Annotated in this window: 45 protein-coding genes, 15 pseudogenes and 1 riboswitch (1 of these 61 running past the window's edge); of the genes and pseudogenes, 28 read left to right on the plus strand and 32 right to left on the minus strand. The window is 58.2% G+C overall.

Features of this window, described 5'->3' with window-relative positions; all coding sequences use genetic code 11:
- The 4 genes and pseudogenes from NKI49_RS18675 to NKI49_RS18690 form a co-directional block, all read right to left on the minus strand.
- Positions 1-2500: non-ribosomal peptide synthetase (locus NKI49_RS18675; RefSeq protein WP_352695702.1), on the minus strand; the 2500-nt coding region annotated here is incomplete at its 3' end.
- Positions 2501-4800: 2300 nt separating this feature from the next.
- Positions 4801-5276 (minus strand): annotated as a pseudogene (locus NKI49_RS18680) (transposase); the annotation flags it as partial.
- A 1292-nt stretch (positions 5277-6568) separates the two neighbouring features.
- Positions 6569-7365 (minus strand): annotated as a pseudogene (locus NKI49_RS18685) (IS3 family transposase); the annotation flags it as partial.
- A gap of 64 nt (positions 7366-7429) precedes the next feature.
- Positions 7430-7549, minus strand: a pseudogene (locus NKI49_RS18690) (IS5/IS1182 family transposase); the annotation flags it as partial.
- Between the two features lie 77 nt (positions 7550-7626).
- Between NKI49_RS18690 and NKI49_RS18695 the strand changes: the two are divergent.
- A pseudogene (locus NKI49_RS18695) lies at positions 7627-7956 on the plus strand (transposase); the annotation flags it as partial.
- 85 nt (positions 7957-8041) lie between these two features.
- On the opposite strand, the gene NKI49_RS18700 reads toward NKI49_RS18695, so the two are convergent.
- Positions 8042-8434: a tyrosine-type recombinase/integrase gene (locus NKI49_RS18700; RefSeq protein ID WP_352607394.1), complete on the minus strand. Its 393-nt coding sequence runs from the start codon at positions 8432-8434 to the stop codon at positions 8042-8044.
- A 253-nt stretch (positions 8435-8687) separates the two neighbouring features.
- Positions 8688-9065: pseudogene (locus NKI49_RS18705) on the minus strand (site-specific integrase); the annotation flags it as partial.
- A 248-nt stretch (positions 9066-9313) separates the two neighbouring features.
- On the opposite strand from NKI49_RS18705, the gene NKI49_RS18710 reads away from it, so the two are divergent.
- Positions 9314-10339, plus strand: coding sequence for a LysR family transcriptional regulator (locus NKI49_RS18710; RefSeq protein WP_352607368.1), 1026 nt, complete (start codon positions 9314-9316; stop codon positions 10337-10339).
- A 594-nt stretch (positions 10340-10933) separates the two neighbouring features.
- On the opposite strand, the pseudogene NKI49_RS18715 reads toward NKI49_RS18710, so the two are convergent.
- Positions 10934-11343, minus strand: a pseudogene (locus tag NKI49_RS18715) (transposase); the annotation flags it as partial.
- A 104-nt stretch (positions 11344-11447) separates the two neighbouring features.
- On the opposite strand from NKI49_RS18715, the pseudogene NKI49_RS18720 reads away from it, so the two are divergent.
- The 3 pseudogenes from NKI49_RS18720 to NKI49_RS18730 form a co-directional block, all read left to right on the plus strand.
- Positions 11448-11718: pseudogene (locus tag NKI49_RS18720) on the plus strand (IS110 family transposase); the annotation flags it as partial.
- A 61-nt stretch (positions 11719-11779) separates the two neighbouring features.
- Positions 11780-12022 (plus strand): annotated as a pseudogene (locus NKI49_RS18725) (integrase core domain-containing protein); the annotation flags it as partial.
- A pseudogene (locus tag NKI49_RS18730) lies at positions 12018-12632 on the plus strand (IS110 family RNA-guided transposase); the annotation flags it as partial. The pseudogenes NKI49_RS18725 and NKI49_RS18730, both read left to right, overlap by 5 nt.
- Positions 12633-12792: 160 nt before the next feature.
- Here NKI49_RS18730 and NKI49_RS18735 read toward each other — a convergent pair.
- Both NKI49_RS18735 and NKI49_RS18740 read right to left on the minus strand, forming a co-directional pair.
- Complete coding sequence (locus NKI49_RS18735) at positions 12793-13245, minus strand: RICIN domain-containing protein (RefSeq protein ID WP_352607370.1); 453 nt, start codon at positions 13243-13245, stop codon at positions 12793-12795.
- Between the two features lie 224 nt (positions 13246-13469).
- Positions 13470-14280 (minus strand): annotated as a pseudogene (locus NKI49_RS18740) (IS6 family transposase).
- A gap of 29 nt (positions 14281-14309) precedes the next feature.
- On the opposite strand from NKI49_RS18740, the pseudogene NKI49_RS18745 reads away from it, so the two are divergent.
- The 3 pseudogenes from NKI49_RS18745 to NKI49_RS18755 all read left to right on the plus strand — a co-directional run.
- Positions 14310-14663 (plus strand): annotated as a pseudogene (locus NKI49_RS18745) (ATP-binding protein); the annotation flags it as partial.
- 535 nt (positions 14664-15198) lie between these two features.
- A pseudogene (locus NKI49_RS18750) lies at positions 15199-15465 on the plus strand (IS66 family transposase); the annotation flags it as partial.
- A gap of 1459 nt (positions 15466-16924) precedes the next feature.
- Positions 16925-17844, plus strand: a pseudogene (locus tag NKI49_RS18755) (IS5 family transposase).
- Positions 17845-17900: 56 nt separating this feature from the next.
- On the opposite strand, the pseudogene NKI49_RS18760 reads toward NKI49_RS18755, so the two are convergent.
- The 11 genes and pseudogenes from NKI49_RS18760 to NKI49_RS18810 all read right to left on the minus strand — a co-directional run.
- A pseudogene (locus tag NKI49_RS18760) lies at positions 17901-18080 on the minus strand (plasmid partitioning protein RepA); the annotation flags it as partial.
- Positions 18081-18347: 267 nt separating this feature from the next.
- Complete coding sequence (locus NKI49_RS18765) at positions 18348-19235, minus strand: ArdC family protein (protein ID WP_352608113.1); 888 nt, start codon at positions 19233-19235, stop codon at positions 18348-18350.
- A gap of 224 nt (positions 19236-19459) precedes the next feature.
- Complete coding sequence (locus NKI49_RS18770) at positions 19460-20512, minus strand: Fic/DOC family protein (protein ID WP_352608111.1); 1053 nt, start codon at positions 20510-20512, stop codon at positions 19460-19462.
- 69 nt (positions 20513-20581) lie between these two features.
- Entirely contained in the window at positions 20582-20788 is a 207-nt protein-coding gene (locus NKI49_RS18775) for an antitoxin VbhA family protein (RefSeq protein WP_107652809.1), read from the minus strand.
- 119 nt (positions 20789-20907) lie between these two features.
- Positions 20908-21240: a DUF736 family protein gene (locus NKI49_RS18780; RefSeq protein ID WP_352608108.1), complete on the minus strand. Its 333-nt coding sequence runs from the start codon at positions 21238-21240 to the stop codon at positions 20908-20910.
- A 397-nt stretch (positions 21241-21637) separates the two neighbouring features.
- Positions 21638-22117: a thermonuclease family protein gene (locus tag NKI49_RS18785; protein ID WP_352608106.1), complete on the minus strand. Its 480-nt coding sequence runs from the start codon at positions 22115-22117 to the stop codon at positions 21638-21640.
- A 34-nt stretch (positions 22118-22151) separates the two neighbouring features.
- Positions 22152-23432: a plasmid replication protein RepC gene (gene repC / locus NKI49_RS18790; protein ID WP_352608104.1), complete on the minus strand. Its 1281-nt coding sequence runs from the start codon at positions 23430-23432 to the stop codon at positions 22152-22154.
- Positions 23433-24098: 666 nt separating this feature from the next.
- Complete coding sequence (locus NKI49_RS18795) at positions 24099-26033, minus strand: ParB/RepB/Spo0J family partition protein (RefSeq protein WP_352608102.1); 1935 nt, start codon at positions 26031-26033, stop codon at positions 24099-24101.
- A gap of 529 nt (positions 26034-26562) precedes the next feature.
- On the minus strand, positions 26563-26754 hold the full coding sequence (locus NKI49_RS18800; RefSeq protein WP_502899639.1) for a Y4oE-related protein: 192 nt from the start codon (positions 26752-26754) through the stop codon (positions 26563-26565).
- Between the two features lie 454 nt (positions 26755-27208).
- Positions 27209-28168: a hypothetical protein gene (locus NKI49_RS18805; RefSeq protein WP_352608098.1), complete on the minus strand. Its 960-nt coding sequence runs from the start codon at positions 28166-28168 to the stop codon at positions 27209-27211.
- The gene (locus NKI49_RS18810) at positions 28165-28821 is read right to left on the minus strand and encodes a Fe(II)-2OG oxygenase family protein (RefSeq protein WP_352608096.1); all 657 of its coding nucleotides are present in this window, start codon (positions 28819-28821) and stop codon (positions 28165-28167) included. The genes NKI49_RS18805 and NKI49_RS18810 overlap by 4 nt, the downstream gene beginning before the upstream one ends.
- A gap of 276 nt (positions 28822-29097) precedes the next feature.
- On the opposite strand from NKI49_RS18810, the gene NKI49_RS18815 reads away from it, so the two are divergent.
- From NKI49_RS18815 to NKI49_RS18825, 3 genes are all read left to right on the plus strand, one after another.
- Positions 29098-29307 carry a hypothetical protein gene (locus NKI49_RS18815; protein ID WP_352608094.1) on the plus strand — a complete coding sequence of 70 codons (210 nt, stop codon included), beginning with the start codon at positions 29098-29100 and terminating at the stop codon, positions 29305-29307.
- A 64-nt stretch (positions 29308-29371) separates the two neighbouring features.
- The gene (locus tag NKI49_RS18820; RefSeq protein ID WP_352608092.1) at positions 29372-32671 is read left to right on the plus strand and encodes an Eco57I restriction-modification methylase domain-containing protein; all 3300 of its coding nucleotides are present in this window, start codon (positions 29372-29374) and stop codon (positions 32669-32671) included.
- On the plus strand, positions 32668-33348 hold the full coding sequence (locus NKI49_RS18825) for a hypothetical protein (protein ID WP_352608090.1): 681 nt from the start codon (positions 32668-32670) through the stop codon (positions 33346-33348). The genes NKI49_RS18820 and NKI49_RS18825 overlap by 4 nt, the downstream gene beginning before the upstream one ends.
- A 150-nt stretch (positions 33349-33498) precedes the next feature.
- On the opposite strand, the gene NKI49_RS18830 is transcribed toward NKI49_RS18825, so the two are convergent.
- The 3 genes from NKI49_RS18830 to NKI49_RS18840 are packed head-to-tail and all read right to left on the minus strand — an operon-like array spanning position 33499 to position 34892.
- The gene (locus NKI49_RS18830) at positions 33499-33654 is read right to left on the minus strand and encodes a DUF8626 domain-containing protein (protein ID WP_352608088.1); all 156 of its coding nucleotides are present in this window, start codon (positions 33652-33654) and stop codon (positions 33499-33501) included.
- Positions 33655-34443: a hypothetical protein gene (locus NKI49_RS18835; RefSeq protein ID WP_352695704.1), complete on the minus strand. Its 789-nt coding sequence runs from the start codon at positions 34441-34443 to the stop codon at positions 33655-33657.
- Positions 34443-34892, minus strand: coding sequence for a DUF3846 domain-containing protein (locus tag NKI49_RS18840; protein ID WP_352695706.1), 450 nt, complete (start codon positions 34890-34892; stop codon positions 34443-34445). The genes NKI49_RS18835 and NKI49_RS18840 overlap by 1 nt, the downstream gene beginning before the upstream one ends.
- 921 nt (positions 34893-35813) lie before the next feature.
- Between NKI49_RS18840 and NKI49_RS18845 the strand changes: the two genes are divergently transcribed.
- Positions 35814-36092, plus strand: a complete 279-nt coding sequence (locus NKI49_RS18845) for a Y4lK-related protein (RefSeq protein ID WP_352607670.1) — start codon at positions 35814-35816, stop codon at positions 36090-36092.
- A gap of 129 nt (positions 36093-36221) precedes the next feature.
- Complete coding sequence (locus NKI49_RS18850) at positions 36222-36536, plus strand: hypothetical protein (RefSeq protein ID WP_352607672.1); 315 nt, start codon at positions 36222-36224, stop codon at positions 36534-36536.
- A gap of 404 nt (positions 36537-36940) precedes the next feature.
- On the opposite strand, the gene NKI49_RS18855 is transcribed toward NKI49_RS18850, so the two are convergent.
- Both NKI49_RS18855 and NKI49_RS18860 read right to left on the minus strand, forming a co-directional pair.
- On the minus strand, positions 36941-37948 hold the full coding sequence (locus NKI49_RS18855; protein WP_352607674.1) for an RcgR family putative quorum lactone hydrolase: 1008 nt from the start codon (positions 37946-37948) through the stop codon (positions 36941-36943).
- Positions 37938-39551: an RcgA family putative transporter gene (locus NKI49_RS18860; RefSeq protein WP_352607676.1), complete on the minus strand. Its 1614-nt coding sequence runs from the start codon at positions 39549-39551 to the stop codon at positions 37938-37940. Before NKI49_RS18860 ends, NKI49_RS18855 begins: the two co-directional genes overlap by 11 nt.
- A gap of 112 nt (positions 39552-39663) precedes the next feature.
- Between NKI49_RS18860 and NKI49_RS18865 the strand changes: the two genes are divergently transcribed.
- Complete coding sequence (locus NKI49_RS18865; RefSeq protein ID WP_352607678.1) at positions 39664-39975, plus strand: hypothetical protein; 312 nt, start codon at positions 39664-39666, stop codon at positions 39973-39975.
- A 254-nt stretch (positions 39976-40229) separates the two neighbouring features.
- On the opposite strand, the gene NKI49_RS18870 is transcribed toward NKI49_RS18865, so the two are convergent.
- From NKI49_RS18870 to NKI49_RS18895, 6 genes are all read right to left on the minus strand, one after another.
- The gene (locus NKI49_RS18870; RefSeq protein ID WP_352607680.1) at positions 40230-40403 is read right to left on the minus strand and encodes a hypothetical protein; all 174 of its coding nucleotides are present in this window, start codon (positions 40401-40403) and stop codon (positions 40230-40232) included.
- Positions 40404-40427: 24 nt separating this feature from the next.
- On the minus strand, positions 40428-40844 hold the full coding sequence (locus NKI49_RS18875) for a hypothetical protein (RefSeq protein ID WP_352607682.1): 417 nt from the start codon (positions 40842-40844) through the stop codon (positions 40428-40430).
- An 11-nt stretch (positions 40845-40855) separates the two neighbouring features.
- Complete coding sequence (locus NKI49_RS18880; protein ID WP_352607684.1) at positions 40856-41395, minus strand: hypothetical protein; 540 nt, start codon at positions 41393-41395, stop codon at positions 40856-40858.
- Positions 41396-41503: 108 nt separating this feature from the next.
- Complete coding sequence (locus tag NKI49_RS18885) at positions 41504-42205, minus strand: thermonuclease family protein (protein WP_352607686.1); 702 nt, start codon at positions 42203-42205, stop codon at positions 41504-41506.
- On the minus strand, positions 42202-42723 hold the full coding sequence (locus tag NKI49_RS18890) for a thermonuclease family protein (protein WP_502899629.1): 522 nt from the start codon (positions 42721-42723) through the stop codon (positions 42202-42204). Before NKI49_RS18890 ends, NKI49_RS18885 begins: the two co-directional genes overlap by 4 nt.
- 20 nt (positions 42724-42743) lie before the next feature.
- Positions 42744-43352 (minus strand): hypothetical protein, encoded by a 609-nt coding sequence (locus NKI49_RS18895; protein ID WP_292191178.1) that lies wholly within the window; start codon positions 43350-43352, stop codon positions 42744-42746.
- 155 nt (positions 43353-43507) lie between these two features.
- On the opposite strand from NKI49_RS18895, the gene NKI49_RS18900 reads away from it, so the two are divergent.
- From NKI49_RS18900 to NKI49_RS18960, 13 genes are read left to right on the plus strand one after another with little or no spacing between them, the layout of a single operon-like run.
- Positions 43508-44458 (plus strand): lytic transglycosylase domain-containing protein, encoded by a 951-nt coding sequence (locus tag NKI49_RS18900; protein ID WP_352607690.1) that lies wholly within the window; start codon positions 43508-43510, stop codon positions 44456-44458.
- A 12-nt stretch (positions 44459-44470) separates the two neighbouring features.
- Positions 44471-44815, plus strand: coding sequence for a TrbC/VirB2 family type IV secretion system protein (locus NKI49_RS18905; protein ID WP_352607692.1), 345 nt, complete (start codon positions 44471-44473; stop codon positions 44813-44815).
- 2 nt (positions 44816-44817) lie between these two features.
- Positions 44818-45117 carry a VirB3 family type IV secretion system protein gene (locus tag NKI49_RS18910; RefSeq protein WP_182574566.1) on the plus strand — a complete coding sequence of 100 codons (300 nt, stop codon included), beginning with the start codon at positions 44818-44820 and terminating at the stop codon, positions 45115-45117.
- A gap of 3 nt (positions 45118-45120) precedes the next feature.
- On the plus strand, positions 45121-47532 hold the full coding sequence (locus tag NKI49_RS18915) for a VirB4 family type IV secretion/conjugal transfer ATPase (RefSeq protein WP_352607695.1): 2412 nt from the start codon (positions 45121-45123) through the stop codon (positions 47530-47532).
- Between the two features lie 56 nt (positions 47533-47588).
- Entirely contained in the window at positions 47589-48614 is a 1026-nt protein-coding gene (locus NKI49_RS18920) for a lytic transglycosylase domain-containing protein (RefSeq protein ID WP_352607719.1), read from the plus strand.
- 11 nt (positions 48615-48625) lie between these two features.
- Complete coding sequence (locus NKI49_RS18925; RefSeq protein WP_352607697.1) at positions 48626-49330, plus strand: type IV secretion system protein; 705 nt, start codon at positions 48626-48628, stop codon at positions 49328-49330.
- Positions 49320-49544: a hypothetical protein gene (locus tag NKI49_RS18930; RefSeq protein WP_502899630.1), complete on the plus strand. Its 225-nt coding sequence runs from the start codon at positions 49320-49322 to the stop codon at positions 49542-49544. Before NKI49_RS18925 ends, NKI49_RS18930 begins: the two co-directional genes overlap by 11 nt.
- A gap of 15 nt (positions 49545-49559) precedes the next feature.
- The gene (locus NKI49_RS18935) at positions 49560-50591 is read left to right on the plus strand and encodes a TrbL/VirB6 family protein (protein WP_352607699.1); all 1032 of its coding nucleotides are present in this window, start codon (positions 49560-49562) and stop codon (positions 50589-50591) included.
- 38 nt (positions 50592-50629) lie between these two features.
- Positions 50630-51322 (plus strand): VirB8 family type IV secretion system protein, encoded by a 693-nt coding sequence (locus tag NKI49_RS18940; RefSeq protein WP_352607702.1) that lies wholly within the window; start codon positions 50630-50632, stop codon positions 51320-51322.
- On the plus strand, positions 51319-52128 hold the full coding sequence (locus NKI49_RS18945) for a TrbG/VirB9 family P-type conjugative transfer protein (protein ID WP_352607705.1): 810 nt from the start codon (positions 51319-51321) through the stop codon (positions 52126-52128). The genes NKI49_RS18940 and NKI49_RS18945 overlap by 4 nt, the downstream gene beginning before the upstream one ends.
- Positions 52128-53354 (plus strand): type IV secretion system protein VirB10, encoded by a 1227-nt coding sequence (gene virB10, locus NKI49_RS18950; protein WP_352607707.1) that lies wholly within the window; start codon positions 52128-52130, stop codon positions 53352-53354. Before NKI49_RS18945 ends, virB10 begins: the two co-directional genes overlap by 1 nt.
- Positions 53335-54351: a P-type DNA transfer ATPase VirB11 gene (virB11, locus tag NKI49_RS18955; RefSeq protein WP_352695708.1), complete on the plus strand. Its 1017-nt coding sequence runs from the start codon at positions 53335-53337 to the stop codon at positions 54349-54351. The genes virB10 and virB11 overlap by 20 nt, the downstream gene beginning before the upstream one ends.
- Complete coding sequence (locus NKI49_RS18960; protein WP_352607711.1) at positions 54348-56489, plus strand: type IV secretory system conjugative DNA transfer family protein; 2142 nt, start codon at positions 54348-54350, stop codon at positions 56487-56489. The genes virB11 and NKI49_RS18960 overlap by 4 nt, the downstream gene beginning before the upstream one ends.
- A gap of 250 nt (positions 56490-56739) precedes the next feature.
- Here NKI49_RS18960 and NKI49_RS33410 read toward each other — a convergent pair.
- Positions 56740-56913 (minus strand): annotated as a pseudogene (locus tag NKI49_RS33410) (hypothetical protein); the annotation flags it as partial.
- Between the two features lie 122 nt (positions 56914-57035).
- Positions 57036-57260: riboswitch (cobalamin riboswitch) on the minus strand.
- Positions 57261-57590: 330 nt separating this feature from the next.
- On the opposite strand from NKI49_RS33410, the gene queC reads away from it, so the two are divergent.
- Positions 57591-57671 carry the 5' portion of a 7-cyano-7-deazaguanine synthase QueC gene (queC, locus tag NKI49_RS18970; protein ID WP_352695710.1) on the plus strand. The gene runs 618 nt beyond the window's last position, so 81 of the gene's 699 nt are visible here — the first part of the coding sequence; its start codon is at positions 57591-57593; its stop codon lies beyond the right edge, outside the window.

Raw genomic sequence — 57671 nt, forward strand, 5'->3', positions numbered from 1 at the left:
CAACGCCGGCCCCGCCGATATAGAGCTCGCCCACCGCCCCCAACGGCACCGGCGCACCATGAGCGTCCAGAAGATAGATCCGCGTGTTGGCGATCGGACGGCCGATGGGAGGCACTTGCGGCCAGCATGATGGATCAGCCGCGAGGCGGTGCTCCGTGACTACGTGGGTTTCTGTAGGCCCATACTGATTTATCAACCTCGCCCTCGGATGAGTCTCGAAGAACGACCTGAGCTCGGGGGTGGCTCGCAATTGCTCACCCGCTGTATAAATTTCTCTCAAAGAGGGCAGCAGCGCTCCCCGAGCGCACCAGGCTTCCGCAAAATGTTTCAAGGCTACGAATGGGAGGAAAAGCCGCTCGATCCCTTCTCTGCACACAAGGTCCAGCAACTCGGAAAAGTCGGCACGGGTCTCTTCCCGCACGAGCACCAGTAGCCCGCCGTCCCTCCAGCAACTGAACAATTCCTGGAACGAGACGTCGAAGTTCAAAGTCGTGAACTGAAGTGTACGTCGTTTTGGCGTACCAAACTCCGGCGAGGACCAAAGCAAATTCATAAGCGAGCCGTGGGGCATTTCGATGCCCTTGGGCGTCCCGGTGGAGCCCGAGGTGTAGATGATGTAGGCGAGATGGCGCGAGGTGAGCTCCAGCGCGCACGGATCGAGATCCGATGCCGGCAGCTCGGCCCAGGCCGGCGCGGCCATGTCGAGATCGACCACTCTCACCTGACCAAGAGCATTGGCGTCAAAGGCCACGCGTCCGGCCGCATCGCAAAGCAGCAGCCGCGGGGCAGCATCGTCGAGCACCTGCCGCAGCCGGCCGGAGGGATAGGCCGGATCGAGCGGTACATAAGCGCCGCCTGCCTTCAGGATCGCCAGCAGGGCCACGACCATCGCCGGGCTGCGCTCCACGCAGATCGCCACCCGGTCGTCCGGACGCACGCCCAGTCCGATTAGATGATGCGCAAGCCGGTTCGCCCGCCGGTTCAGTTCGCCATAGCTGAGCTCTGCGTCATCCTGCACCACCGCCAAAGCATCTGGGTTCAGCGCAACCTGCTCCTCAAACAGCGCATGAATGCATCGCTCCGACGGATACGGCTTCGACGTCTCGTTCCATGTCTCCAGAACAAGCTTCCGCTCGTCAGGCGGCAACAGGTCGATCCGGGCCATCGGAATGTCGGGATCCGCTCCCAGAACGTGCACGAGGTGGCTCAGCCTATGTTGGTGATACTCCAGTTCGTCCAACGAAGCTGAAGAATTTCCGAAAACATCAATCGCGAGTTCCGATTCTCCAGCCCGGTAAAACACGAATGAGATATCGTTGGCTGGCCCAAGTGCGAGCTTTCGTATAGCGAAAGACGCATTATCGAATCTCCCATCGCAGTCGAACAACATGACGTTGACAATCGGTGCCGATGTCACCGATGCTCGCCGATCCTCACCGAAATCCCTATCAATAAATTCACCGCGATACCTTTGATGCTTGAGCAGAGAAGTAATGCGCTTCGAGGTTTGCTGAATAAGGCTTTGGAAATTCTGTTCACGTCTGACGCGCAATCTCAGCGGCAACAGGTTGGATGTCATTCCAACCGTTTGTGCGTGCTTTGCAGCTCCTATACGCCCCTTGACCGGAAAACCGAGTACCAGCTCGTTGACGCCCGTGAAGCGATGCACATAGGCAGCCACGACTGCAACTAATAGCTCAGCGGCCTTCCGGTCACCACCTTTCCCAGTAAAAAGCGGTCCCAAATCCCTCAACGAAACGCATCCACCGCACCGCACAGCTTCTGGGGTAGTTGCAATTGTCTGCCGCGCCAGACCAACAGGAGAAAAGTAATTGGCGACGCGCCTTTTCCAAAATTTCTGGTCATCCAGGAACTCTTTAGACTTTAGATATGCGACATCGTTTTCCAGAAATGATAATTGCGAGTTTGGCTCCCAAGTGCTTTTGGATTCGCCTCGACCAAGCTCAGTGTATACGTTCGCTACTCGTCCGGCGATGAGAGACATACTTAAACCATCCACAATAATGTGGTGATACATTTGAAACCAAAAGCAGCGATCTTGTGCAACTCGAAACAAGACAAAGCCAAAGAGAGGCCCTTGGTTCAGATCCATAGGACACGTCAATTGCGCCTGCATATGAGCAAGCGCTGCTGCTTCTGGATTTGGCTCAGCGCGGAGATCGAGAACCCGAAGCGACCAATTGGTCGCCAGCTCAAAGATCTGTCGAGGCTCACCATTCCGATCTGCAATTCGGACATGCAGCGCATCGCATTCAGAAACCACATGATGCAATGCGGTCTCAAGCCGTCCAGCATCAACTGGACCAAAAATATCAAGGTATTCACCGATCACATACTGCGGACTATGCGGATCCAGCTGCTGAGCGATCCAGATCTCCATCTGCGCAGCCGACAGTGGAAATTCGATGTCGCGAGTTGGCCTTTCACTTGTCCCCACCTTCGATGCGTCAATTGCCGCGCGAGCGTCATCTCGATGCATATCAGCCCTTTCTCCTAAGCGGCAGCGGCGCAGGTCGCGAACACACGAGTTTAGTTGTTGGGTATTTGCGTACTGACGGTGTTATGGATTTGATCGTGAGGTGGTCGTGCGGTCGGCAGGTGCGATTGGCCAACGTGTAGGGCAAAAATAAACTACTTAGGATGCAAGAGACTCTCCTTCCGATAATCAGTCGATATGGTCCGCCGCAATATCCAGTAAGAATAAAAACATTCCCGTGCAGGAGATCGTGAACAGCTAGTGTCGCTCGTATTTCGCCTGCGCTCCTCCAAAACGCGACATGTCCAGTCTTCTTGCTGGACGACAGTGGAATGTGCCTGTTCTCGCGCCCAGTGCTACTGCCAATGTCGTCGCGGAGCCATTCAATCCCGGAATGATGAGCGTTTGGATCATGGCCGATGTCCTTGCAATTGCACGAGGACGATAGCCAGTTGGTCCGCCGACGTCGGCCAAAGCCCATCCAAAATCAATTGATCGATTCCGAGAAACCGCAGGTCATCCGCCTCTGGAGTGTCTTGGATGCCCCCTCAGACGACGAGTTTAAGAGATCACTCATTTCAGCTCCCTTCGTTGATAACGCACGTATTCGGAGTATCGACCGGTTTTCCATCGCAGTCTGATCGATCTCCGTCGCCTCAACGCTAGTGCGGAATGGGAAGCGTCTGCCCCGAGCTCTCATGGCCGATATCCTACATCTGCAGCTCTTCAGCCAAAATCTTCAGTTGCGCCGGGCAATTCGGTAATTCTGGCCAATTACCATCATCATCTCCGTTGGTTAGGGGCTAGAGCGTCATGACGGCTTCGCAAGGTGATGCGCAAGTGACGTGCCATCCGGAGGATGTAGCTGAGCGCTGACATTCAAGTTGGGCTGGCGCACCTTCGCTCGTCTTCTTTTTGCTTGCAGGCTGCGGACGAAATGCAAAACGTTTCGCCTATGGTACGTCCGCTCGATAGTGAACAGTTTGGGCCAAAAGCGACAGTATCGTTTGCATGGGTCGAGACACCAGGTTGGAATGGCGCCGGCGGCGAAATGGAAGTTGGACCTGTGGAGGTTTGGTCAGATGGTGCAGGTCTGGTCGGTGACGTGGCTTTATGTGGAAGGGATCGTTACCGATGGCGCGTGAACCCTGCACCATCTCCACCTCCCCGGGCTAGGTGATCCGGATGTGGCGGCCCTGGCCGAGCGCTCCCGCGCAATCTGTACGTCAAATGTGCCCCACGACAGCGTGAAGTTCGACATTGCAGGCCTCAGGGTGATGCCGATCCGCGACGAGGGCGAATTGCGGCGTGCGCATTCGGTCCAGCGCAACGATCGCCGGCGCGCGCGTGCCGGTCCAAGTCGACGTCGGCTTCGGAGAACCCATCACGCCCGAGCCGATCTGACGCCGCCACGATGGACCAGCCGACCGGTGAATACCCGGGTGGCCCATGGGCCGTCCACCGCCGTCGTAGCGTGACGAATACCACTGAACAGCAGCATCATGGATTGGGCGCTGGAGGAGAGGGCAGTTAGTATAGCGAGTGGCCGTCCCAATTATGTCCTCTGTGGATGGCTCCCGCGATGCGAGAGGTAATTCGACGTTATGGCGCGTTGGTCGGGTGCAGTCTTCTGTCCGGCCTGTTGATGCAGCCATTCGAGACTGCTGGCCCTGAAGGGTCGGCGAACTGGGGCTACATCCCGCGCATTTCGTTGCCGATTCCGGGGAAGTTGTCGATCTTGACAGAATTGTATTAGAAAATACTAATAATTCTCGAGCAGCGCCCGCCCCCGCTTGCCCGTCACGGATAGAAACCAACCCGATCGGGCCCGCGCCCTCCGCCCGAGGCGCCGGTTTGTTTTCCAACGAAAGGAAACGGACATGCTGCAATCGTCATTGCGCGACAACATTCCCCGGATTGGGCGATTGCTAAGGCGCCGTCCCCCTGCCCTTCCCAGTATCCGAAAAGCTTCGGTGAGGTAGGTCTCTTGGCAAAAAAGTTCACGTGAACTCGTCTTCCCCTAAGAGGCCGTCGTCTAATCGCGCCGTAAAATGCAAGTCTTTTTTGGACGTCGAGGCGGTCGTTGGTCGTTTGCCGGGAGCAGTGTCGTCTTCGCGGTCGACATGAAGTCGCCGCATGATGGGGCTTCGCGGGTGAGCCTTCCAAGGTTTGGAACGCACGCTCGGGGCATATTGCCTCGAAGGTGCAACGGCCTCTGCGGAATGGCTCGCCCTACGTCCCGGCAGGGACGCCTCGGCACGCCTCAGGGCAGGCGCATGTGAGCTTGCGGTGGCAGGCCATGGCGCTGGTGCCCGGTTGAACAGCTCGCCGGATTTCAGCATAGAGTGCATGATGACGGCCAGCTTGCGCGCAACGGCGACGGCCGCACGCTTGAAGCCGATTCTCTCTCGCAGCTTCACCCCCAGGCGCGCAGCTCGCTTTCGGCATAGGTGCGCGTCAGGATCACGGTTGCTGCTTCATAAAGCAGTCCCCTCAGATGAGCGTCTCCGCGTCGGGAGATGTGGCCGTCATAATCGACTTCGCCAGATTGGCAGCGACGAGTGGTCAGTCCCAGCCACGCGCCGGCCGAACGCGACTTCTTGAAGTTCGCCCGGTCCTCGATGGCGGTCGTGAACGCGGTTGCGGTGACCGCGCCAACCCCTGGGATCGACATCAGCAACTGACAGGCCTCGCTCTGTCGTGCGCTGGCGATAAGCTGCCGTCCAAGCTCGGCGGTGCGGGTGCGCACGCTGCGCCAAGCCTCAACAACCGGCAGGATGGGGGCAGAACAAGATTAGTGCGAAATCGTACGTTTAGCTGAGAAACTCTTCTCCAGATCGGTGCTCGTTCCCAAAATTGCGCCCTAGGTAGCATTCCCTGCCTACAAAATGATATTCGGTACAGGCGGTAAACTACGGAAAACATGCACAATTTCGGTTAGCGTACGATCTCTCACTAATCTTGTTCTGACCCCATAGAGGTGGGAGCATGAGGAACTGTGGGGCAGTCACGTTGCGGCCGACCAAACGGGCACTTTCCGTGGCGCGGTTCCGGCCCGTTCAGAGAGCCTCCGCCACCAACCGCCCCACAGTTCCTCATGCTCTCCGGATCTGGTGGCACGACAGGTAAACGACAACTCCTGAGGCGATCATACCTTGCGCTCCGCGCGCATGATCCTGACCAGACGATCGGGATCCCACTGCTTCAAAGCGCGTGAACCTGACCGGCTTGACCTGCCCCCTGTCAGCGGCGAAACCGCTCCAGACGCCAGCGCCTGTTTTTTCCGTTGGCATGTTAAATGCAAGTCATCGACAAACGCGCTCACACTGAGCAGAAATTGTCCCACGACCACGCAGAAATGGACCATTCCCGTACGCGAGGCTACTCATGTGTAATCAGGCTGTTAGCAAGCTTATGGCTTGATCATTAATTGGCTGCGTCACCTAAACAGAAGGACTCAAAAAAATGACTTATCCCGTGGGTTCGCCGTGTGATGGCTCTCTGAAAGTATCTATCGAGGCAAATGGCCATCATGACCCTCGATTACACAGCATTGATCACATAGCTTTGGCGGTCATAAACTAGATGACGCTATCCACCTGTTTCAAGATGTCCTTGGCTTTAAGCTTAGGCGGCGTTTGCATATAAAGGGTAAGAAGACTGGGGTGGTGTGTGCGGAAATGGTTCGGAACGACATGTGCTTTGTACTTTGCCAAGGCACAGAGCCAGAGTCGCAGGTGTCTCAACTTGTCCAAAATTGCGGGGTAGGTCTAGCTCATGTTGCATTAGCTGTCGACGAGGTAGGCCAGGTCCCTCAATAATGGTCGTGTCGAACGACAATCCCCGCGCTCTAAGCGTATTGACCGCCGCCGACACTTGAAAACAACGTACAAGAGCTTTTCGAGCAGCTTGAGCAGGCTGGAAAATACTGATCGACGAGGTGTGGTCCCCTCGGTTTCTATATCGATGCTGGTGATCCGACTTCAGGCGCGCCCGCCGGCCTACCAGGGTCCTGCAAGACTGATCGAAGGTGGCATTCCGACAAAAGCGATCGTAGCCTAGTCGCCGTCCGATCATCCTCGGCCGGCCGCGCTCGGTAATGAGCCGGTCCAATTCGCGGGCAACCCGCATGCCCGAAAGAGACGTATCAACGATGAGTGCCAGGCACTCTCTCGTGCAGTCGTCGACGACGGCCATGATGCGGAAGCGGCGCCCGTCGGTGAGCTGGTCCGATACGAAGTCGAGCGACCAGCGCTCGTCGGGCCTCAGCGGCACCAGCATCGGCGCCCTTGTCCCGATCGCCCGTTTGCGGCCGCCACGGCGGCGAACGGCGAGCTTCTCCTCCCGATAGAGCCGGAACAGCTTCTTGTGGTTCACGATCAGGCCCTCCCGCCTCAGCATCACGAGAAGACGCCGGTAGCCGAACCGACGACGTTCCTGCGCGATCGCCTTCATCCGCTCGCGAACCTCGCGGTCGTCCGGCCTGCTGGTCTCGTAGCGAACCGTCATGCGGCAACAGCCGATGGCTTTACACGCCCGCCGTTCGCTCATCCCGAAGCCTTCCTTCAGGCAAGCGACAGCTTTCCGCTTGGCCGCGGGCGTCACCATTTCTTTCCCACAAGATCCTTCAACGCGGCATTGTCGAGCATGGCGTCGGCCAAAAGCCGCTTTAGCCGCGTGTTCTCGTCCTCCAGCGCCTTCAGTCGCCGAGCCTCGGAGATATCCATCCCGCCGAAGCGGGCCCTCCAGTTGTAGATCGAGGCGTCGCTAACCCCGTGCTTGCGGCACAGATCGGCAACCGATACCCCGGCCTCATGTTCCTTCAAAATCCCGATGATCTGCTCTTCAGAGAAGCGGCTACGTTTCATGTCCTAGTCCTCTCGATGGGCCAGAACGAACTTCAAACCGGATTAGATCAGAGGGGCAAGGTCACGTGCTATCGACAAGCACATGCAGCGGGCCGTCCGGCAGCGGCGGGTTTCGTCGGGCTGATGGCTCCCACTTGTGTGCCCGACGGCTCAGCGTCGTATGATCTGGAACTGGGACTTTCAGCAGCGTTGGTGCATGGATCCTTTGTCAACGGTTTGGCGATAGGCAGGCAGGATCGAAATCAGCTTGATGCGAGTGTCATGCCGTACAAACACAACGCAGATCGTCGTCATCACGTGGGAAAGATGAAATTCAGGGTGACGAATTGGCGTGACTACGAAGCAGGTCTGCGCCGGCGTGGTAGCCTGACCTTATGGGTAAGGCCGGAGGCACTTGCGGGATGGCGCGCTCCGCGACGCAAGACCCGCGGCGGCCAAGCCCGGTATTCCGATCTCGCCATTGAGACAGCGCTGACGCTGGGTTGCGTCTTCGCAATGCGGCTGCGCCAGACCGAGGGATTGCTCCACTCGCTGCTGGATCTCATGGGGCTGAAAGTGGCGCCGGAAGATTCGGCAAAGACAACGAAGCGCTGCAGCAACCGTCCGGAAAGACGCAGCTTATGGCCGAGGGCGCGGCGCGCGGCCAGGTACTCTTCGAGCGCCGCGTGCAACGCGCTCATGATGCGACTCCAGGCCAGGGTAGCGCAATGGCACGCAACGCCGCGATGTCAACTTTGGCATAGATCTGTGTCGTGTTCGGCTGGCTGTGGCGGAGAAGTTGACCGATTTCAACGAGCGAGGCGCCGCGGCGCAGCAGATCGGTGGCGAGTGAGTGACGCAACAGGTGCGCACCCTTGAACGCCGGCGTCAGACCGGCGCGCTTGAGCGCACGATGGACGATGCAGCAAATAGTCGACGGGCTGACAAAACTGCGTCTGGGCGCTTTTATGCGAATGAAGACGCGGCGTGTTGAGCAAGCAGGCCGATCCTGCCGCAGATAGTCGACCAAGGCGGCACCGACATCCGCCGGCAGTGGCAGCCGCGCCAGCCGTTGACCCTTGCCATGCACGACGATCTCGCCCCCGTAAACCGAGGCGCGCGAGCAGCATCAGAACCGCGTAGTCCCTGCGGCCGGCCGGTGTTCTCCTGTCGCAAGACGCAAGGAGCCGTTCGACCTGTTCGGCAGGCAGCGCCTTCGGCAGGTGTGCCAAGCGCCAGCCGGCGATCCCAGGCACCGCGACAGCGAGATCGGTGGCAAGCAACCCGCGTTGCTGGAGGAAGCGCAGAAAGAAACGCAGTGCGGTGACCACCAACTTGGCGCGGCCGGGCGAACCGGCCTGGGCTCGCCGCACGATGAACCGATGAACGTCGCCCACTCGCAGGCGGTCAAAATCCGGATCGTTGCCGCCAAACTGTTCGTCCAGGAATCCACGAACAATCGGCAGATAGTTCGTCAATGTCGATGCCGAGAGACCACGCTCGGTGCGCAGGAATTCCCCAAATGCGTCGATCAGCTTACCCTTGGCGCTCGTATCGACCTCTGGCAGCGGCACCGGCACGCCGCCCGTGTCGCGCAGATATCGTACCAACTGCCGAATGGTCCAGGCATCGCCACGCCTCGGGCGCCGACCAAGTTCCGTCAGAAATCGACCTGCGTCCTCTTCCCCGAGCAAGCTCAGCGGAACATCCTGCCTCTCCACCCAAGCACTGAAACCGGCCAGGAGCTTAATCTTCTGCTGAACAGTCGTTTTGGCGTATCCCTGGCCATCGAGCAACCGTTGTCGTTGGCGATGGTGAGCCAGACGCTCTCTCGATGTACCGGCCCGTGTCGCGGCGCCGTCGATTTGAGCTTGACGTCGGTCGTTTAGGATCCTCTAATGCATGGCTCGCAAATTCGTAAAATTGATTGTTTGAATGATACGCATCCACACGTTGGATAGAACATGACATGCGTTTTAAAGGGCTGGATCTAAATCTCCTCGTTGTGCTGGACGCTCTGATGAGGGAGCGTAAAGTCACTGCCGCGGCTCGCAGTATCAACCTGAGCCAGCCGGCCATGAGCGCCGCCGTTGCTCGGTTACGCGCCTATTTCAACGATGAGCTATTTACGATGAACGGCCGCGAGCTCATTTTGACACCGCGCGCCGACGGGCTCGCTCCAGCAGTCCGGGATGCATTGCTGCACATCCAGCTATCGATTATTTCCCCCGACGCCTTCAACCCGGCCCAATCGGATCGTCTCTTCCGAATCATGCTTTCCGATTACATCACGCTCGTATTTTTTAGGAAGATAGTAGAGCGCGCTGCGCGGGAAGCTCCCGTCGTTCGCTTTGAATGTCTGCCTATTTGCGACGACCCCGAGGAGCTTCTCCGGCGCGGCGACCTTGATTTTCTGATCATGCCGGAAGTGTTCATGTCGAAACATCCTCGCGCAGCCCTGTTCGAAGATAAGCTCGTAGGCGTAGGCTGCGGCACGAACAAGCAGCTGTCGGAGCCACTTACATTCGAGCGATACTTGTGCATGGGACATGTTGTGCTCAAATTCAGGCACACCCGGCAGCCCACCATGGAGGAATGGTATTTGCTCGAGCACGGTTTCGAGAGACGTATCGAAGTTGTCGTACAGGGCTTTAGCCTGATCCCGCCCGTCCTGTCAGGCACCAACCGCATCGGGACCATGCCCTTACGGCTGGCGCAGCATTTCGCAAAAACAACACCCCTGCGGATTGTCCAACTTCCGCCGCCACTTCCTCCTCCTGCATTCACGGAAGCCGTCCAATGGCCTGAGCTTCACAATAGTGATCCGGCAAGCATGTGGATGCGGGAAATGATGTTGCAGGAGGCATCTCGCCTGGCGCCTTTGCCTGAAATCATTGAGCGTCTCGGGCACGCCGATCCGACCTTTCGGTTGTTGGTACCGACTGCCACCTCGATTTCGCGTGCGAAGTCCCGGAAGATGTTAAGCCCCACCTAATCGCCGCCTGTAAGACAGGCTGATCAGCATGTTCGACAAGCGCCGGCGCGGCGCGTGTTACCTACGTTCTGGGGCTGATCTCAGGCGAGTTGCTCGTCGAGGATGTGTGGCAGAGTGATGCCAGCTGCCTTGATTGCCCACTTTTGCCGTAGGTGGTGGTGACGAGGCGAGCATTCTTTTCGATGGCGGCTTCTGGAGGCGGACGCGATCGCGTAGGAGCGGTTGCCCTTCGGGCGTCGGGCCTTTGGCCCGGCAGAGCGGCGCAGTTCCTTGCTAAGTGCGAGGGCCGGAACGAGCAGAACACACGCCCGGGCTGCTACTGAATTGACTGGCGCCTCCGATTTTGCTTGCGAAGTCCCAGAAGATGCGTAGCCCCACTTAAATGCCAACGTTGCAGGCCTTGCCGCGGCTTTTCACGCGCGGCCAGGCGAGGAGATGGCGATCGACGAAGTCGATCCAATGGACTGTGCCGAGCCTCGCTCGGCTTCTGGCGTTGACGACAGCGCCCTGCACCGAGAAAGTCGGGCACTTGGCAATGAAGCCGGTCGAGCTTGACGCTGCGGACCCACGCAATTGACCAGCGCTTCTGCCTGAACGCGTGGCCGATCGGCGGTCTTCCTCTTTCCGGGTGGGGGCCTTGACCATCGCGCACACCGGCGGCTCGCCGCGCTTGTAGGCCAGCAGCGCCCGCACCATGGCTTCGCCGTCGATCCTGTCAGTCTTCGCCCGCCGGCGACGCCGAGAGGTCGCGATCGAGGCGGGATCGACGACGTGGCTTTCGATCCCTTAGCCTGCAGTACGCGGTGGAGCCAGAACCCGTCGAGACCGGCTTCCTGGATCACAATGATCGGAAAGTGTCGTTCCGTTCGCGACAGCGCCTTCTCACGAAGCCATGAAAGGCGCGCCAGCAGCCCGGCGACATCGCCGCCGCTCACAGCATGCTTCGACAACTTCTCTCCATTGCCCGGCGACAGCGACGTGATCAACCAGCTTGACCGGCTCAGACCGTATGTTCTCGGAGTGAAGGCGGCTCACCCCCGCGATAAGGTGAGATCGGGGGTTGCTTCGGATTGGCCGAAGCCGAGCCCCAGCTTAGAGAGGGTGAACCATGGATCAGCATAACAGGCTTTTTGTCGGTTTGGACGTCTCGAAATTGAAGATTTCTGTGGCCGTCGCAGACGGTGAGCGGGGCGGTGAAGCAAGGTTTTATGGGGATATAGCCTCGGATCCGACCTCAGTTGCGAAGAAAAATGGCGAAGCGAGGAGCTGTCCTCCACTTCTGCTATGAAGCCGGTCCGACAGGTTACGAGCTTTACCGTCAGCTTACCGACATGGGTCACGACTGCGTGGTGGTCGCACCATCCCTGATACCAAAGCGCCCTAGTTGTGTCCATTCGGACCGAACCGAGGAGACTGGAGTTACCTGGCTGCAGCACTCACCGGCACGTCAGGACAAGACCCTATACGCCCAAGACCAATGGCAAGGCCGAGCGCTTCATCCAAACAGCACTGCGTGAATGGGCCTATGCCATCGCCTATCCGACTTCAAATCACCGCGCCGCCGAACTGCCGATCTGGCTGCACAGATATAATTGGCATCGTCCACACGGCAGCCTAAAGTCCAAACCGCCTATCAGTCGCCTCGCTCTAACCGAGGACAACCTGTTGAGGCTCCACACCTAGTGATCGAGTGAAGACGAACCGGCGCGACGCGGTCAGCCTGGCAAGGCTACATCGTGCAGGTGAGCTGAGGGCAGTCTGGGTACCAGATCGCGGACACGAAGCCATGCGCGATCTCGTGCGGGCTCGAGAGGCTGCACAGGAGGCTCAAAAGCGGGCGCGTCAGCAGCTTCAGTCGTTCCTACTTCGGCATGGCCGCATCTATTCGGGCCGCTCATCCTGGTCGCTGGCGCATATGCGGTGGATATCGACTCTGAAGTTCGAGCATCCGGCGCACTTCATCGTGCTCAAGGAATATTGCCAGGCGATCGAGGATGCCGAGGTGCGCTTGAAGCGTCTGACCGATTTGATCTCGGAGACTGTCAAATCCTGGACGATGGCTCCTGTCGTCGAAGCCTATCAGGCGTTACGAGGCGTATCGTTGATTGCCGCCGTCGTCTTTGTTGCCGAAATTGGCGACATCCGCCGCTTCGAAAACCCCCGCCAGCTGATGGCCTTTCTTGGCCTCGTTCCGTCAGAGAGCTCGACAGGTGAACATGTCAAACGTGGTGGGATCACTAAGGCCGGGAACTCTCGGGCCCGTCGCATGCTGATCGAAGGCGCATGGGCTTGGGCGACGGCTCGGACCACGATCTTTGCTGGTGGGTTATCACCTTAACTCGCGTTCAGGGATTTGCGGCATAGACCGATGGCATGAACACCGCGACCGTCAGCTACAAGCACCATCGTTTCCCGCCGCAGCCATCATTAGCGCCCCGCCGCTCACAGAATTGCTACGCGGCCTGGGTCAGGGCCGCAAGGACTTGGAACGGGTCCTTGACTTTCCACTGCTGCGCTACTGAGCCATTGAACGAATAGGCCCACACGGGGCTCCCGGGCTCAGGCCTCCGATCTCGGTCGTCGACAACCAGGGAGGTGTCGGCGAGGGAGGTGATGTAGCCTGGACGCACGAGGAGGTTCCACTGCTGGGACTTTGTCGGCGTGCCCCTATATTCGGAAAGGACAAGCGGAACCTGGTGGGCAATCTTCCCGTCCTTGAAGTCAAGGGCGAGGGTCTTGCCTCCCGCATCGAGCAGAATGACATTCTTGCTCAGCTCAATATTCCAAACGAGCGTGGCGCCTGATCCGCTGAGGGGCCAAAGCCCCACAGGGGCGCCGATGATCTGGTCATTCACGCCCAAGCCGCGGCCAGTGTCCGCCTGCCACTGGATCACTTTTTCTGACATAACGTTATCCTTTCTGGAGTTGGAAGCCCTTGGGGTTTACCATAGAGGATTACTATCGTGGGTGGGGTTAACCATAGAGGATTACTATCAAGGGTGACGTTTCCATTAAGGATTCTGAAGCCGATTTCACCATTGTGTAATAAGCGTAATACTTGATGCGGTTTCTATTCTGGAATCAGTGAACCATGACCAGGGTTCAGGAAGGCGCCCGGGGTGAGGTCACGTTATCTGACTCCGTCCGCCCTGCGGCCTGTATGGCGGATGTCAGCTGGCACTGTAAAGTTATCAGCGGATTGATGCAGCGATAGCTGGCCGGGACGGCTGTCACGCTGCGGCGAGACACGCGATTTTGTTCCAGATTTGCATGGCGGCGTTACGCAGGTCTCGATGTTGAGCCGATGACAGCGCATTGCAGGGAAAGTGAGCAGGTCGGCAATCGGATCATGGATGGAAACGAACCGCTGAAGCTGGCGTGCCGACTTGAAGCGTTTCATGATCCTTTCGCGTCGTCGGGTCGGCTGGTGCGAATTTTCCGCTCGATTATTCAGGGCTGTGTGCGACCGGTGTTCGACGCCGGGCATGAGGTCGCGCATGGCGGCATCATAGGATCGGAGCTTGTCGGTGATCATGATCCGTGGTGTCCGCCCTTGAGCTTTCAGCAACTTGCGCATCAGACGCTTTGCCGCCTTGGCATTTCGGCGGCTTTGTACCAGCACTTCGAGGACGAAGCCGTCCTGATCGACGGCACGCCAGAGCCACTGCTTCTTGCCACTGATAGCCACGACACATTCGTCGAGATGCCATTTGTCGCCCAGGCAGCCGGCTGATATTGATCTCCTGGGCGAAATGCCGTCCGAATTTCTCCGCGCAGTTTCGAACGGTCTGATGCGTGACGATGATGCCGCGGGCCGCCAGCATGTCCTCAACCATGCGCAGGCTGAGCGGAAAGCGAAAGTAGAGCCATACCGCGTGCGCAATGATCTCGGCGGGAAAGCGGTGGCGACCATAGAGCGGATCACGAGCAACTTCTGACATGGCCCATGTTCGCACATCTTCATCAGCCGTCGGTTAACTTTACGGTGCCCCCACGCCTGTTCGCCAACCTGACGCTCGCCAGAGGCGATGGTCGCTACGCACGCCTGCAACGCACGCTCGCCCGGGTCCAATTGCTGATCCTTGATGATTGGGGCCTTGAACAACTCGACGATCAGGCCCGCCACGATCTCCTTGATATCCTCGAGGATCGCTACGGCCGCCGCTCCACCATCATCACCAGCCAACTGCCCGTGTCAGCATGGCATGACGTCATCGGAAATCCGACTTATGCCGACGCCATCCTGGATCGCCTCGTTCACAACGCTCATCGCATCGATCTGACGGGCGAAAGCCTGCGGCGAAAGCAGCCGCAAAAAGCTTGACACATGACGCATACGAAATGACAACAATCAACGCCAGCAGAGCCCTAGCCCCAGGGGGCGAGATCATCTCGGAATCCGGGGGCGCAATCATGTCGGAACAAAGGGGCGGCTTCGTCGGAATCGGCAATCAGCAAATGACCTTTCCGAAAAGTTTGCGACAGAACCGAGTTGTGGCGGTCTCTTTCGAAGCGCCGCACGGCCCGAGCGTAAAGCCTAGACGCTGCGCTTTCCAAACTGACACTACCCGGCGACCGATTCTGACATCGGACGGTCGCATATCCATATCCGTCACACAGCCGACATCACCAGGTCATCGTTTCCGTATATCAAGCGGAATATCAGAAAATCTTGGAGGCGACCCATGCACGAGCGCGAACCGACGCTTGACGAAATCCTATCCGAACCGATCATCCGCCAGGTCATGAAAGCAGATGGCGTAAACGCTGCGGATATCCGTGGCCTATATCGCTCGCTGGAGAAGGATGGAGAGAGCCGCAATTACCCACGCGCGTTCGCGGCCGAGTGCGACAAGGACGTCGCGGCGTTGCGCCGGGCCAAGGTCATCGCCTCCGATGAGACCGGCGTGCGGATCGAAGGACGCAACGCCTACCACTGGGTGTTTCGCTGCGCCGAAGCGGTTGTTCATCAAGCGGCGCCAACGCGCGGCGCCGTCGTGGTCCGGACCCTGATGGACGGCCATCGGCCCGACGTCTGGTGTTCCGATCGCTATGCCGCGCAACAAGGCCACGCAAATGCGCATCAGAACTGCCTGGCGCATCTCGCCCGCGACGTCGCCTATGCGGAGACTAGGCAAGTGAGGACATGCTGCCCTCTATCACATCTCCCGGCATGGTGCCAACGGCGATCGGAGATCGACACGCGGCTGTTGCTCGTGTCGATAGCGAGCCCAATATTTTCTATTTCACCACACCCATGGACCGGCTACCTGCGTCATCACCCACGCGTGCAGCCAGCGCAAGGTGTTAGCGGATGTTGAAACGTTTTCAAGCCTTCCGCAGCATCTTCTCCTCCGTGCTCGGCGAACGCTGCCCAAGGCAGCAAATTGCTATAGGCATCCATGAATAGCTGGTGCGGATCCCACCTTTTGAATCAAGGAAAGCACGGCGCCGGTTCTCAATGTGTATTCGGACTTAAAATAACAATCTGAGTTGTCCTAACAAACTACAGCAAGTCGCATCGCGAAACCGATGCGATGCGGACAATTCACAAACGAGCACAAGGAAATCCTTACGTGAGATCCTCACCGAAAGAGACCGCCACCGCAGCCATCCCGATTCATCGAGTGCATCCCCGTCTTTCTGGAAGGGGATGATCCTTGCTGCGACCGTGATCGTCCTCGTACAGAGTAGTCAGGTTTCGGCTGAGGACAAGGGGGCATGCCTTGCTTATAAGAATGGGAAGATCGAGTGCGCGGATAAAGAACTTGAACCGCGCGAAGAATGGGGAGAATACCAAACATGTGCCTATTATCACGGCGAAATATCTAACGAATGCATGCAAATAATGAGAGGGTGGTACCGGGAGAGTCGCCGCGAGAATCCACCGCGCCGAGCTTTGAGAGCAGTCGGTGACGAGGTCACGAGCCCGGTAAGACCCGCGACAGCCAGGCAAACCGGTCCCCACATACATCAAGCCGCCTTAGTTGGTTGGGAGAGCAAGGAGATGGAAGAACTTGCAGCCTCAGTTGGTTGGGAGAGGAACAAGATGGAAGAACTTCCAGCGGGAACAAGTTCAACCACGCTAATAGGGATGGGTGTGGGGCGGTTCGGGGCAAAGCGGGCACACGGGCGAAGCAATTTGGATGACCTCAGAAAACGATGTAAACGCGGCACGCGGCTATGCAGGTAGTTCTGGAAAGTATTTTGTTATCGAGGCGCAAAAACCCCCTCAAATTAGCGGTCATGGACGAGCAGGGTACTCAAGTGGAACCTGACGAACTCGGCGCATGGGCTACCTTCGCGCAGAGATACGGCTTGGACGGAGTGAAGACGGAATATGGAAGCTCGTACGAGGTGATTTTATTTGACAGAAGCAAGATTGCACCTGTGGAAGAACGTGGTTTCGATTAGCACAGGCGCCAGCACACGACCCATCGAGATAGGTGCCGTTCCCGTTGAGGCGGATGAAGTTTGCGAGTTCGGTCATGGTCTGTCTCCTGAGTGCGTGTTTCCCGAAGGGAAAGCCCTTTCGGGCGAAGCCTCCCCGGACAGAGCGCAGATCGTCGTCATCACGTGGGAAAGATGAAATTCACTACGAAGCAGGTCTGCGCCGACGTGGTAGCCTGACCTTATGGGTAAGGCCGGAGGCACTTGCGGGATGGCGCGCTCCGCGACGCAAGACCCGCGGCGGCCAAGCCCGGTATTCCGATCTCGCCATTGAGACAGCGCTGACGCTGGGTTGCGTCTTCGCAATGCGGCTGCACCAGACCGAGGGATTGCTCCACTCGCTGCTGGATCTCATGGGGCTGAAAGTCCCAGTTCCAGATCATACGACGCTGAGCCGTCGGGCACACAAATGGGAGCCATCAGCCCGACGAAACCCGCCGCTGCCGGACGGCCCGCTGCATGTGCTTGTCGATAGCACGGGATTGAAAGTCTACGGCGCCGGGCAATGGCTGGAGCAGAAACATGGCGCCAGATCACGTCGCAACTGGCGCAAGCTGCATCTGGCAGTGGATGCCAAAAGTGGCGCGATCATTGCCCAAAGGCTGACAGATCAGGACGCGGATGATCCTTCCCAGGTGGCACCGCTGCTCGATCAGATCGACGGCGAGATCGACCAGTTCACAGCCGACGGAGCCTATGACGGCAAGCCAACCTATCGGTCTATCCTGCAGCACAGCGCAACCGCCAACATCGTCATTCCACCGCGTTCCACGGCGGTGGAAAGCCGTGATACCGGACCGCCTGGTCAAAGGGACAAGCACATTGCCGCAATCGCAAGCGACGGTCGGCTGAAATGGCAGGCAGCCACCGGCTACGGCAAGCGGGCGCTGAGCGAAACAGCCATCGGACGATACAAGGGGCTGATCGGACGGCGCCTGCGAGCACGCTCTCTTCCGGCTCAACAGACCGAGGTTGCCATCGGTTGCATCGTTCTCAACCGCATGCTGGCATGGGCACGCCCGGAGTCTATCCGGCGTCAAGTCACGCAGGCATAACCAACTACATTAATGATCGAAATGCGTTCGATTTCATATCCGCGCACCAACGCCTATCCGATGCCTATGTAGTAGGAGGCCTCGGCCGGGCTGAAATTACGAATCGCCTTCTGAGAATTCGGAGGAAAAATCTTCTGCTGGTGCAACTGCAACTGACGTGACAGTTCGAGCGAATCCGCCGACAACATGGACGGCAGATGCTCCTGTACACCGCTTTGAATGGAAGTCTGTAACATCCTGAGCCCTCGAACTGCGCAATTAATGCTAAGATGCGATAAACTGCGCAGTTACAATAAGACCCGATTCGTTACGAATTTACAAACGCTTAACCCTGATGCCGTTTCGAGCTTAGTTGTCCGCGGACAACTCACAGCGAATGCAGGAGAACACCTTCAGACCGAGCAGTGGTTGTCCGCGGACAACCAAATGCAAGTCACGTGAAACGACGAAGGATTCGGAACAGCGCCGAAGTCCCCCGCCGCCATTCGGATAACCGCTTCTTCTTAGGCGGTTCCCTGTGCGGCGCCCGGCTGCAGGGCGGTGAGATACTCAGCGACGGCCTGCGCCTTGGCAGCGGCCGTGATGATGGCCCTCTTGTCATTCTTAAGGACCTCGAGCCAGTTCGCCAGATAGGCGGCTGTGTTGTCACGCGGATCATGGGCCACGCCCAGGTCGGCACACAGGAACGATGCTGCGAGCTCCGCAACGAGCTCCTCGACGGCATAGCCTTCACTGCCGAACCTGCCCGTCAGATCGCGGTCCAGGCGATGCTTTGCGCCTGACCAATGCGAAACCTCGTGCAGCAAAGTCGAGTAAAGGTGAACCTCGCTGTCGAAACGCCCGCGGTCCGGCATAAGGATGTCGTCGATGCTGGGCCGGTAGCAAGCTTTGGTGCCACCGTAGTTGACGCTTGCGCCGGTGTTCTGGACGAAGCTCTCGACGGTCTCGATGTGCGGAACCGGATTGCCCGGCAACTCCTCGACCGGGCTGAAGAACCGATCCGGCATGTTCTCGATCTGCTCAATATTGAAGACGGGGTAGCCCTTCAGATACGGAATCGCGCGGTCTTCGTCGTCTTCGTGATCCTTCGGAGTGAACGTGCCGTACTTGACGACAAGGGTTCCTTTTTCGCCCTTGCGGACCTGACCGCCGAAATCCTGGGCCTGCCGGTAGGTCATCCAGGTGTTTTCCTCATAGCCGAACGTCTGGCCCGCGACCCACAGCATGATGACGTTGATTCCGCGGTAGGCTTCGCCGGTAGCGCGCCGCGGAATGATCGCGTTGCGGCGGGCATTGCCGCGCCACGGGCGGATCCACGGCTTGGTACCGGCTTCAAGCTGCTCGACAATGGTGTCCGTGATGCGCTGGTAGGTGTCCTTGATGCTCTGCATGACCGTCTCCATCCGTTGGTTGACGGCAAAGACCGGAGATAGCCGAAACGAGCCCATGCACCCGTAGGGCCGCAACGGAGAGGAGGACCGCGCCAGCGGTTGCATGGGGGAGGGGCTGTCGTAGCTTGTCCGTCAAATCACCCAACGGATGGAGACGGCCGGCCGCATCGAACGCGCCGGCGGTCAACTACGGTCGCTGAGCAACTTGCCGCCTGCGGACGCTGTCACCGTTCGCGGTCATCGCTATCGCGCTCACGCGCTCGCTGCGCCGCGATATCCGTCTCGATGGCCAGGTCGGCAGGCGGCGTGCCTTGCAGGGTCGCTTCGGCTCTTTCGGCCTGCACGGGCGCCTCGATGGCCTGTGGCTCACGGCCAAGGCGGGAAAAGTTGGATCGGGCGGTGAAGGTGATTTCCGCTTCATCATCGGGCAGTCGCTCCGGGAGGTCCGCGCGATCGACGGCGATGATACGTTCGTCCGAGACGATGCTGGCGACACGGTCGTCGTGCCCGAGCACCTGGCCGGTCACTTCTTCGCCTGGGCGGGCTGTGCGAATGTTGTGTTCAAACGGATTCTCGCCGCGCGCCTCAAGATCGGAATATGCGGAGCGAAGGGCTTGGCGGCGGTTCGGGTCTACCGCGTCCTCGAGCACATGTTTCATGGCCGCACTTGACGGGTCGTTCGTGGTTTGGATCGAGGCCTCGATCATGCGCGGTTTGGAGATGATCGTGAAATCGACCTCATGGCCGTAGTGACGGCCAAGCTCGGCGATGAACGCCTCCTGGGTGCGTCCGTTGCCCTCGCGAAAGGGATGTACATAATTGAGCTCGGCCATGACCTGGCCCGCACGCTCGGCGAACTGCTCTGGCGTCGAGCCGCGTAAGACATCGGGATCACGGATAGCCCTCAACGCCTCGTCGAGCCCCAGCTCGATGCGGGAGCCGTGCAGGAATGCGGTGCCGCCTTTGGAGAGCCCACCGATTGGCTCTACGCGCCGCCCGTCGACGATCGGGCTTTCGTTGCGCGTGCGGCCGGCCCATTCGTAGACATCCTGAAAGATGTGGTTGTGAATTGCCTTAATATGCGCCTTGTCGAATTTTCCTTGCGGGCCATCGCCTTCGGCAATTTCCGCCATGCGGAAGGCCGTGGCGCGGTATTCTTCGATCCGCAACTCGGAATGAGTCTCGATGCCGAACCTGTTGCGCAGCACATCGGCACGATCGGGATCGTCCGACGTGTTCGGGTAGAAATAGGAACCTTTGGCAGGGCTCTCGGACATCGGCGGGGCCAACAAAAAACCGCCTGCGTAGGGCAGGCGGCCTTTCGCCTTTGACAGTTGGTGTTTCGGCTATGCCCGTTTCGCCGGCCGCACGACACGCAGGCGATACTCTTCGCGGGTGATGTCGCCGGCGACGTAGGCCGCCGTTGCTTCCTCCAGCACCGGATCGTGGGTGTAGCCCTGCCGGATATTGGCCGCACGGGCCTGATCCGTCGCCTTGCGGCGCCGGGCGACGGCTTCCGGCGAGCGGTCCGGACGGGTCGAATGGATATTCATCCGCAGATCTCCAATGGCGATAAACACTAGCAGAAAAACCGCCGAAAATCGAGCGGTTTGCGGCATTTATCGGCCTTGTGAGGGATGCGCCCGGCTCGAAGCCGGGCGCTCCACGTCAATCAATCCCGGGGATCCCATTCGATGATCGCCTGTAGGGTGGGATCGTCCTGGCCGGGGTAGCGGCCGAGATTGGCGTTGAAGCCGAGGCGCTTGATCGAAAGCGTATAGTAGGGCTTTTTCGCCTCGCTGGTCTTCTTCCAGATGCCGCCGACCTCGATGTCATACCCGCGCGGTGACTTGGCATAGACGCGATGCGTCGGGGCTTTCTCGTTGCTCGAGTTGAACGGGACAACGTGGATGTCCAGGTCGCGATCGATGGTGGAGACAAGGCCGTTGCCCTTGGCGGCGTCCAGGTCGTCGGTGTCGAACTGGATGAAGTTGGTGGTGGACATGTCAGTCACTCCTCTTTGGTGGTTGCAATGATCGTTCACGGGCACGGCGGAAAGTGGTGCGCACCGCAGGCCGAAGCACAGCGGAGGAAGCCGGGAGGCCGGAAAAATTTGCTGCGCGAGGAAGCTGCAGGCGGGGAAATTTTTGCGGAGTTCGGCTTTGCGCAAACCGCGTCGGCGTGCGAACGAGCGTCAAAAGCAACCGCCTTGGAGGGGTGAGGTATGAACATCATTGGCTATATGGTACCGGTTCGCGCACGGCCTAGGGCGACAAAAACGATGCCATATTTATTTACAAATCTCGTCCTGGCAACCACTTTTTACCGCTAACCGCAAGAATCAAGAAGCAAATTGGTTCATTGCTTCTGCCAATTTGTAGCGCCAAGTTGGCTATGTCTGGTTAAGGCTTCGGGGACGACTTGCCGCGCCGGTAGACATGCGGACTTTCGATCTCGGCAGACCAGATGCCAAGCCTTCTGTCTCGGGCGCTGTTCTCGGCCTCGCCATACTCGACCAGGTTGATCGCATGGGACGACGGCAGATATCGGAGCATGGATTCGGCAAGGCCGGCGCTGATCATTGCCAGGCCGATATCGGTTTCATCGTAGAAACACTGTCCGACCAGGCGCCGATATTGATCGCGGTCGATGATCCGGCAACGGACGTGTTTCCCAGCGATCAGTCGCCGAAGGAAGGCCCGACCTGCAAGGCCGCATTGCCAGACCTCCTCGTCGCGAAGGCCTGTCTGGTCGAGTTCGCAAGCGTCGATCGCCGCGATCCGAATGCGCTGCTGGCGCACGCTGATCGTGTCTCCATCGATCACGCGGGCCGTGCCAGACCAGATAGCCGGATCGGCATCGGCCCGCCGACGCCGACGCAAACAACGGCCGCGAGAAAATAACGCACGAGATACATCAATTTATCGTCTCCATAAGATTGCGGGCCGCAAGCCCGAAAACTGAGCGGGCAAGATGAAGCTCGCCGGCCGCGGCGCGATCCGTCATCGCCCGTAAGTAGCCGCCCGGCGACGAAACTTCCTGCCGGTCGAATTTCTGCAACGTCACCGCAATTGCAACGGCCGCCTGCTGCTCGCCCATTTGGGCGACAGCGCAGCGCCGTGCATCGTCGGAAATGCCGGTAATACAGCACATTTGGGGCACGAGCCGAGCCAAATCTGCCCAGGTCCGGGGCAGGGCAAACCCGTAAGTTCTCAACGCCGGTATCGCCCTTAAAACGTCCTGCAACGCCACAACAACATGCGGCAGGCGCTTCGGCTGGTTGACTTGGTATGAACCTCGCCCCAGGCTTGTTTCATAAGCCCATTGGCTGGCGGAGCCAGCCTCTAACAGATTGAGTTGTTCGGCGGCAGCCGAACGCCGATTCTCATTACTATTTACAATGGGATCAGGGGTTGTAGTCTGTTTGTGCATGTCGTTTTCGGCATACGTGCATGTCGACTCTTTCGCTTCCGATGCGACTTGCGGGCGACGTGGAAGCTGCAAGACCCGTTCGATGAACCACTCGACAAGCGCCGTTGCGCGGCGCAACACGTCGCTCGAGGCTTTTGCGGCTGTGCCGACCAGGGCAACGACCCGTTCAAGGCGCGCCTCTTGCCGTGCTCGGGCGCGCTCTGAAAGGTCGGTAACGGTCGCCAAAGCGTACCGGAGATTGCGCAGGGCGCCACGATAGCGCCGCAACGCCGCGCGGGCGGTCGCCTTCTCCGCCTTCGCCTGTCGCACCAGATCGTCGAGTTCGCGGTAGCGGACGATAAGAATACGCAGGTCGATACCGCAACCATCGACAATCGAGCCGCTGGCACTGCGCACCGGATAGCGCTTGTAGTTGCCACTATCCTGCATGGTGACAAGGCCGGTGTCGAAGAGGTTCGACAGCATCCGGCTCACCCGGCCGACCGAACGATTGATTTCGAAGGCGAGCTGCTGGTTGGACTTGAAGATGATCGCCCTCCCGGCTTTCTCGAAGGCCTCGCCCGGCGCAGTGTTGATCAGCGTGACCAGAAGATGGCTTTCGGTCGCGTTGATCAAGCCTGTGCAGGGCAGGTTGTGCGCGAGCACGGCGAGCTGACCGCGCGTCACCGCTCCGATCTCGGCGGACTGCGCCAGTCGCCGATATTCGGCGCGTTGCGGTGTCATTCGGCGGCCGATGGGCCGCTTCGGTGGCATAGGTTCTCCCATTCTCGTCTCCTTTGTCGTGGAGACCAGACAAAACAATCCCGTTCACCGAAACGGTGTTTTTCAGGTTGACAGAGGAAGGGAGGTTTGCAAAAAAGATTTTGGCTAAATTGATTATTCGCAAACCGCTTCCGGGATTCGTTTCGGGGGCGGTTTTCTTTTTCTGGTCGGTTCGTCTTCTCCGTCGTAGGCGCTAGTTCGCGTGACTCGGAACCATGATTCCGGTGATTTGCAGAACCATAACTCGAATATCCATTTTGGCGCAACAATTGCGCTACCACCGGTAGCAAACAAAACACTCTCCCAAGGCTTTCAGGCACTTCATAGCCAGACACTCTCCGGCGCGCGCTTTATCTGCTATACCTTCTCGGATATATGAATGCAGCAAAACCGGCCTGGTTTCCAAGCCGGTTTTTCTGGGGCGGGAAGGGGAGTTTGAGGGGAGGGAGCCTCCCCTCAATGCGATCGGGGCCGGTCGATCCGGCCCCGATCGCATCAGCGGCCGTCGATGAACGTTCCCGGAAGGTCGAAGGCTTCAAGCGCCACGGTAAGCGGGTCCTGATGTCGACATGTGCGGGTTCTCGACATAGGCATTCATTCATTAAGCTTGCAGCAGGCAGGCGCGGTCCGATCGCGCCGGAGAAAGCGCGACCGGCAAGCGGCTGATGATTATTCAGCCGCTACGGGATGGGGTATTTCTTCATCGAAATCGGCGTCGTCGCGCTTCGTCTCGGCAGCAGGAACGGAAATCCGCACAGGCTCAGGAAGCCAGCCGCTATCCGTGACCATCCGCTCTGCAATGGTAACGGCTTCCGACTTCTTGCCCGCCGCCTTAACGGCAAGCCCGGCCTGAGCGCCCTTCACTTCACGAATGACGGCCTCGATGCTCTGGCGGTTGATATGCGAGAAATAGCTATCGCCGGTCGGCTCGAACCATTTCGTCATGTTCACCGCAAGAGCCTGTCCAAGCCGGTCTGCGTGCTCGAAAGCGCCTTTCCTGTCATGGCAGTGAGGTTTCCGCACCGCGTTGACGGAATGAGCCGCCGCAAAAGCCAGAAGCGACAACAGTTCGTCGCGGTTCTGTTGCAAGCACCATTCCCACAGATCGGCAGGGTTGCCGGGGATATGATCGCCCCATGTCTGGCGAAGGCTTTCAAACTCCGCCACGGCTCGGCAGGCGTCGCGCCGCTTCATCCCGGTTTCGATATGCTCATGTGTCAGCCTGATTTGCAGCGCGCTATCTACGTTCGAGCAGTAATCATAGACCACACTCAACAGCATCGCGTGAACCACGGCGGCCAAGGCTATATCGTGATTGTTCGCGAGTTCGACCCGTAGCGCCGCCGTCTTTTGAGCGGTCAGGTCCTCTATGAGCGCCGCCGAATGCGTCACCCTCGGCTGTCCCACTTCCTGTGGTTTTTCAACGCCGTTGCCGCCCTTGTCGTCGCCATCGGCCTCCTCATCCCGGCCATCCTCGGGCAGCACAAGACCACGCTCGATTCGCACATCGCCGTAGTTCGTCAGCGTGACGATCGCGCCGCTGATCTCGAAAACTTCCGGCGCATAGACTTCTGCGCGATCCTGCAGCGCGGTGATCCGCTTGTCGATTTCCTCGATCTTCGCGTCAGCCCCTTCATCGGCGGCCTCGGCCTCGATCAACTCCGCCAGCTCGTCATATTCTGCGGTGAGCTGGTCAAGTTCGGCTTGTTCGGCCTCGGACAACGGCACCTGTTCGGGATAGCGCCGTCCGTAGGCTTGGAAGGTGTCATAAGATACATCGGGCATGATCCCGACCCATTTCCAGCCCTCCGCCTTCACGGCCTTGGCTGCGCTTTCAAGCTTGGCTGCGACAAGGGCATCCAGCTTCAAGACATCGACCGCAAAACCGCCTTCCTTGTCATCGAACAGGTCGCGCTTGACGGTTCCGCCTGCTGCCTCGTAGGCGTCCAGCCCGCCAAGGAATTTGACCCGCTTGTCGCTTGCCCGAAGGCTCTCGCCAGCAAGTGCGGAACGAATGGCTGGTGCGTAGCGGTTCCACGAGGGCAGTTCATCCCATACCCGGACCTGCGCCTCGTGATCGTCGCTGATCGTGAAGGCCGAAAGCTGCTCAAACGTCATATCCTCGTTGCGGTAAGCCTCCAAGAGGCGCGGTGACACGCGACCAAGGGCAAGGCGGCGGCGCACAATCGTCTCGGTCGTGCCGAACCGTGCGGCAATATCGGGGACCGACTTGCCTTCGTCCGCCAGATCGCGGAACGCCTCGTACTGGTCGACCGGATGCATATCCTCGCGCAGGACGTTTTCGGCAAGACTGGTCGCCTTAGCGTCTTCTGCCGCTCGCTCCTTGCATTCGACGGGGAAATCCTTCGCGATCTCTCCCTTTTCGGCCAGCAGATTGAGCGCCGCGCGGCGTCGCCCGCCAGCGGTCACGAAATAGCGGCCCTTCTTGTCGCCCTTCCTGACGACAAGGTTTTGCAACAGCCTGTAGCCATCGGCCCTGATGCTCGCTGCCAGCGCTGCGATACCCTCGGCGCTGTAGGTTTTGCGGACGTTCTTCGGGTCCAAATCCAGCTTGTTTAGGGGGATGGTGATTGTCTCGGTCATGGGTTTTCTCTCCTGTTTTCCCTTTTCCCGCGAAGCGGAAATCCTGCCCGAAGGGGCAGGAGCCCCGCTCCTGCTCCCGAGCTCGTGCGGAACAGCGGGGGAGAGGGGGGCAAGGGGACAAATCGGAGGGGGATCACCCGCCCGAAGGCGAAGCCGAGGGTCGGCGCCGATCCGCGCATGCGGATCCGCGTCGATCCTGCACGGAGCGCGGCCCTGGCCGCGCGGAGGAAGGACGGGGAGACCGATTTTCGCCTTGCAGGGGAGAGGGGGCAGAGCCGCCTTTCCCCCTCTTTCAGGAATAACCCTGGCTCGGCTGTGGGCCGCGCCCTGTGGAAACAGGCGCGGCGCCTTCGGTCACGACAGCTGGTTCCTTATACGGGCTGCTACTCTTGCTAATTAATCGCGACAGGGAGTGCCCTAGCTGATCAGCTTCATACCCGCGATGGGTGCGCTTCGGCGGATCCACGCTTCCAAGTTCGTATTCCATCAGTGGCGCGGGCCAGGGGTTAGTGGCGACGCATGCTGAGCCCTACGCCCAACCCACGTGATCCGATTTTGCGAGCTTTAGAAACAGGTCGAACCAAAACCGATACTCGGGTCCACCTCGATCGCCAAGCGCCTCGAACGCACAATACGCGACCGACGTCGTTGGGCCTTTGCCGTATTTGTCGATCGCAGCGTCAATCGCCTCGTCCTCGGCCAAGAACTCCCATCCTCTAATGACGCTGTCATGAGTTCTCACGGTGACCTCCTCAAACCTGTCCAGGGAAACGTAATGCTTGGGCTGTCCTGCGTCATGTCTGCATTTCGAGAGGTCACGCCAATCGTGATGAAGGCCGATCAGTACGAACATCCAGGTCGCGATCAAACTGATCAACGCTCAAGGGTCGCCGGCTGAAGCTGCAAGGCAACTGAGTCTTGGCCGCCCCACCGTTTATCGAAAAGTGAGGCGGCGCTGGGCATCAGTCGGCCAGCGTAGAGAGCATTTCCGACGCCCTTCAACTCTCGCTCCGGACGGAAACTTCAAGGGCAAATCGTGACCTATCGGTCGTTCCCGCCAGGCCTCATGAACGACTGCTTTGCGCCGCATGTCCGCCATTCGCACGGTCCGGATCCTCCACCAAAATCACCAGTTGACGCTGACCCGCGCTATTCACCGCTTGGATTGAACCGGGCTAGAATCTTTCGTTGTTGTCTTCTTCGTATCCATAATGTTCATCCTGCGGTGCGTAGTAGTCCGCAGCATCATGGAATTCAGTGTGTATGAACCGATCACCCAAGCCGATCACGCTCAGCTTCGAGTACCCGCCTACCTTTAGCTCGCATGCGATACATTCAAACTGAGCGGGCAAGTATTCCTGCTTTTCGATGATCGTATCGTCCTTCAATTCCTGTGTAGGAGCCGCGATCGGTTCTCCATAAACCAATGCTTGTGAGCCGCACGCCGGACACGCTACACGATGTCCTGCCTGCTTGGTTGCCCACACTTCCGCCGCGCGTGATAGCTTCTCCCGCTCTTCTTTGTCTTTGTCTCCCCATGCCTTCGCATGTTTAGCCACATCACCTTTTACTGCCTTCGCCTTCTCGTCAGCCGCTGCGGCAATAATCTTCTCAGCGGTAGCTGCCATCTCGGCACCGAGTAGCTCCTTGAGCTCGACACCCATTGAGGCCAATAGAATCTTGGCCGCCTTGTAGAAACCGGCGTGCCATGATGCGGCGGAGAGACCGTCAAAGGGCGTGTCTCCAGAATGCAGCTCCTTGTTTCGTTGGGCGACTTGCGACTTGCAGAGTTTTTCAACCTCGCTGTCAAACTCAGGGAGAATTTCGCCCAGCCTCTGCAAAACTGCCGACGTCGTAATGGATTTTGCGGAAAATTGCTTGTCCTTCGGACTGAAGCCCAAGGAGTGAAACAGACTACTCCAGTTTCTCTCGCTGACGTCCGCCAAAAGAGCGGGGCTAACGTTGGCGAGGGCCGCTCGCGCCAGGAATTCGAGAGCAAGGCTTGACCACAGTGCGTGTTCCCAAGTCGTGCTCTCTTCCGCCTGCATTTTCTCTACGTATCGCTGAGCCTTTGAAAAGAGCGCTTCAGCATCCCAGTTGGCGGGAGTTTCAGCTGGTTCAAGTGTCTTCTTCAATGCAGGTCCTCCAAGTAGGAGCGGAGGATGCGCCGCGATGCGTGTTCATTTCCTACTGGCGCACGGGCGTGCAACATGCGCCAGTTATCCAGAACGAGCGTGTCGCCGCGGCTAACCAGGCAAATGGCCTTCGGGCGGCACATCTCTAAAGCTGTTTTAAATGCTGTCATGCCAGCCTTCCCATTGTCGCTGGCGGGCTTTATAAAAATCTCATCCCAGCGGATTAGATCGTGATCATCGATGCTCTGCATTAACTTCAGCAAGGGCAATTTACCCCTGATTGGTCGCCTGGGTTGAACAAGCGCTCGTGAGATAAGGTCGCGACCCGCCTTGGCTACAACTTCCCTTCCATCGACTACAAGAGTGGGAACATCCTCAAACCCAATGTCACAGCGTAGCAGCATATAGCGTGGTGGCCGACGCCAATGAGCGAGGTCGGTATGAAATGGAAAAATCCCACGACCGAACATTCCACTATAAGTGTTGGGCGTGGCTCGATTGGGATCTGTCGGAGTCAAAACATGCAAAGCAAGACCGGAACCTAGAGCCTGCGGTTTTCCGATCACCGAGACTGCATCTAGGTGTTCATGATCAGCATAGAAACCCTCCAAGAATAGGTATCCGTGTTCTTGTAGTTCTTCGAAAAAGGTCATCAGGCAAGAATAGCCTGTTGGTTTCCTCTGTTCAATCACCGGGTTGGTATGCCAAACCCCTGTCCTTCCGCAAGAATAGGGATGGCGTGGAGCTTCGGGAACCGCGCTCTTGTCGGCGCCCCTGGATCGCGCGGGAACTCACTCACCCGCACCCATCCACTTGGCAGCACGAGCAACGCGGTTAAGAGTGATTGCGTGTTTTCGTGCTTTCGTTCTATTCTGGCGACGTGAGTCGGATTTCGTCCTAGCGTGCCGATTTGAGGAAAGGGGCACTCGATGGCAAAGGCGCAGGTGAGCTTGGATCAACCCGGCGAGCAGCTCAGGTCGAAACGCAGCGAGGCTCCGTCGTCCGGTAGCACGCCCCTCAATTTCAAGGTGCCCCTCGATTTCCGCCGTGAATTCAAAACCTACGCAGCTCAGCACAATAAGAAATTGAACCAGCTTCTGTACGAAGCGTTTGCCGCTTTGAAGGCCAGAAATGACTGAGCGCAGATTTCAGCGATACGCTCCAGTCGTCCAAAGGGCGCGTGCGGCCTGCGGGTTTTAACAAGTGGCCCCTGCAATCGAAAAAGCCGCCCCAGCAGACCTACTCGCGGCTGCTTACGAGCAGCTTGGTTTCGACCAAGGTGCATTGCTGCCCGCCACTGCCGAACCGCAGCTCTCCGCGTTGCGAGAGTGGGTCGATAAAGGTGATTGGCAAACGCTGGCCGCACAGGTTGGCGCGGAGAAGGTTTTCTTTGTCGACCGCGAACCGGTGGTAGTGTTCGCTAAGACAGCGGATACAACGCCTAAGGCCTTGCGGGCGTTCTATGAACGCATCTGGTGCATGTCCAGACCGCAGCTGCTGTTTCTCGCCTGTCCGGGTGAGCTGCTCGTCCTCGACCTTACCAAAGCACCGCCAAAGCCGGATGAATCGATCAATGACCAATCCCGCCTGATCGCGGTGGCGCGATCCATTGCCGAGGTACAAGCTAAGCTCTCGAAGTATCATCGTGAACGTGTCGAGACGGGTGCGTTGTTCGGCGAGGAGCGTTTTTCAAATTCGTTGAACAGGTCCGACCGCGCGCTCATCCGTGACCTCAAAACCGTGCGGCAGCAGCTGACCGCCGTAACCACGCGCCGAGGCTTCGAAAAGCCCGCCCTGCGCGATCTACATTCGTTGATTGGAAGAGCCATTTTCATCCGCTATCTCGAAGATCGTGAAATTCTCACGCCTGTCTATTTCGAGAACGTGGCCGCTCGCCGCAAGGAGTGGGTCAGGCTGCTTGCGCAAGCGCCTACGGCCCCGGCCATCGAGCCTCGATTGGCCGAAAACCGCTTTCTGAGGGTCTTGCAGAGCAAGGATTTCGCATATGCACTATTCGACCAGATGGCGATTGACTTCAACGGCGACACCTTTCCGATTGATGACGATGAGCGCGAACGCATTCAGCAGGATCACCTGGATCAGCTCAGAGGATTCCTGCTTGGCAATACGACCAGCCAGCAGGAACTCTTTTTCTTCGCTTATCGCTTCGAGGTCATCCCTATCGAATTGATAAGTACGATCTACGAAGAGTTCTACAATGAGCGCGAAGGCAAGGACCGCAACCAAGGCTCGCACTACACGCCACCTGCGCTGGTCGAGTTCGTTCTTGCCCAGACGCTGACGCCAGATGTGCTTGCGCAAAGGCCGCGCGTAATCGATCCGGCGTGCGGATCGGGAATCTTCCTTGTAGAATCGTTCAGACGCATTGTCCGGCATCTGTGCGCCGAGCAAGCCGGACGCCGGGTCAGCCGTCCGCAGTTGCGTAAGATTCTGCGCGAGCAGATTGCCGGCATGGATATCAATGAGGAGGCAGTGCGCATTGCTGCGTTCAGCCTCTATCTGGCGTTCCTGCACTATCAATCGCCGCGTGAGATCAACGTTGAGCGCAGATTGCCCTATCTTAAATGGGTTGCTGAAGCCGAACGCAAGAAGCGCGAGAAGAAGAACCCGGATGCCCAGTTCTTCGACATTCTGCTGGATGCCAATTCCTTCGACGTGATCGCGGGCAAATATCCGTCCGAGGTGACAAAGCGATTTGGCAGTGGGTCGGCATCGGTCGTGGTTGGAAATCCACCGTGGGGCTATCCGAAGAAGGAAGACGAAGAAGGCCGCAAAGCAATGACGGCTACGACGGCTTGGTGCCTGGCAAAAGAAGGCCGTCCGCTGGGCGACAAGGAGCTGTCGCAAGCTTTTATCCATTTGACGCTGGCCCTGTTGCGCTCCGGCGGCAAAGCCGGACTACTCGTGTCTTCCGGCGTCTTCTTCAAGCATCATGACAATAGCCGTCAATTCCGCCGCGTCTGGCTGGAATCTGCAAAGCTCAAGCATGTCGTTAATTTCGCGCATGTCAGACACATATTTTTCTCGGGTGTCCAACGCGAAGCTCAGGGCATTTCTCCCTTCGTATCCGTCGTCTTCGAGAAAACGAAGGTCGATCTGAAACGCGAGGATGTCCGTTTCCCGTACTGGTCCGCGAAACGCACGGCTGTGGTCGCCAACACACAAGCTGTCGTCCTAAGCCAGGGTGATATGCACTGGCTTTCGCAACGCGATTGTCTCGAAAACGAAAGGCTCTGGAAGATTTATTGGTGGGGTGGCCATCGTGACGAACGATTGGTGCACGCGATTGACCGATATCCAACGCTGGCAGATTTGCCCAACTACCTTCCTCGCACCGAAGTTCTGTTCGGTCGTGGGTTCCAGGAAGCAAATCGAAAATTGAACGCTGACTGGCTTCAAAATTACAAAGAGCTCCGACCGCAAGCGCTTGAGCGCTACGGTCCGACTGACACGAACCAGCTCCTACCGGTGCCTCATAAGGTCGAGAGACGCGGGGTGGAAGAGGTCTACAACGGACACCGCTTGCTGGTAGGACGCGGAATCAAAGCCGACGGATTTATCACTTCCCGCTTTGACACCCAAAAATACTGCTTCAGGAACTCAATTCACGGTGTCCGACTGAAGGGACTAGAAGCTTGGCAGGAGGCTGTTATCACGGCGGTCTTCTGGTCATCGCTCGCTCGCTATTACTATTTCACGACGATCGGGTCGTGGGGCTTTTGGCACGATGAAATTCATCTCGAGCATGTTCAAAGCATGCCGATATCGTTTCCTGAGAACACCGAACTGCGCGAGCGGATCGTCAAGATTGTCACGCAGCTTCAAAGCCTCGATATCGGCCCGGACAGTTTCCCGCTCGGTGCGGCCCAAGCTCTCGCTCAATTGCAGGGGCTGGAACGACAGCTCGACGATGCCGTGTTCGATCTCTACAACCTCTCGCCCGGTGATAGGGACCTCATCCGTGAGATGTGCAACATGGGGCTCGACCTGTTCTACCGCAAAGAGAACAGCAAGGCTCTGCGCACGGTCCTTGGACCAAAGCAAAATGCTGGGACCATTGCCACTCTCACGCAAGCGGATGACGGATTGGCATCTTACCTGCGCACGTTCCTGAAGATTTGGAATGCAGAGCTCGATTCCGACTCTGAATTCCATTGGCGTGTTTTGTCGCCGCCGTCCGGAGCGCCGCTCATTGCCGTTTCCTTTACTGCTCACTACAAAAGCGATCCTGTCTCGCCATCAAACGATGACGGAGCGCAGGATTGGCGCGAGGTGCTGGCGACGCTGGACCGCGTGTCGCTAACTCCGATCATTCGGTCTAAAATCTTCGTGGACAGTTTCTTTCGCTACGTGAGCGACACTGAAATCCTTTTCATCAAGCGAAACGAGCGCCGGTTCTGGAGCCGTACGGCAGCGCTTGAAGATGCAGAGTCAGCACTGACGTTCCTGATGAATTCTGAAGCTGCCGCGGATGTCGCATGATGCATGCAGGCGTCCCGCGCATACGATCCAATCAGCTGTGGCGTACCCGCGAGGCCAAGTGCCTGGCCATCATCGCCCGGGCGCTTGTTATTTTCCGGCAGCACGAGTCGTTCCCTGAGTCCGAAATCGAACTCAACCGCGAATTCTATTTTTGTCTGATCGCTGCCAGTCGCGATCTGTATCCGGATGATGAAGTCGCACCTATCACCGAGTGCTGCAATCAACCGGACCCGGATGACGGGGCGCGTGCGCGCCGTGAGCAAAAGCGTCCGGACTTTCAGTGGATTTATCTTGATCGATATGAGTCCGATCCACACCGTAGCAGCAAACAGTTCGTGGTTGAATGCAAGCGTCTTGGTGATCCGCCGAGAGCTGATTGGGTCTTAAATCTAAACTACATCGAACACGGTATTGCGCGCTTCAGGCATCCGGACTGGGCTTATGCGAAGCGTGCGGAAAGTGGGGCGATGATCGGATATGTGCAGACCATGACGCCGCCCGCGATACTCGTCGCCGTCAACACCGAATGTCGCAGCAAGTCGTTCCCGGACCTTACGCCTGCAAGTGCCTGGGTGGCCGGAGGGACGACCCGACTTGAACATGCTTTTGGGCGAAGCTTCGAAGTTTCGCCGATCAGGCTGCATCATTTCTGGATCGATCTTCGGGTGCAGCCTTGATTACTGGGCTTTGCCTGGCGCGCCGGATGCCATCGTGCGGTCCAGCGGAATAGGCTGGTCGTGGTGGGGTCACGAGGAGGCGGTGCGAACATGCCACCGCCGACCTGACAGATGCGGAGAACCGTCTTCGCTTGGATCATGGGGCGCCGCTCACGCGGCGCCCTCGGCGGTGACGGCTTTCATCACCCGTTGGGCCGCCCATCGTCCGGCCTCATTAAGATGGCGCTGCCAAGCGCCTTGCGACGGCGACCAGCGAAAGCCGTTGGCTTTCAGCGCCCGCCTTGTTGCCTCGTCGGGCGCGCGCATTCAGATGATCTTCCCGCCGTTTCCCCGCTCCTGCATCCTCGCCAGTGATTCCAGTCGCGAGTGCAGGCGGCGGATTTCGGCCCGGTTGCCCGACGTGTCGAAACCGCGTTTCCATTGGCAGTCGGCCAGCACGACGCCGCGCACGGCGATCGCGGCCGACATGCCCGTTTGCGCGACCACAGCCTTGATCATGGCGGCATCGTCCGCGCCGTCCTTCTCCATGCGCCGGATGATCGCATTCGCCGCCTTGGCCTTGTCGATGGAGAGCGCCAGCGCCTCGATCTTGGCCTTGATCTTCTCGACGGCAGCGGGATCTCCCGAGCGGATCGGCTCGTCATCCGCCCCATGCGGTAAGGCTTTCCGCTTAACGGCCTTGCGGGCTGCGACCGGATGCGCGCCCAGATCGGCACGGCGGGCGTCTGCGACCTTCATGCGCTTTTCGTTGCGGGCAACGGGAAAGCGTGCGGGGCCGGTGATGAACCAATTCATGCACCGTCCTTCCGCCGCCCAAAACCGCCGAGCCAAATCAGTATGACGCCGCGCGAACGCCTCGACCTCGGCAACGCCATTAAACTCGGGTGCAATATCGCCCTTGTCGGCCAGGTCCTCGACATAGGCCTCAAAGTCATTGAGACGCGCTGCAAGCTCGTCGAGCTCGATGTTTGCGCGACGGTCCGGAAAATGGGTGAGGGCGTCGAACTGGTGTTCGATGGACTTCGCCGCGATGCTTGCGGCGAAGCCTCCAACCGAGACGACGAGCGTCCCGTTTTCGACAATGGCGACTGTCATCACGCCTCTCCTTCCACAATGGTAGGAGCGCGGCGCTCGATGAGAACTTGCAAGCCCATCAACACGCCTGCGATGACCAGCCCTCCCGCCGTCACTTCGTCGCCGGTCGCAAACACAGGGTCCACTACCGGGCGACAGCACTTGAAGCAGGCCGCCGCATCTTCAAGGCTGATCAGGGGGGAGGCGTAGGGTTCGCTTCCATCGCCGTCGACGAGAACGATTTTCCCGGCCAATGGCTGCGGATAGATTTCAAGAATGGTGAAGGCGCTCAGCCCGTCGCGCAGCCCTTCCTCGTCGACGAACAGGGAATGCCGTTCATCGAAGCGCACAACCTCGATCATTCGGCAGCCGATCAGGTCATACAGCGGTTTGTAGCTGTTCCCGGCCGGAAACTCGACCGCGCGAAAGATCGACGTTTCGGGGTCCAATAGGTAACCGGTCTGTTTCATGGTCTAGCCCTTTCTTTTCCCGAAACGGTCTTGCTCTTGCCCGAGGGGGCAGGAGCCCCGCTCCTGCTCCCGAGCTCGTGCGGAACAGCGGGAGAGAGGGAGGCAAGGGAAAAAGTGGAGGGGGTTCGCCCGCCCGCAGGCGAAGCCGGAGGGTCTACGCTGATCCGCGCATGCGGATCCGCGTGGATCCTGCACGGAGCGCGGCATTGGCCGCGCGGAGGAAGGACGGGGAGACCGCTTTTTCGCTTGCGAGGGAGAGAGGGCGGAGCCCTCTTTCCCTCTCTCAGCTAATCAATGTCGGCCGCAATCGCGGCCGTCATTCTGAACTGAAGGGAGCCGTCGCCGGCTTACGCCAGGACGGCTCCCCGCGGTGTATGACAAGAAGGGGCTCGACTTGCCATCACCAACTCAATCGTGCGGGGCGCACTATGCTGAATTTGCTCCGAGCTGTAAACGCTGATACCGCCAATTTGGTTCACTGATGATGACGATCCGGATGGGAAGCAGCCTGCACGAGCGATCGTTACCCGAATGGGCGGAGACCGGTTGAAAACCGGGCTCCGTGCCGCTAGGCATAGAGCGCGGCCACGAAGCGGCGTGCTCGACACTACCGCACCAGATACCAATTTCAGAAAGGCAACTGCTTACCCATTTCGGCTACATGAGGTTGAACAGATTATATTGGACAAGGGGCCAATTGGCACGGGATATGGCAGGGCCATCATTCGACGACTGGATAGATCAGCTTGGCTTGCGCGAGGTCCGGGATCCTCACTTCGACAAGCCGGCCTATCGCAAAGCTCCGTTCGGCAATCTCACGCTCAGCGTAGACATCGAAAAGGAGATCAGCGCCAACCTTCGACGCGTCTGGCAACATCGGAAAGGGAGAGTGCAGTTATGAGGGCAAGAAACAGAAGGCTCATGAAGACAAGCGAAATACCAGCGTTCGTTGATGAGGTGATCAAGGCGGGCTGCGATATCTGCGCTGTCGGCCAGGATAAATACGTCTTCGGGGACGCCGACCTATCGCCGAGTGAATTGAAATTTGCATTGCCGGAGCTGGAGCGGATCGAACAGACCTTCGGCGATCGAGATTTCTTGATACGAGAGATCGCCGCCTATTTGCGCTCGATTGGCCGCTATCTCGAGGTCGGTTCGTCAGCGAAGCACTGGTCGGCGAATACGAAAACTCGCCAATGATCGCGCGGGGAAATGGACCGGATGTGGACTTCCAAATCTTTGGGAAAGCTAACTCGGCTTGGCTCTGTTGGCAGAATTAAACCCACTACCCATATTTGAACTAGGTAGAACAAAACTGGAACAACTGAAATGAAACGTACCCTTATTCTAACCCTCGCCCTTATGACACTTGCCACAGTGGCGCACGCCGAAGGCGTTCCAGTTTCATCGTACACGCCATACGAACGTCTTATGTACGATGTCGCAGGCATAGCGTCATGCGGTGATAGCAGAACCATCCCACCATACATCATGAGCTTGGCGACGCTTCATCCGAGCATGATGGCCGCTACACAAGCTCGTGATGACTTTGCCGCCGCCGTCGATGACGACAAATGGTGCGACAACATAGCCGCCGATGCCGCGCCATTCTTCGATAAGATCATGAATGCGGCGGGACAATAACCCCCACCCTTCGACCCCGGCGCCCTCGCTCAATGCGGGGGCGTTGTCGTTTGTGCAACAGGTCACCCCCGATTTGTACCCTGTACCACTCACAGGGTACCCACACCGCACGTCGTCGCGTTCACTGACACAATGTGAAGGGTGTCACCAATCGCGCACTGTGCCCCATGCTAAAACATACGTGCATCTGCCGCTCGACGTGCCCAGCAGCCACTAACCTTGCAGCGTGTCGTTTATCGCATGCTTTAAGCCTGCATATCCGTGAACAGTAGCACCTTCGGCGTCTGCGTTCGAACACGACACAACACGTCCTGCATGTGCAACGATACGTGCCACATGGGCGTGGAGGCATCATTTAAACTCATGCTCGCCGGGCCGACTTGTCAGCAGACGACAGAAACCGCTCAACGGCCGCGCCTTAGTAACCGCTTCAAGCTCAAACCGGCCAACAAAATGTAAGGCGGCATGGCGAGCGAATAGTGACCACAGTTTAATTCCAAAATATTTGGCCTAGCCCCGGCGTCCTTCAGCCTCTGCATCAACCTCTCCGATAGCTCTGGCAACACCACTTTGTCTCTCTTAGCCAACACAACCTGAAGATCGAGATCAGGCCGTGCCAAACTATGCGCGTAATTCTCCAAGTTAAGTGGACCCCAGGCCCTTCTGAGATCGGTCAGCTCAATCTCAGGCTCAAGGCTATCGCGTATCGATCGTGTCGCGCGGCCCGTCCAAACCATATCCGCTAGACTCCCCGCCGTCAAAAACAACGAGGCTTTTGACACAGCCAAGTCGTGTGCCGCGACTATGGCCGCTACCCAGGAACCTAAGCTCATTCCGAGAACCGAAATCTCTTGATAGCCTTCGCTTTTCAACCAACGTATGAGTTTTCGCCCATCCAACACTGCCTGCCTTATAGATTGTATCGTTCGACCGAGATTAGGGCTAAGCATATAGTCGGCGTGCACAGAGCCGGGACGGCTGCGTTCGAAGTGATAAGGCATAGCAATCTCGACAACCGTGATGCCACGCTGCGAGAAAAAGTTAGCAATCTGACGATTCCGGGCGCTTGCATTCCAATGGTGAAAAATCACCATCGCCTGATCGAACGACCCGCTTTCTGTGATTTTCGCCGAAACGACATTGTTCTGTTCGATATCAGTAGAAATGTCCGATGGAAATTTGAGCCACCCGTCTAGCCTTTCAAAGCCCTGATCACTCACACTCGGCTCATCGAAAAAGGCTGGATCAGCCACGGCTTGGTCCGCAAGGGCACAGAATTCCTCGATACTTGTTATCTTCTTCGCACCTGGAAAGGCGCGTTCCGCGTCAAGGACGAAATCCGTTGGTTTCTTCCCTTCCTCACCGCGTCGCGCCCGCCGCTCATCCCAATGGTCAAGCCAACTATGATACACTCTGATTGTTTCCTAACTTACTCGCTCGCCGTCGCCCCAACCCTGGATCAAACAGGCCGTACATTGCGAGCAGCACTCCAACGCCCAGAAGGATCGAAAAGCCAGCAAATGCATCGATCAGCAAGTAGCCGGCCACGAGTAACGCTACGATCGCTGACATCCTCCACAAAGGCATACAAAACCGGCGTTCGACACCTAAACGGATGGAGCCGTACAGAAATACAACACAGGTCGAAATAGCGATAAGAAGGCTACTGTAATGGGTCGGCCTACGATAGCTGATCCCGGCGCTCACATCATTGCGCCCATAGAATGGGGAAGACATATCGCTGACCAACCAAGCCACAATATTCTCTCCACGCGATGTCAGGTAAGCGCTCTGGACCTTCATGACTATGGCGATCAGAACCCCCAAAACAGTACACCGAAAAATTCCACGCATCACTCTGAGGCTGGCTTCGTAGTGCTCGTTGTGATAATCCACTTCCGGCCGATTACTCGCTGCTTCTCCAATTCTCCAAAGATCATGGATCACCGTATAGAGCAAAATGAGACCTACGAAGAACAGATAAAAGCACAGGCACATGTATAGGTAAGCGAGCCCGGTGAATACGACCGCTTCCGGCACCGATATGACCTCAGGGCGCACAATCGCTAACGAGCCCCAATCCGTCGCATAGTTGCCACCACCTTTCATCAACGGGATCAATGACACGCCGATCCACTGAAAAAGACCGGCGAACAGCACACAAATCAAAAAAACCGCCCAATATGAATACGAAGAAGCTTCTACGCTGCGCGCCCAGGCATCGTCGCTTTCCATCTTGTCGCCCTGCGCTACAAGCTTTGGGCGGCCTTCATCTTTCCAAAAGGTCACTAGCTCGATCACGAAGGCAAAAAACAGTGGCAAAAATACCATGAAGACCAATGTCCAATTCGCTGTCCAAAGAAACCCAACCTGCTTGACGACGCCATCCGCCCGGCCATATGTCACGCTGTGAATCCCCGTAATATACGACAAAAACCCAAGAGCGGTGACACCCGCAAACACCGACGCCGGTAAATTCAGGGGAGATCCGTGACTAAAAAACGCTTCCGATTTCCTCGCCAAACTAAAACGCCGCCTCGGCCCCTTGGCGTCAGTATCCCGTTTTAGCTCTGCCGGAGACGCTGTGTCGTCATCGAAGGTCGCAGCCAGTGCTGTATCTGGAATCTCCTGTGCAACGCTGCTTCCGGCTCTCTTCCATTCTCGTCTCTTGGCCGATAACCGCGATTGCGCCGCACTAAGCTCCATCTGCCATTCGCTGGTTGCCACCGGATCATCGCACCCCAATACCCTCGCCAGCCAACGAATGTTGGCAGTGCTAATTCCCTTCCCGTTCTCTTGAAACCAAAGCTGCACCGTTCGTAGATCGACCCCAATCCGGTTGGAATCGATCTGTGAAATCGCCTCTGCGAGAAGCTCGGGCGTCCATGGGCCTGCAGGAAACCCGTCCTTGCCCAATGGCCGACCAGCACCCGCCGCGGCCAACCGCTTGAATAATTCTTTGAAATCACTTTCGTCTCCCGGCGGAGGGAGAAATATTTTTTCATTCTTAATCAATGGCTTACAGGCGCTGCTTTCGTTTCGTTTCGCTAGCCTTCGTATCCTATCGTGCTCTCGTCCTTGATCAACGTTTTTATCGACTCGATTTGGCCGCACGGGAGAGGATCGAATGAAGGGACAGGCGGGTTTGTGGGATGTCGATGAACGCTATGCGCGGCTGGCCGACATAACCGAACGACATGTCGCAGCTCAATTAGCGGCCAAAGCGTTCCGAGAGGCTGAGAAGGGGCCCGGGGCTAGCGACGTGATCGCCTTGGACGAGGCCGCGGCGCGGCGCGACGTGATTGGGTATCAGCCCACCGATCACCGGGAATCCATCGGGAAGCTGGTATACATCGCGGCATATTTGATCGCGAGGCGGGAGAGTCTCGAGGAAAGGGAAATGGCGACGGTTATGGAGATGGCGGCGCCGTTTGGGTGAGGTGATCAGCCATCATGGGCATGCAAAAGCCCGCTGAAAAGCGGGCTTTTGCATGCCACAGATGCTTAAAGCTCTGGTAGGGCGAAGCAGTCTTTAGAGGGACGTATCTTCGACGACAGCAACGGGTCGACTCCGGTCATTCGGGACAGTTCTAGCCAAAAAATTCATGTGCTGATTGATGGCACAACATCAAGGGAAAAGGCCCACCGCCCAGGCGGGCTCTTTTGTAGCGCAGACGTTTCCTTGATGGCCTGTCACAGCAAGTCAGGCCTTCCATGCACCAGGCGGATGAGTCCGGCCTGTACCGCGCCGGTGACGATTCCAAAAAGCAACGCAGCCAGCAAGTTCCAGCCGAAGCAGAGTGAGATGACGAAGCAAACCAGCGCTGTTGCAAGGACCGTCACGTAGTCGAGAAATTGATCTTCCATAACGAACACCTTTCCCGTATCGGCCTAGAAGATTGTGGCAACCCATCCGCCGTCGGCTGCCTTTGCGAAGCCCACAACACGGTTGAGAGGCTGTGCCTTGGGCGACATCTTGACCGTGGTCATGCACGAAACGCCGGGGCCGTTGTTGTTTTTGTCGCACTGGCCAAGGGCAAGCGAGATCTTCGGCAGGTCGTTGCGATCCCAGACCAACGGTGAGTTGGATCGCGCGTTCTGATAGGCAGCCAGGGCCTCACCCTCTGACGGTTTCTCCACGACTGGCAGAGGACACAGTGAGGGATCAGCGGCTATCGCCGCCGTGAGCTCGGCCTTGGCAATGGTCCTTGCCTCGACAGTCTGGTGTGGAATTGCCAGCCAGGTTCCGCCGGCGCCGGCCGCAAGGCCGACGCCGGCTGTTATGGCGAGTAGGACGGCATTGTTCATCGCTCTGACCACTAGAGATTCAGATTGAACCAGTGGCGTTGCTTGACGCCCTGATCATTCGGAATGTCGAAGTACCAGGGGTCAGCGCGCCTCGGCCGCTGCGAGGAAATCTGCTTGATGCAAGAGTTTTCTCCGTCACGGGCACGGCGGTTCAAGATCACGCCGGCTTGATGGGCGGGACCGTTTAGACCGGGGTGCGTTTGACAGGTGTTGAGGGTCTTGACGCAACGATCCGGTGCGCTGCGATTTCCGTCCCGGCCATATTGGCTATAGCCGATCTTGGTCCCTTCGGGGCAATCGGCATATTCCTCACGACCCGGTGCACCGGTCTTTGCTTCGTTGCAGATGGGCCACGAGAAGCCAGGCTTCGACATGGCAGCTATAAGTTTGATCATCGGCGGGACGCAGTATTCCACGCCATGCCAGGAAGGGTTTTGCGAGGCTGCGCAAAGCAGGACTTGGCAGCCCCAGGATGCGTCTTGTGCCTTGGCCGCTGTGGCTGGAAGGAGCGCGGCGCCGGCGACGCCGGCGGCGTAAATCAGGTGTCTCATGTCAGGCGGTCCTCTGATTATTGCGGGCGTCGCCCAGGCGACAGACGGTGTGTCGTTGGGTGGAGCGGTTCGCTTCGAAGCGTCTGCCATGTAGACGAAGTCCGGCAGCTATCGGTCTGTCCTCAACGGTCGCTTGCGGGCATCGGCAAAAGGCGGGGATATTTCACTCTCGCGTTCGGCCAGCAGATTGAAATCAGCGATCGGCCGGCGATCTGGCGTCTTGTCGACCGCCTTGCGGCGCCATTCATTCATGTCGAGCACGTAGGTTGCCCACATGCCGTAGCGCGCGGCCATGGCGTAACGCTGATAGGCGGCATATTGGCCATTGACGAGATAGGGCGAGGCAACTCGCGCCCAACCGACACGAAGCATTTCCAGGGCAAGGTCTCGAGCGCCGGTGGTGCAGCGCGCGATCGCCGTACCGTCTACTCTGTAGGAGACGACGTTGCAGGTCACCGACTTGTTGCCGACCGTCCGTTTAAGCCATGCCTTGGCAAACGGTCCGCACGGAACGGGTGGAGGGGCCTTCAGGCGCTCGCGGTCTTCCCACTTGGGATCGAGTGCCCATTGCGGCAGCTCGCACGCGTCGATGTCGGCCAGTTGGACTCTCGTTGCGTACTGAGGGTACCAGAGCGTTCGCCCGTCCATGACAGCGACCCGTCCCCCTAGAACAGGAAGCCCCCGGGCGGATGCTTCTGCGGCTGGCCGGTAGACCTTGCGAACAGGCTCATTCCTGATGACATCAGCCGCTTCGACGACCTGAGCGGTTAGAGCAAGCATTGCTGCCGACAGGAGGAGTTGGGCTTTCATTGCTTCCCCTCCCTCGTGGCGCGCTCGTTGGCTGTCTTGGCCAACAGAACTGCCGGGTGCACAACATCGGGGAACTGCCAGAGACCCGCCTTGCGTTGGCGGGCGTCCAGCTCGGCCACGGAGTACGGCGGATGAAGGGGCATGCCCTGATCATCGAGCGAAGCGAAGGCGTAGCCGCTAGAAATCATCATGGTGGCGAGGTCGAGGCGATCCTTGCCAACGGTGGCATAGCAGATGACGTAGGTTACGGCCGCGGTCTTGGCGACCGGCGCGCAAACCGGCTTGGTGTCCTTGATATAGGCAGCAAACATTGCCAGGGATGCATCGCCACAATCGCGCTTTTGCCCCTTCAAGTCGGTGTAGTTGGTGCCGCGAAGGCAGGATTGAACGCCAAAGAGGCGATAGCGTTGCCCCTCTGCAACCCAGGTGTCGCCGGTTTCCAGTGTTATGCCTGGCTCCAGGTCGAAATAGCCATCCGGCGCACCAAGTGCCATTGCAACACCGGCCACGGTGAGCATAAGGACGAGTGAACACCTCTTCATTGGGCCTTCACTCGCGGATCGGCCCACATGCCGTAGGACCCTTCTTTGCCGACATCTTCGGCCTGCGCGAGGTCCGGCCGGTCATAGGAGCCATCGGGCTTTTTTGTCAGGCGCAACGCGCCAAGGGACAAAAGCTGCTCCTCGAACATATCAACGGAATCGAGGCTGCCGGGATAATTGTAGTAGCCATAGCAGGTGGCATTCTGCGTCGGTGACGACTGCTCGCTGACGAAGGCCCGGCAGAAGATGACCTTCGGGCTTTTCAGCATGATTTGCAGCTGCTGTTGCGCGAAGTCGGCGCAAGTGCCGGCAAAGCCTTCCTTCCGGTTGACCACTTCACCTTGGCACGGCTGGAGGCCGTAAAGGTGAAGATTGGTCTTGCCATCGACCCGGAAATCCGTGGGCGATACCGCCACATATCCGGATGCTGACGCGTAGCCCTTGCGGTCCACGGCTTTGCCGCTGCCGTCGTAGTATTCGACGACCAGCACCGTCTTGCCCGGTGCCGCCAGCGACTTGATGTAGTCCTTGTTGACGTTGTCCACCGACCAGGCCGGCGTTGCGATAACGCAACCTGCGAATGCAGCAAGGATGGTCCGTTTCATTTCCAGCCCTTTACCATATTGGTTCATGCCGACTCCCACTTTTGGGGTTTAAGTGTGGCGCAAAAACTTGTATCGCTACACCAAATCGGTTCATACAACGGCGAACTTAATCGGTTTTCACCACAATCTCAACACCGCAAATGGGGCGGGTCGCGATGACAAAAAGGGCTGGAACGAGCAGCATTGCAGGCAGCGGGGCTCTGATTTGCTCGACCCTGCTGAATGTGCTCGCCACTGGCGCCGCAACGGCCCAGGAAGCGCAGAACTCCGCCAAATTTGTGAATATTTTCGCGCAAACTGAAAGCGTCAATGATGCTGCGATCAGTAGAATTTTCGATTCTAGATGGAGCCTGAGCGGCGGTCATTACGTCGTCAGCGAGGACGGCGTTGTCACGCCAGAGAAGACAGCCAAAAAGGGGCGCCAGGCAGACACCCATATTGGTACACTGAAGGGGGCTTACACGACGGAAGACGACACTCCGGAAAATACCATTGTGGGTAAGATACCGACAGAACAGATTACCCAAAATGGCTTAGAAAACCCGGCTCAAGACAGCACGGCAGGCGTGCAGGCTTGCGGTCCGTCACCGCTAAGCCCTTCGGAAATCAAGAAATTAGTCGTCGATGCGGCGCGGCGTCACAAGGTCGACGAGGTTTTCGCCACGGCGATTGCCTGGGCGGAAAGCGGCTTCGACCAAACTCGCAATTCGGACAAGGGCGCACGCGGCCCCATGCAGCTCATGCCTGCCATCGCCGAACGGTTCAAGGTCGAGGACATTTGCGATCCGCAGCAGAACATAGAAGGCGGCATGAAGTACCTGCGGGTCCTGCTCGACGAGTTCCAAAATCCTCTGCTTGTCGCCGCTGCCTACAACAGCGGCGAGCAACGCATCTACGCGTACGGCGGCATCCCGCCGTTTCGGGAGACCGTCGGCTATGTCGCCAAGGTGGTCAATTACCAGCTCGGATTGCCCATGCCGGCGGCGAAGGCAAAGCCCAAGGTCTCCGGGACCACAACAATCGCAGACGGTGGCGAGCACGGCGACGTCGGTGTCATCGCCGTGAAGAAGACCGGCAAGTTTGTCGGTGGAGTGATGCACTTTTGAAGGAGAGAACACATGAAGTGCAATGCAATTGTGGGACCGAGGGTCGGCGCATGGAAGCTGGCAGCCGTTCTTGGATTGGCTGCGGCCGTGCACATGGCCGGCGTCGATCTAGCCTTGGCACAAAGTGGTGGTGGCGGCGCCTTCGCGCCACTGCAGACGGCCGTTCAAATGATCGTGGATTTCATCACCGGCCCGTTCGGCCGGCTGCTAGCGATCATTGCGGTGATCGGCCTCGGTTTCCTTGCCTTCGCCGGTCGGCTGTCGTGGTTCACGGCAGGCGCCGTCATCGTCGGCATTGGCCTGGTCTTCGGCGCGCCGACCATTGTCGATGAAATGATTGCCGCTGTCGGCAAATAGCGATGGCTGAGTTCGAGGACGAAAAGCCCGCCCTGACACCGTTGGTGATCGGCTTGACCCGTTCACCGACGCTTTGGGGCGTGCCCTACATGGCCGTCGTTATCGTCGTCGGTTGTACGATCATCGGTTGGTTGGGCTCCAACTCCCTGTGGGCACTGCTGACCGCACCAGTCGCCTACCTCGTCCTTTTCACGCTGTGCACCTGGGACAGCAAGATCCTCGACGTAATGCAGGTTGCGTCGCGCAAGACGCCCCGCACGCGCAACAAGAGTTTTTGGGGCGCCAATTCATACGGACCATAGCCGATGCTGAAAGTCGTCACAGAAGAACTTGGGTTTGGCAAGGCCGCTCAAAACGAGCGGCCTATGTCGACTCATATCCCGTATTTGCGCCATGTCTCCGATACGGTGATCGGCTTGGAAAATGGCGCCTTGATCAGCGCCATCAAGCTCGATGGCCTGTTCTTCCAGACTGAGGACCAGGCCACGCTAAACATGCGCTCCGTCGTGCAGAACACAATGATCCGTGCGCTCGGTTCCAGCCGGTTTTCGCTGTGGTCGACGGTCATTCGCCGCGCGGTTGAGACCGAGATCGGAGGCGCTTTTGATGATCCGTTCTGCGACCTGCTCAACAAGCGTTACATGGAACAGTTGCGCCACAAGCGCATGTTCACGAACGAGATCTACCTGACCATCGTAAGGTCAGGCATGAGGGGTGCGCTCGGCATCGGTGACACCCTTAAACGGATACTCAACAACGCCAGCCACGACGGCCGCTCTCAGCAGTCACGCGAGGACGTGACGGAACTGGAGGAGCTGGTTACCAACATCACGCGCGAGCTCGAGAAATACGGCGCGCGTGCGCTCGGCATCGTTCGCCGCGACGGCGAGCCATATTCCGAACCCTGCGAGTTCTTCAACACAATCCTGACCTGCGGCGTGCCACGTAAGATGCGGCTCCCGCGCATGGGCATCAGCAACTATGTCGGCACGTCTCGCCTACATTTCAGCAAGCGGACCATGCAGGCACAAGCCGCTGTCGACGAGGACAGCCGTTTCGGCGCGCTTCTGTCGGTAAAAGAATATCCCCCCTTCACAGGGCCGGGAATGCTCGACGGCCTGTTGCAAGTCAATCACGAGTTCATTCTGACGCAATCGTTCACGATCGCGGACAAGCCCATTGCTCAAGAGCGAATTACCCGCCTGCAGCGTCAAATCCAGGCCTCGGATGAAGCGGGTAGCTCGGTCGAACACGACATCGATTTCGCCGTTAACAGCCTGATGAACCAGGAAGCCGTTTTCGGCTTCCACCATCTGACACTGTTGTGCCTGTCGCGCGATCTGGAGGGCGTGAGCAAGGCGGTCTCCGAGCTTGGGGCATGCCTTACCGACATGAACATCAACTGGCTGCGCGAGGATATGAACCTCGAAGCAGCCTTTTGGGCGCAATTGCCGGGCAATCACAGTTACATCGCCCGCAAGGCGTTGCTGTCGAGCGGCAATTTCGCCGGTTTGTCGTCGATGCACAATTTCGCGACGGGGCAATCCGACGGCGCGCATTGGGGCCTGCCGATCACGATCCTCGAAACGACGTCGCAAACGCCGTACTGGTTCAACTTTCACCAACGCGACATTGGTCATTTCCTCGTCACGGGTCCGACCGGCTCGGGCAAAACGGTCTGCCTGACGTTCATGCTTGCCCAGGCTATGCGTATCAATCCCGCTCCCAAGGCAGTTTTCTTTGACAAGGATCGCGGTGCGGAGATCTTCATTCGGGCGGTTGGCGGCACCTACGAGGTGCTGTCACCGGAAACACCCACCGGCTTCAACCCTCTCCAGCTCGAGAACACCGGAGCGAACCGCGATTTTCTCCTGCGGCTGCTAAAGGCAATGCTTCGCGCCAACGATGGTCGCGACTTTGGCCAGGAAGACGAAGACACACTCGAAAAGGCCTTGGCTCGGCTCATGCAAGAGCCCGCGGCTGAGCGCAACTTGGCGAACCTGTCGACCCTGCTCGTCGGTCGTTCTCGCGCAGACGCCAACGACCTTCATGCACGGCTGCGGCCATGGATCGACGGCGAAAAGGCATGGCTGTTCAACGCTCAGCACGACGTTCTGTCGTTCTCAGGGCATCGTGTCTTCGGCTTCGACATGACCAACATCCTCGCAAATGAGGAGTTGCGCACACCGGCGCTGATGTACCTCTACCATCGGCTGGATGAGCTGCTGAATGGCGATCCTGTCATGTTTTTCATGGATGAAGGCTGGCAGCTGCTCCAGGACGAGACCTTTTCGGCGTTCATCGTCGACAAGATGAAAACCATCCGCAAGCTCAACGGCATTGTCGGTTTCGGAACGCAGTCGGCGGCCGACATCGCCAAGGCCCGCGTATCCCACACGCTGATCGAGCAGTCGGCAACGAACATCCACTTCCCTAATCCGCGCGCGGACGAGGAAAGCTACATCACCCGCTTTGGCCTGACGGCCAAAGAATTCAACTTCATCAAAAACACCCCGCCTGAGAAGCGCACTTTTCTCGTCAAGCACGGGAATGACTCGGTCATTGCCCGGCTCGATCTGTCGTCGATGCCCGATATGGTCAAGGTCCTGTCGGGCCGAAAGAAGACGATCGAGGAGTGCGCAGCACTTCGGGAACAATACGGCGATGAGCCGCAAAAGTGGCTGGCTGAATTTTGCGGATGGGAGGTGGCTCAATGAGAAATCGTCTGGCCCTTGGTTTGCTGGTGACAACCCTGGCCACCCCCGTTCCGGCAATGGCGTCCGGTGTTCCCGTCATCGACGGAGCGAACCTCGGTACAAAAACGGATCGGAAGGACAAGACCGGCGAAATCGACAAGACCGACAAAGACCGGTTTTCGATCAACAAAGGCGTGACCTGCTCCGTCTTCAGGGAAGGTCGCAAGGACGATCCGATCGCTGCCGCGCAAGCCAACCCCGAAATCGTCGGCCTGGTCAAAAGGGTCGCAAGGGAAGAAGGCGTCGATGAGAACCTTTTTATGGCTCTCGTCTACCAGGAAAGCCGTTTCAATCCATGCGCCCAATCCGGCGCCGGCGCATATGGCCTCACACAGCTGATGCCGGGGACGGCCAACGATCTCGGCGTCAATCGCTACAATATCGAGTCCAATTTGCGGGGCGGCGCCCGCTATCTGAAACAGCAGCTCAAGCGGTTCGGCGGCAACGTGAATCTGGCACTTGCCGCCTACAATTCTGGTCACGGCAACGTCCAGAAATACGGTGGCATCCCGCCGTTTAAGGAAACACAGGGTTACGTCAAAAAGATCACGCAGCAGTGGCTGCCAGCCCTCGGTGGGGCGAATGGGGCGAACATCCCGATCAACTATGGCGGCGGCAGCACATCGTACACTGGCATGCGGGATTCGACGATCAACGCCATGGCGACGTCGCAAGCCACGCAGGAGAGCGGCGCCAACGTTGCGTCATGGCTGCAGCAGCTCGGCGGCCTGACCACTGGAACCATTCAGGACAGTTGGGACCACAATTCCGGTGCGCGAAACGCCAATCTCGAAATGATGAACCAGGTCATCCTGCTCGGGACGACAATGGCAGACCTGTTCAATTCAAGAAACACGATGCAGCTGACTGAAACGTCAGGCTCATCTCAGTCATCTGGATACAAAAACAAAGGCGAAATGCCGCGCGAAGCCACTGGTCTTTGCGACCCGCGCGAAGGGCTCGAATGGAGCCCGGCGGACAAGGCCTGTGTCCAGAAGCGCGAGCGTGAATCCACCCTCAACCTGCAACTCAAACCTCAATAAGGACACCCTCTATGAAGCGCTCTATTCTCACTGCGTGCTCGGTTCTCTTTGCTTCCGCGGCATGGGCATCAGGCGTACCAGTCATCGACGGTGCCAATCTCAAGGTGGCCAAGGAAACGGCCATGACCACCGACAAGATCCTGAACACGAACAAGGACATCCTCTCGACCGTCGAAGACACGTTGAAGGCCGTCACCGGCGATCGCGGCGGTGATGCCAACCAGATGCAGAATCTGGCGATTGGCAACGGTTTCAGCGTGTCCTCCATGCCGTCCTTCGACAGCATCATGTCAGGCGGTGTGCCAAACTTCGGCGGCATGGGTGGCGACATCAGCAAGATCGCGACCACCTTCATCAATGGCCTGCAGCTTGTGAAAAGCCTCTCTGGCAAGTCAAACAGCGGCTTTTCCAGCGACAAGTCCTATGAAGAGCTGATGAACACGGTCCTTGGCGTTTCGGCCCTCGTGACCGGATCGCAGCAGGCCGTGACGACACGCCGGAGCGCCCTTGAGCAAGCCGGGCAGAGCATCGGCCAGGCTCAGGACATCAAGGGGTCGATCGATCAGAACACCCAGTTGCAGGTCCAGGCCGGCCTCACCATCAACGAGCTGATCGGCGTGATGAACGGTGCTGTCGGTTCTCTGCAGGCCGACAACCAGCGCCGCCTCACCGACATTTCCAACTCGAAGAAGGCGTTGACCTACGGTGGTAACTAAGCCTGCTCACATAGTCAGGGCCTTGTTCCTCGTCGTGATCGCGACCGGCGTTGCCGGCTGCGGCACGGTCAGAGAGAAAACGGCCCCCTGCAAGCGACCCGCAAATCTGACGTCCTACGCTGCCGATCCTCGCCAGGAATGCGGCCCGATGTCGTACGTCAACGGCGACCCGGCCACGGCCATGGCCGCGATAGAGGCGATGGCAGCTCAGTAAGGACGATCGGCGGCAATGGAAGATTTCTTAGGCAACATCCTCGACCGAATTGAGGACACAGGGAGAACCTTCTCGGAAAGGGCATATGGAATTGTAGCCAGCGAAATCACGCCGCTGCTCAATGTCCTGTTCCTGGCCTACGTCGCCTATTACGGGCTGCAGCTCTTCATGGGAACGTCCAGGGTCAGCCTTGCCGAAGTCATCGGCCGTGTCGCCCGGATGGTGGTCATTTTACTGATCGTCAGAGAATGGAGCAATTTCGACACGCTGTTTTACAGTTGGCTGAACAACACGCCCGAGGATGTCGGGCGCGCGATCCTGACGGCCACGGGAACCGGCATCACCGAACCGACAAATGGCCTGTCGATGATCTGGAAGACCGCCAATGAAGCAGCGGCGGCGTTTGCGGAACAGTCGGGCTACTTCGCCATTCTGCCGTCGATGATCGGCTTTCTCATCATGCTTTGCGTGGCAGTCTTTATCGCCGTCGCGCTGGCGATCCTGTTGCTGGCGAAGGTGATGATGTGGGTGCTCATCGGAACGGCCCCGATCTTCATAGCCTGCATGCTGTTCGAGCAGACGCGACGCCTCGGCGTGTCCTGGTTCCAACAGGTCCTTCTCTACGCGCTGATACCGCTGTTCATCTATGTGGTTGCCGCCTTCCTCATCGCCGCCATGGATCCCGAACTAACCAAGGTTACGAATGCAGCGAACCAACGCCGGCTGCAGCTCAGCGACGTGTCGGCTTTCCTGCTGCTGTGCTGCGCAGGGGCGTTCGTACTTTTCCATATCCAGGTGTTGGCGCAAAGCATCGTCGGCGGCGTCTCGGCGGGCATCGGCAACGTCGCGAGAGCTGTTGCGCAATACTCCGGCATGACGGCACCAACGAAGGCACTCGACGTTGCGCGCGGCACGGCAGGCGTGGTCGGAGATGCCGGTATGCGTGCACGCGATCGTATCCAATCCGGCATGGTTGCCAACATTCGCGCGGCCAATGAGCGCGCTGCCATGCAGAACAGAATCTCCAACAACAGCATGCCTCGCTGAGGCGGCTCGCTGGTAGGCAAAGTAAGGGCTGGATCAATATGGCAGACAACGAAGGTGCGCTGAGGAGCTATTTTCAGGACGGCGATCGATGGGAAAACGAGATCGTCAAGAAGGCGAAGCGCTCCCGGTCGCTTGCATGGTTCATGGCGCTGCTTTTCGGCGCGATCACGTTGCTGGCGCTCGCAGCACTCGTTCTCTTGGTCCCGCTGAAAAGCTTCGAGCCGTATATCGTCGAGGTCGACAAGAACACCGGCTATATCGAGGTCAAGACAGGCCTGACCAAGCCGTTGACCCTGACAGAGACGCAAGCCATCACGCAAGCCAATGTGGTGCGCTATATCCGCCACCGCGAGGGCTATGACCCGTTCGCCATCGAAGAAACTTTCGGCGTTGCCGCTCTGCTGTCAACCGGGGATGCGGCACGCGAGTTGGCAGAGCAGTACAGCGCAGCCAATCCGAACAATCCGACCAAAGTCTACGGCAAAAACAAGCGCGTGCTGGTCGACGTCAAGTCCGTGACGTTCTCGAATGCCAGCACGGCGCTGGTCCGGTTCTCGACAACGGAAAAGTCCGACACGGATTCGATCGTCCGGCACTACATTTCGGTTGTGCGCTACCGCTACACGGACACGCCGGAAACGAATGAATGGCGGTTTGAAAACCCCCTCGGATTCCAAGTCTACAACTACCGTCGCGACCAGGAAACGGTTACGCCGGGGGACGAGGGATGATGAAGCGCCTGCTGTTTTCGGCGGCGTTTTCCGTCGCCATCCTGACTCACGCCCATGGTGCGCAAACGCCTCGTCCGGGCAACCTCGACGGGCGCGTTACCAGTGTCGTGTATCAGCCGAACAACGTGGTCACGGTCAATGCTACCTACGGCATTTCGACCATGATCATTTTCGACGAAGACGAGAAATTCGAAACGATCTCGCTCGGTGATACGGAAAGCTGGCAGGTAGCGCCTTCCGAGAAGGGCAACATCCTGTTCGTCAAACCAGTCGCCAAGAACGTCACCACCAATATGAACGTGGTGACGACGAAACGAATTTATTTCATCGAGCTGCACGACTATGCGCCTGAGGCAGGCCACAAGGTCTTTGGCGTGCGCTTCGTCTATCCAGAGAAGGATCTGAACGCCGCCTTGCGCAAGGAGGCGGAATATAGAGCGGCAAACCCCAACGTCTCGAACATCGACAAGGCCAACGTCAACATTGACTACTCGTTCTCAGGCGACGCGGCCCTGAAACCGTCGATGGTCTTCGATGACGGCAAGAAGACCTTCTTCAAATTCAACGGCCGCGTGCCGGCGATCTTTGCCGTTCAATCGGATTTTTCCGAGACGCTGCGCAATTTCCGCAAAGAGGGCGACTATCTCGTCGTCGATGGCGTCGCCACTCAATACACGCTGCGCGACGGCGATCAGTGGACGTGCATTTTCAACCTTCGAAAGCCCGACTTCGGGACCCCAGACCCCGACATCCTCGGCCCGGCTCCCGACCGCCAGGCTAAGAAGCGCTGGAGGAGCGGCAACTGATGAAGCAATCTCCAGAACTAGAGGCCATGCTTGCCGGCGACGATACGGCCATCGCCAACAAGAATGCCAAACGCAATCAGCTGCTCGGCGGTGCTGCGCTGCTAATCGGTGGCGTCGTCGCCGCCTATTTCGTCCTCTTGCCCGCCAAGGAAACCTCTCATGACATCACCCAGGGCGACGAGGAGTTTCGGACCACGACGTTCCGTCCCCCGTCATTCGTGCGTGAGCAGGATAAGCCGGAGCCGCAACCCGACCCGGCGATCATCAATATTCCGCCACCGCCCGAACCGGTTGAACCCAAGGTCGATACGACGGGATTCAACGTACCACCGCCGCCTCCCCCGGTTGCTGAGCCGGCCGTCGCGCCACCCCCGGCGGACGAACCGCTACCGGAAGAATTTCCGCAACGCTACAAATCAGGGCTGATCTCGCTTGACCAGGCCAAGGCTGAGGACGGCGCCGGCGGGCTCGGCGGCGCCAATGGCAGCGGCCCTAAAGTCGCTGGCGAAGACCGCAACAGCAAGTACCTTGCTGCTGCATCGAGCCTGGCCGACCGTGGTGCGAAAGCCACCCAACTCAAGCGCATTGATGCCTTGATCCCGGAAGGCACTCTCATTCCCGGCATCCTCGAAACGGCGATCAACAGCGACTTACCGGGGCAGATTCGGGCGATCACGTCTCAGGATGTTTATTCGTTCGATGGCCGGCGTATCCTCATCCCGACGGGAACGCGACTGATCGGTGAGTATCAGTCCGATGTGACCAGGGGACAAAAACGTATCTTCGTCATCTGGACGCGGCTTATCCGTGATGATGGCGTGAGTGTCCGGCTGAACTCGATCGGAAGCGACAGTCTCGGCCGTTCCGGTCTCACCGGTCATGTCGACAACAAATGGCGCGAACGTTTCGGGTCGGCCATCGTCCTTTCCATCGTCGGCGCCGGCGCCAGCTACCTAACCGGCTTCGGAAGCGACCAAGCGTCCGGCAAAAACAACGACGATGCCAAACGCGGCGAGGAGCTGGCGCGCGACACGATCGCTCAAACCTTCAGCGACATGGCCAACCAGGCTTTAAGCGAAAATCTCCGCATCCCCCCGACCATCAGCGTTGGCCAAGGCGAGCGCATCTTTGTTTATGTCCGACAGGATCTCGATTTCAGCGCCATGTACGACGATCCCGTCACCGAGGCGATGAAGGAAATTCAACGTGAACGTCGCCGTAGGTAGAGCCCCCAACCCTTATCATTTTCTCGATCGCGCGCTGGCGCCGCTGAAACCATTCCTGGAAGACCCGCGCGTCGTCGAAATTTCGATCAACAAGCCCGGCCATATCTATGTCGAACGTCTCGGCTCCGACCATATGGAGCACCACGAGATTCATGAGCTGACGGCCGCCGAAATCCAGAACATCGGTGAGCGCGTCGCCGGCGCGACAAGTCAGTTTATTAGCCACTCCAAGCCTATTCTCAGCGCCGCGCTGCCGACAGGCGAACGCATTCAGGTCGTCCTGCCGCCGGCCGCTCCCGAAGGCGGCTCAATCTCGATCCGCAAGCAGGTGGTCAACAACTTCACGCTCGAGCAGTATCGCGACAGCGGCTCGCTAGACAGAGTATCGGTCGCCGTCGGCGGCCTAAGTGACATCGATCGCGACTTGATTGCCCATCTGCGCGGCGGCCGTATCTATGACTTCATCCATACGGCCATCACGAAACGGGTATCGATCCTGATCAGCGGCGGCACTTCCTCCGGCAAAACGACGTTTCTCAACGCATGTTTGAAAAGCATCGATGCCAATGAGCGCATACTGACGCTCGAAGATACCCGCGAACTGTTACCGCCCCAAGCCAACAAGGTGCACCTCCTCGCCTCAAAGGGCGATCAGGGCACTGCTGACGTGACGATTCAAAGCCTGCTCGAAGCATCGCTTCGCATGCGCCCCGACCGCCTGTTTGTCGGCGAAATCCGCGGCGCCGAAGCTTTCTCGTTCCTCCGCGCGATCAACACCGGCCACCCCGGCAGCATGTCTACTGTCCATGCCGACACGCCGATGGGTGCCTACGAGCAACTGGCCATGATGATGCAACAGGCTGGCATGTCGTCAGGTTATTCCAAGGCCGATCTGATGTCCTACATTCAGATGGTCATCCCGATCGTCATCCAGCTCCGCCGCGACGGCGGCAAGCGCGGCGTGTCAGAAATCTTCTTTGCCCGGGATGAATCATGAGCCAGGGCTATAGGGCCTTTTACCTGCTCTTCTGCACCGGAATCGTCTTTGCAGTCTGGATTCTCGGCTATGGCCTTGGCCTCCAGATTTTTTTCCGTGACGGCCGCATTCTCGAAGCGACGATCACCACCAATCCATTCGCCCCATTGCAACAATTCTGGCTCTACAAGAGCAACACCACATTGCAGATGGTCGCGATCGGGGCGCTCGTCCCTGCCCTCCTTGCCGGCGGCCTAGCTGCATTGCTCGGCCTTCGGCCGCAAGGCAGCCCACTCGGTGACGCGGCCTTTCAGGACATCGCCGCTCTCCGCCGCGGTAAGTGGTTTCGCAAGTCCGGTCATATCTTTGGCCGCATTGGCCGCAAAATCCTGCGCACCAAGGATGATCGCCATCATCTGATCATCGGGCCGACACGATCGGGCAAAGGCGCCGGCTATGTCGTTCCCAATGCTCTGATGCATGAAGGGTCGATGATTGTTACCGACCTCAAGGGAGAGATTTTCAAGGCGACGGCCGGACATCGCCGACGCAGCGGCAGCCAGGTCTTCCTTTTCGCGCCAGGCGCGGAGCGGACGAACCGCTACAACCCTCTCGACTTCATTCGCCAGGAACGTGGAAATCGCACGACCGATATCCAGAACACTGCGAGTATTCTCGTTCCCGAAAACACCGAATCTGAAAACTCGGTGTGGCAGGCGACCGCTCAACAGGTCATGGCAGGCGCTATCAGCTATGTGCTGGAAAGCCCGTTTTATAACGGCCGGCGCAATCTCGGGGAGGTCAACTCGTTCTTCAATAGCGGCGTCGACCTGCAGGCCTTGATGAAATTGATCAAGGCAAAAGAGCCGTACCTGTCCAAATTAACGTTGGAAAGCTTCAACGCTTATCTGGCCCTTTCCGAGCGCGCGGCCGCTTCAGCCTTGCTCGACATCCAGAAGGCGATGCGCCCGTTCAAGAACGAGCGTGTCGTTGCCGCGACGAACGTCACCGACATGGATCTCCGTGCGATGAAGCGTCGGGCGATCTCCGTCTACCTCGCGCCCAACATCACGGATATCACGCTGCTCAAGCCGCTCCTGACGCTGTTCGTGCAACAGACAATGGACATTCTTACCCTCGAGCACGATCCGAATTCACTACCGGTCTACTTCCTGCTCGACGAATTTCGGCAGTTGAAGAAGATGGACGAAATCATGACCAAACTGCCCTACGTGGCAGGGTATAATATCAAGCTCGCCATCATCATCCAGGACTTGAAGAATCTCGACGAGATTTACGGCGAAACCTCCCGGCATTCGCTGCTCGGCAATTGTGGTTATCAGCTCATTCTAGGCGCGAATGATCAGGCGACCGCCGACTATGCATCCCGTGCGCTCGGCAAGCGGACCATCCGCTACCAGTCGGAATCCCGCACGATCGAGCTCTTCGGCCTGCCAAGGCGCACCAAGGTCGAACAGATTCGCGAGCGTGACCTGATGATGCCGCAGGAAATCCGGCAGATGCCGGAGAGAAAGATGGTACTGCTTGTTGAAGGCCAGCGCCCGATCTTCGGCGACAAGCTGCGATATTTCGAGACACAGCCATTCAAGTCAGCTGAAGCCTTTTCGCAGACTCACATGCCGGATGTGCCACCGATCGAATATCTCCCGGTACAGCCGGTTCCGGCTTTGACCGACGATTACAACCGGGCAGGCCAGCCCGCCGAAGATGTCGGTGCCCCGACTACCGGGATGGCTGATTTCGAAAAGAGAATGTCATCACCAGTTAATGGCGCTGAGGCAATCCCAACTATCGCTGCGACCGTGAAACCGCCGCCGGCAACAAAGGAGTCCGCAGCTCGCTCCGTGAATCGCAAAGTTAGCCTGCCGAAACCGAAACGCGCTAAAGCGGCTTCGAGTGGTGGATCTGGAAACGAAGCGGAGGCGACACCGGACGTAGCGGCTATCGACGCGCAGATTAAGTTTGCCGAAGAAAGCCTGAAACCTAGCGCTGAACGCCTCAAGGAAACGGTTTCTCAGAAAGTCGAAAAGCTCGGCCAAGTGTCGCCGACGAAACGGCGAAACTATCTCGATATTTTCGCAACGACGGTCCCCGACCCCGTCGAACTCGGCTTGGAGGCCGTGGAAGCCCCAGCATAAAGAGCCGCGATTTGCGGGGCTTTATGCGAATTCACGAACGAAGTGTAGCGCTCAGAAAGGCAATGCCAGCGGCGGAGGGAATTTCGCAAGCGTGAAAAGCTCCGTTTCAGCCCGTCCATCGGACGAGCAAGCGCCATTTGCTGACCTTCCTGGCGCTTCTCCAGAACCGCCGTTCGCGCAATTGAGTCGTGCTGGTCGGCCGCCGCGATACGCTCAGACAATGAACCAGACTTCGTCTCGGCGTCGATGAATTCGATGCCGTCGTCATCATGCCGCGATCGCGCTGTTCAATCCAGCTGGCTGCACGCAGCCTCTTGGCAGAATCGAGGAGGTCAGCGGCCGAACTCGTGCCTGACCAATAACTTTCCAGCGCGGACTTGAGCTCACGACGACGGCCGATGCGTGGAACACCAAGCGTGGCGATCGGGACTGTAACAATAGACATGGCATACCCCATTTGGTTGGGGGCATGGGTCAAGCGGACGCGTGCAATGGAAAGCCGCAACGCGGCTCAATTGCAGCTACCACCGGGACACCCCGCCCGTGGACGTTTCAGCTTGTCGAGGCAGGTCTCCTGGCTCGCGGGTCGTCGCTCCTGCCCGTCTTCCCAAGGCAGAACGCCTCAGTGACCTGTTGGACAGCGGCTCGCCGCTCACAGTTGCGGGGGCAGCTCCGGTATCGCCATGACCACTGGCCTGGCTCACCGGATTCCCTCTTAGCTCTGGCATCTTCTCGAGATAGCACCAGAGAACCACGACGGCTGCATGGTCCGCCAATCCGAGAGTCAAAGTCAAGAAAGATATAAAGAGATGTTTATGTGATTATGGCGACGTAGCGATCCTCACTGCTGCTGCTGCTGGGCATCTGCTCGACAATCTTTCGACAGACAGAAGACCTATTGATTTCCCGCGCCATGACAGCGGCTTGCGATCCTTACCGGCAAGGTCGCCTCGAGGGCACGGTAAGTCGCGTCCGCAGGAGCGGTAGAACCGTTGCGTCAAACCGCGTCCATCCCCATTCACAAAACCGACTCCCTAGAGTACTTGGAGCGCAGAGAAATCTCCGGTCGCAGCCTACCCGGTCAAAACAAGGACTCAAACTATGAAGACTCTCGTCATCTGCTCAGGCGGACTGGATTTCGTTTCACTTGCTCAAAAGGTAGCGGCCGAGCATGCGCTTGCC

The organism is Mesorhizobium sp. M0587, from assembly GCF_040320945.1.
GTDB lineage: Bacteria > Pseudomonadota > Alphaproteobacteria > Rhizobiales > Rhizobiaceae > Mesorhizobium.

What these genes read in the sequence shown, in the direction of transcription:
- NKI49_RS18710 (WP_352607368.1), top strand. Translation starts at nt 9,314, where the DNA reads ATGCGTTTTAAAGGGCTGGATCTAAATCTCCTCGTTGTGCTGGACGCT.
- NKI49_RS18735 (WP_352607370.1), bottom strand. Translation starts at nt 13,245, where the DNA reads ATGTCAGAAAAAGTGATCCAGTGGCAGGCGGACACTGGCCGCGGCTTG.
- NKI49_RS18765 (WP_352608113.1), bottom strand. Translation starts at nt 19,235, where the DNA reads ATGCAGAGCATCAAGGACACCTACCAGCGCATCACGGACACCATTGTC.
- NKI49_RS18770 (WP_352608111.1), bottom strand. Translation starts at nt 20,512, where the DNA reads ATGTCCGAGAGCCCTGCCAAAGGTTCCTATTTCTACCCGAACACGTCG.
- NKI49_RS18775 (WP_107652809.1), bottom strand. Translation starts at nt 20,788, where the DNA reads ATGAATATCCATTCGACCCGTCCGGACCGCTCGCCGGAAGCCGTCGCC.
- NKI49_RS18780 (WP_352608108.1), bottom strand. Translation starts at nt 21,240, where the DNA reads ATGTCCACCACCAACTTCATCCAGTTCGACACCGACGACCTGGACGCC.
- repC (WP_352608104.1), bottom strand. Translation starts at nt 23,432, where the DNA reads ATGGGAGAACCTATGCCACCGAAGCGGCCCATCGGCCGCCGAATGACA.
- NKI49_RS18795 (WP_352608102.1), bottom strand. Translation starts at nt 26,033, where the DNA reads ATGACCGAGACAATCACCATCCCCCTAAACAAGCTGGATTTGGACCCG.
- NKI49_RS18810 (WP_352608096.1), bottom strand. Translation starts at nt 28,821, where the DNA reads ATGACCTTTTTCGAAGAACTACAAGAACACGGATACCTATTCTTGGAG.
- NKI49_RS18815 (WP_352608094.1), top strand. Translation starts at nt 29,098, where the DNA reads ATGGCAAAGGCGCAGGTGAGCTTGGATCAACCCGGCGAGCAGCTCAGG.
- NKI49_RS18825 (WP_352608090.1), top strand. Translation starts at nt 32,668, where the DNA reads ATGATGCATGCAGGCGTCCCGCGCATACGATCCAATCAGCTGTGGCGT.
- NKI49_RS18830 (WP_352608088.1), bottom strand. Translation starts at nt 33,654, where the DNA reads ATGCGCGCGCCCGACGAGGCAACAAGGCGGGCGCTGAAAGCCAACGGC.
- NKI49_RS18835 (WP_352695704.1), bottom strand. Translation starts at nt 34,443, where the DNA reads ATGACAGTCGCCATTGTCGAAAACGGGACGCTCGTCGTCTCGGTTGGA.
- NKI49_RS18840 (WP_352695706.1), bottom strand. Translation starts at nt 34,892, where the DNA reads ATGAAACAGACCGGTTACCTATTGGACCCCGAAACGTCGATCTTTCGC.
- NKI49_RS18845 (WP_352607670.1), top strand. Translation starts at nt 35,814, where the DNA reads ATGAAGACAAGCGAAATACCAGCGTTCGTTGATGAGGTGATCAAGGCG.
- NKI49_RS18850 (WP_352607672.1), top strand. Translation starts at nt 36,222, where the DNA reads ATGAAACGTACCCTTATTCTAACCCTCGCCCTTATGACACTTGCCACA.
- NKI49_RS18865 (WP_352607678.1), top strand. Translation starts at nt 39,664, where the DNA reads ATGAAGGGACAGGCGGGTTTGTGGGATGTCGATGAACGCTATGCGCGG.
- NKI49_RS18870 (WP_352607680.1), bottom strand. Translation starts at nt 40,403, where the DNA reads ATGGAAGATCAATTTCTCGACTACGTGACGGTCCTTGCAACAGCGCTG.
- NKI49_RS18875 (WP_352607682.1), bottom strand. Translation starts at nt 40,844, where the DNA reads ATGAACAATGCCGTCCTACTCGCCATAACAGCCGGCGTCGGCCTTGCG.
- NKI49_RS18880 (WP_352607684.1), bottom strand. Translation starts at nt 41,395, where the DNA reads ATGAGACACCTGATTTACGCCGCCGGCGTCGCCGGCGCCGCGCTCCTT.
- NKI49_RS18885 (WP_352607686.1), bottom strand. Translation starts at nt 42,205, where the DNA reads ATGAAAGCCCAACTCCTCCTGTCGGCAGCAATGCTTGCTCTAACCGCT.
- NKI49_RS18890 (WP_502899629.1), bottom strand. Translation starts at nt 42,723, where the DNA reads ATGCTCACCGTGGCCGGTGTTGCAATGGCACTTGGTGCGCCGGATGGC.
- NKI49_RS18895 (WP_292191178.1), bottom strand. Translation starts at nt 43,352, where the DNA reads ATGAAACGGACCATCCTTGCTGCATTCGCAGGTTGCGTTATCGCAACG.
- NKI49_RS18900 (WP_352607690.1), top strand. Translation starts at nt 43,508, where the DNA reads ATGACAAAAAGGGCTGGAACGAGCAGCATTGCAGGCAGCGGGGCTCTG.
- NKI49_RS18905 (WP_352607692.1), top strand. Translation starts at nt 44,471, where the DNA reads ATGAAGTGCAATGCAATTGTGGGACCGAGGGTCGGCGCATGGAAGCTG.
- NKI49_RS18910 (WP_182574566.1), top strand. Translation starts at nt 44,818, where the DNA reads ATGGCTGAGTTCGAGGACGAAAAGCCCGCCCTGACACCGTTGGTGATC.
- NKI49_RS18915 (WP_352607695.1), top strand. Translation starts at nt 45,121, where the DNA reads ATGCTGAAAGTCGTCACAGAAGAACTTGGGTTTGGCAAGGCCGCTCAA.
- NKI49_RS18920 (WP_352607719.1), top strand. Translation starts at nt 47,589, where the DNA reads ATGGCGTCCGGTGTTCCCGTCATCGACGGAGCGAACCTCGGTACAAAA.
- NKI49_RS18925 (WP_352607697.1), top strand. Translation starts at nt 48,626, where the DNA reads ATGAAGCGCTCTATTCTCACTGCGTGCTCGGTTCTCTTTGCTTCCGCG.
- NKI49_RS18935 (WP_352607699.1), top strand. Translation starts at nt 49,560, where the DNA reads ATGGAAGATTTCTTAGGCAACATCCTCGACCGAATTGAGGACACAGGG.
- NKI49_RS18940 (WP_352607702.1), top strand. Translation starts at nt 50,630, where the DNA reads ATGGCAGACAACGAAGGTGCGCTGAGGAGCTATTTTCAGGACGGCGAT.
- NKI49_RS18945 (WP_352607705.1), top strand. Translation starts at nt 51,319, where the DNA reads ATGATGAAGCGCCTGCTGTTTTCGGCGGCGTTTTCCGTCGCCATCCTG.
- virB10 (WP_352607707.1), top strand. Translation starts at nt 52,128, where the DNA reads ATGAAGCAATCTCCAGAACTAGAGGCCATGCTTGCCGGCGACGATACG.
- NKI49_RS18960 (WP_352607711.1), top strand. Translation starts at nt 54,348, where the DNA reads ATGAGCCAGGGCTATAGGGCCTTTTACCTGCTCTTCTGCACCGGAATC.